Origin of the sequence: Streptomyces tendae (genome assembly GCF_014650435.1) — a bacterium.
In the GTDB taxonomy this organism is placed as follows: Bacteria; Actinomycetota; Actinomycetes; order Streptomycetales; family Streptomycetaceae; genus Streptomyces; species Streptomyces tendae.
The window spans coordinates 454,550-509,547 of record NZ_BMUY01000005.1 but is presented as its reverse complement, the minus strand read 5'-3'; the positions used below and the strand labels follow the sequence as shown (position 1 = coordinate 509,547).

The 54,998-nt window shown below is 73.1% G+C and carries 57 protein-coding genes and 1 pseudogene (1 of these 58 cut by a window edge); 34 read left to right on the top strand and 24 right to left on the bottom strand.

All coding sequences use genetic code 11. The features are described 5' to 3' along the window. Positions 1–511 precede the first annotated feature (511 nt). Positions 512–2,029 carry a glutamate-cysteine ligase family protein gene (locus tag IE258_RS17165; RefSeq protein WP_189744353.1) on the top strand — a complete coding sequence of 506 codons (1,518 nt, stop codon included), beginning with the start codon at positions 512–514 and terminating at the stop codon, positions 2,027–2,029. Between the two features lie 82 nt (positions 2,030–2,111). Continuing rightward, positions 2,112–2,939 carry a CPBP family intramembrane glutamic endopeptidase gene (locus IE258_RS17160; protein ID WP_229892152.1) on the top strand — a complete coding sequence of 276 codons (828 nt, stop codon included), beginning with the start codon at positions 2,112–2,114 and terminating at the stop codon, positions 2,937–2,939. A gap of 46 nt (positions 2,940–2,985) precedes the next feature. On the opposite strand, the gene IE258_RS17155 is transcribed toward IE258_RS17160, so the two are convergent. From IE258_RS17155 to IE258_RS17145, 3 genes are all read right to left on the bottom strand, one after another. Then, positions 2,986–3,795, bottom strand: coding sequence for a PhzF family phenazine biosynthesis protein (locus tag IE258_RS17155; RefSeq protein ID WP_189744351.1), 810 nt, complete (start codon positions 3,793–3,795; stop codon positions 2,986–2,988). A gap of 97 nt (positions 3,796–3,892) precedes the next feature. Next, positions 3,893–4,528, bottom strand: a complete 636-nt coding sequence (locus IE258_RS17150) for a response regulator (RefSeq protein ID WP_189744349.1) — start codon at positions 4,526–4,528, stop codon at positions 3,893–3,895. Further along, positions 4,525–5,739 (bottom strand): sensor histidine kinase, encoded by a 1,215-nt coding sequence (locus tag IE258_RS17145; protein WP_189744347.1) that lies wholly within the window; start codon positions 5,737–5,739, stop codon positions 4,525–4,527. Before IE258_RS17145 ends, IE258_RS17150 begins: the two co-directional genes overlap by 4 nt. 173 nt (positions 5,740–5,912) lie before the next feature. Here IE258_RS17145 and IE258_RS17140 point away from each other — a divergent pair, with 173 nt between their 5' ends. The 3 genes from IE258_RS17140 to IE258_RS17130 are packed head-to-tail and all read left to right on the top strand — an operon-like array spanning position 5,913 to position 8,411. Continuing rightward, positions 5,913–7,004 (top strand): ABC transporter permease, encoded by a 1,092-nt coding sequence (locus IE258_RS17140; RefSeq protein ID WP_189744345.1) that lies wholly within the window; start codon positions 5,913–5,915, stop codon positions 7,002–7,004. After that, on the top strand, positions 7,001–7,756 hold the full coding sequence (locus IE258_RS17135; protein ID WP_189744343.1) for an ABC transporter ATP-binding protein: 756 nt from the start codon (positions 7,001–7,003) through the stop codon (positions 7,754–7,756). The genes IE258_RS17140 and IE258_RS17135 overlap by 4 nt, the downstream gene beginning before the upstream one ends. Then, complete coding sequence (locus IE258_RS17130) at positions 7,749–8,411, top strand: PadR family transcriptional regulator (RefSeq protein WP_189744341.1); 663 nt, start codon at positions 7,749–7,751, stop codon at positions 8,409–8,411. The genes IE258_RS17135 and IE258_RS17130 overlap by 8 nt, the downstream gene beginning before the upstream one ends. Positions 8,412–8,557: 146 nt before the next feature. On the opposite strand, the gene IE258_RS17125 is transcribed toward IE258_RS17130, so the two are convergent. Continuing rightward, positions 8,558–8,725: a hypothetical protein gene (locus IE258_RS17125; RefSeq protein ID WP_189744339.1), complete on the bottom strand. Its 168-nt coding sequence runs from the start codon at positions 8,723–8,725 to the stop codon at positions 8,558–8,560. A 220-nt stretch (positions 8,726–8,945) separates the two neighbouring features. Between IE258_RS17125 and IE258_RS17120 the strand changes: the two genes are divergently transcribed. The 3 genes from IE258_RS17120 to IE258_RS17110 all read left to right on the top strand — a co-directional run bounded on the left by IE258_RS17120 (position 8,946) and on the right by IE258_RS17110 (position 11,724). Then, positions 8,946–9,485: a Clp protease N-terminal domain-containing protein gene (locus tag IE258_RS17120; RefSeq protein WP_159324819.1), complete on the top strand. Its 540-nt coding sequence runs from the start codon at positions 8,946–8,948 to the stop codon at positions 9,483–9,485. A gap of 96 nt (positions 9,486–9,581) precedes the next feature. Then, complete coding sequence (locus IE258_RS17115; protein WP_189744337.1) at positions 9,582–10,586, top strand: EamA family transporter; 1,005 nt, start codon at positions 9,582–9,584, stop codon at positions 10,584–10,586. A gap of 187 nt (positions 10,587–10,773) precedes the next feature. Beyond that, positions 10,774–11,724, top strand: a complete 951-nt coding sequence (locus IE258_RS17110) for a DMT family transporter (protein ID WP_189744335.1) — start codon at positions 10,774–10,776, stop codon at positions 11,722–11,724. 49 nt (positions 11,725–11,773) lie between these two features. On the opposite strand, the gene IE258_RS17105 is transcribed toward IE258_RS17110, so the two are convergent. Beyond that, positions 11,774–12,460, bottom strand: a complete 687-nt coding sequence (locus IE258_RS17105; RefSeq protein ID WP_189744333.1) for a pyridoxamine 5'-phosphate oxidase family protein — start codon at positions 12,458–12,460, stop codon at positions 11,774–11,776. A gap of 35 nt (positions 12,461–12,495) precedes the next feature. Here IE258_RS17105 and IE258_RS17100 point away from each other — a divergent pair, with 35 nt between their 5' ends. Beyond that, a complete protein-coding gene (locus tag IE258_RS17100) occupies positions 12,496–13,833 on the top strand; it encodes an aminotransferase class I/II-fold pyridoxal phosphate-dependent enzyme (protein WP_189744331.1) in 1,338 nt (445 codons plus the stop codon). Positions 13,834–13,844: 11 nt separating this feature from the next. On the opposite strand, the gene IE258_RS17095 is transcribed toward IE258_RS17100, so the two are convergent. Next, entirely contained in the window at positions 13,845–14,849 is a 1,005-nt protein-coding gene (locus IE258_RS17095) for a DMT family transporter (RefSeq protein ID WP_189744329.1), read from the bottom strand. 74 nt (positions 14,850–14,923) lie between these two features. Between IE258_RS17095 and IE258_RS17090 the strand changes: the two genes are divergently transcribed. Next, positions 14,924–15,835: a LysR family transcriptional regulator gene (locus IE258_RS17090; RefSeq protein ID WP_189744327.1), complete on the top strand. Its 912-nt coding sequence runs from the start codon at positions 14,924–14,926 to the stop codon at positions 15,833–15,835. Between the two features lie 51 nt (positions 15,836–15,886). Here IE258_RS17090 and IE258_RS17085 read toward each other — a convergent pair whose 3' ends face one another. Continuing rightward, entirely contained in the window at positions 15,887–16,354 is a 468-nt protein-coding gene (locus tag IE258_RS17085) for a pyridoxamine 5'-phosphate oxidase family protein (protein ID WP_189744325.1), read from the bottom strand. Further along, positions 16,351–16,848, bottom strand: coding sequence for a Rieske (2Fe-2S) protein (locus tag IE258_RS17080; protein WP_127896577.1), 498 nt, complete (start codon positions 16,846–16,848; stop codon positions 16,351–16,353). The genes IE258_RS17085 and IE258_RS17080 overlap by 4 nt, the downstream gene beginning before the upstream one ends. 376 nt (positions 16,849–17,224) lie before the next feature. Between IE258_RS17080 and IE258_RS17075 the strand changes: the two genes are divergently transcribed. Further along, the gene (locus IE258_RS17075; RefSeq protein ID WP_189744323.1) at positions 17,225–18,835 is read left to right on the top strand and encodes a S8 family peptidase; all 1,611 of its coding nucleotides are present in this window, start codon (positions 17,225–17,227) and stop codon (positions 18,833–18,835) included. Positions 18,836–18,932: 97 nt separating this feature from the next. Here IE258_RS17075 and IE258_RS17070 read toward each other — a convergent pair whose 3' ends face one another. Further along, positions 18,933–19,916 (bottom strand): helix-turn-helix domain-containing protein, encoded by a 984-nt coding sequence (locus tag IE258_RS17070; protein ID WP_189744321.1) that lies wholly within the window; start codon positions 19,914–19,916, stop codon positions 18,933–18,935. 183 nt (positions 19,917–20,099) lie between these two features. Here IE258_RS17070 and IE258_RS17065 point away from each other — a divergent pair, with 183 nt between their 5' ends. Beyond that, on the top strand, positions 20,100–21,452 hold the full coding sequence (locus IE258_RS17065; protein ID WP_229892163.1) for an aminopeptidase P family protein: 1,353 nt from the start codon (positions 20,100–20,102) through the stop codon (positions 21,450–21,452). A gap of 28 nt (positions 21,453–21,480) precedes the next feature. On the opposite strand, the gene IE258_RS17060 is transcribed toward IE258_RS17065, so the two are convergent. Together IE258_RS17060 and IE258_RS17055 are read right to left on the bottom strand one after the other, a co-directional pair. Further along, positions 21,481–24,195 carry a helix-turn-helix transcriptional regulator gene (locus tag IE258_RS17060; protein ID WP_229892151.1) on the bottom strand — a complete coding sequence of 905 codons (2,715 nt, stop codon included), beginning with the start codon at positions 24,193–24,195 and terminating at the stop codon, positions 21,481–21,483. A gap of 68 nt (positions 24,196–24,263) precedes the next feature. Further along, positions 24,264–24,872 (bottom strand): ATP-binding protein, encoded by a 609-nt coding sequence (locus IE258_RS17055; RefSeq protein ID WP_189744318.1) that lies wholly within the window; start codon positions 24,870–24,872, stop codon positions 24,264–24,266. A gap of 323 nt (positions 24,873–25,195) precedes the next feature. Between IE258_RS17055 and IE258_RS42040 the strand changes: the two are divergent. Beyond that, positions 25,196–25,270 (top strand): annotated as a pseudogene (locus IE258_RS42040) (hypothetical protein); the annotation flags it as partial. Positions 25,271–25,352: 82 nt separating this feature from the next. After that, the gene (locus tag IE258_RS17050) at positions 25,353–25,586 is read left to right on the top strand and encodes a hypothetical protein (protein WP_189744316.1); all 234 of its coding nucleotides are present in this window, start codon (positions 25,353–25,355) and stop codon (positions 25,584–25,586) included. Here IE258_RS17050 and IE258_RS17045 read toward each other — a convergent pair. After that, on the bottom strand, positions 25,541–26,308 hold the full coding sequence (locus tag IE258_RS17045; RefSeq protein WP_229892149.1) for a TetR/AcrR family transcriptional regulator: 768 nt from the start codon (positions 26,306–26,308) through the stop codon (positions 25,541–25,543). The genes IE258_RS17050 and IE258_RS17045 overlap by 46 nt on opposite strands. Positions 26,309–26,354: 46 nt before the next feature. Here IE258_RS17045 and IE258_RS17040 point away from each other — a divergent pair, with 46 nt between their 5' ends. The 5 genes from IE258_RS17040 to IE258_RS17020 all read left to right on the top strand — a co-directional run bounded on the left by IE258_RS17040 (position 26,355) and on the right by IE258_RS17020 (position 31,050). After that, entirely contained in the window at positions 26,355–26,990 is a 636-nt protein-coding gene (locus tag IE258_RS17040) for an ATP-binding cassette domain-containing protein (RefSeq protein ID WP_308434184.1), read from the top strand. Continuing rightward, the gene (locus tag IE258_RS17035) at positions 26,987–27,799 is read left to right on the top strand and encodes an ABC transporter permease (protein ID WP_229892148.1); all 813 of its coding nucleotides are present in this window, start codon (positions 26,987–26,989) and stop codon (positions 27,797–27,799) included. The genes IE258_RS17040 and IE258_RS17035 overlap by 4 nt, the downstream gene beginning before the upstream one ends. An 8-nt stretch (positions 27,800–27,807) precedes the next feature. Further along, positions 27,808–29,223, top strand: coding sequence for a carotenoid oxygenase family protein (locus IE258_RS17030; RefSeq protein WP_189744314.1), 1,416 nt, complete (start codon positions 27,808–27,810; stop codon positions 29,221–29,223). 691 nt (positions 29,224–29,914) lie between these two features. Beyond that, the gene (locus tag IE258_RS17025) at positions 29,915–30,670 is read left to right on the top strand and encodes a HipA family kinase (protein ID WP_189744441.1); all 756 of its coding nucleotides are present in this window, start codon (positions 29,915–29,917) and stop codon (positions 30,668–30,670) included. Next, entirely contained in the window at positions 30,667–31,050 is a 384-nt protein-coding gene (locus IE258_RS17020; protein WP_189744312.1) for a DUF3037 domain-containing protein, read from the top strand. The genes IE258_RS17025 and IE258_RS17020 overlap by 4 nt, the downstream gene beginning before the upstream one ends. A 60-nt stretch (positions 31,051–31,110) precedes the next feature. Here IE258_RS17020 and IE258_RS17015 read toward each other — a convergent pair whose 3' ends face one another. Continuing rightward, entirely contained in the window at positions 31,111–31,872 is a 762-nt protein-coding gene (locus tag IE258_RS17015; RefSeq protein WP_189744310.1) for a hypothetical protein, read from the bottom strand. Positions 31,873–32,138: 266 nt separating this feature from the next. Between IE258_RS17015 and fabG the strand changes: the two genes are divergently transcribed. The 5 genes from fabG to IE258_RS16990 all read left to right on the top strand — a co-directional run bounded on the left by fabG (position 32,139) and on the right by IE258_RS16990 (position 36,926). Beyond that, complete coding sequence (gene fabG / locus IE258_RS17010) at positions 32,139–32,900, top strand: 3-oxoacyl-ACP reductase FabG (RefSeq protein ID WP_123622303.1); 762 nt, start codon at positions 32,139–32,141, stop codon at positions 32,898–32,900. Between the two features lie 43 nt (positions 32,901–32,943). Continuing rightward, the gene (locus tag IE258_RS17005) at positions 32,944–33,705 is read left to right on the top strand and encodes an SDR family oxidoreductase (RefSeq protein WP_189744308.1); all 762 of its coding nucleotides are present in this window, start codon (positions 32,944–32,946) and stop codon (positions 33,703–33,705) included. A 209-nt stretch (positions 33,706–33,914) separates the two neighbouring features. Then, entirely contained in the window at positions 33,915–35,501 is a 1,587-nt protein-coding gene (locus IE258_RS17000; protein WP_189744306.1) for an ABC transporter substrate-binding protein, read from the top strand. Positions 35,502–35,574: 73 nt separating this feature from the next. Then, positions 35,575–36,258 (top strand): uracil-DNA glycosylase, encoded by a 684-nt coding sequence (gene ung / locus IE258_RS16995; RefSeq protein WP_161377171.1) that lies wholly within the window; start codon positions 35,575–35,577, stop codon positions 36,256–36,258. A gap of 125 nt (positions 36,259–36,383) precedes the next feature. Beyond that, on the top strand, positions 36,384–36,926 hold the full coding sequence (locus tag IE258_RS16990; RefSeq protein WP_189744304.1) for a hypothetical protein: 543 nt from the start codon (positions 36,384–36,386) through the stop codon (positions 36,924–36,926). Between the two features lie 12 nt (positions 36,927–36,938). On the opposite strand, the gene IE258_RS16985 is transcribed toward IE258_RS16990, so the two are convergent. The 3 genes from IE258_RS16985 to IE258_RS16975 all read right to left on the bottom strand — a co-directional run bounded on the left by IE258_RS16985 (position 36,939) and on the right by IE258_RS16975 (position 38,724). After that, on the bottom strand, positions 36,939–37,445 hold the full coding sequence (locus IE258_RS16985; RefSeq protein WP_189744302.1) for a hypothetical protein: 507 nt from the start codon (positions 37,443–37,445) through the stop codon (positions 36,939–36,941). 103 nt (positions 37,446–37,548) lie between these two features. Beyond that, positions 37,549–38,061 carry a DinB family protein gene (locus IE258_RS16980; RefSeq protein ID WP_189744300.1) on the bottom strand — a complete coding sequence of 171 codons (513 nt, stop codon included), beginning with the start codon at positions 38,059–38,061 and terminating at the stop codon, positions 37,549–37,551. Positions 38,062–38,103: 42 nt separating this feature from the next. Then, positions 38,104–38,724: a TetR/AcrR family transcriptional regulator gene (locus IE258_RS16975; RefSeq protein WP_189744299.1), complete on the bottom strand. Its 621-nt coding sequence runs from the start codon at positions 38,722–38,724 to the stop codon at positions 38,104–38,106. 150 nt (positions 38,725–38,874) lie between these two features. On the opposite strand from IE258_RS16975, the gene IE258_RS16970 reads away from it, so the two are divergent. Together IE258_RS16970 and IE258_RS16965 are read left to right on the top strand one after the other, a co-directional pair. Further along, on the top strand, positions 38,875–40,065 hold the full coding sequence (locus tag IE258_RS16970) for an FAD-dependent monooxygenase (RefSeq protein ID WP_189744297.1): 1,191 nt from the start codon (positions 38,875–38,877) through the stop codon (positions 40,063–40,065). 13 nt (positions 40,066–40,078) lie between these two features. Continuing rightward, positions 40,079–40,984: a Gfo/Idh/MocA family protein gene (locus IE258_RS16965; protein ID WP_189744295.1), complete on the top strand. Its 906-nt coding sequence runs from the start codon at positions 40,079–40,081 to the stop codon at positions 40,982–40,984. Here the strand turns inward: IE258_RS16965 and lnt are convergent. Next, the gene (lnt, locus tag IE258_RS16960; protein WP_189744293.1) at positions 40,908–42,482 is read right to left on the bottom strand and encodes an apolipoprotein N-acyltransferase; all 1,575 of its coding nucleotides are present in this window, start codon (positions 42,480–42,482) and stop codon (positions 40,908–40,910) included. The genes IE258_RS16965 and lnt overlap by 77 nt on opposite strands. A 150-nt stretch (positions 42,483–42,632) precedes the next feature. Between lnt and IE258_RS16955 the strand changes: the two genes are divergently transcribed. Beyond that, positions 42,633–43,373, top strand: coding sequence for an SDR family NAD(P)-dependent oxidoreductase (locus IE258_RS16955; protein WP_159324790.1), 741 nt, complete (start codon positions 42,633–42,635; stop codon positions 43,371–43,373). 48 nt (positions 43,374–43,421) lie between these two features. Here IE258_RS16955 and IE258_RS16950 read toward each other — a convergent pair whose 3' ends face one another. From IE258_RS16950 to IE258_RS16940, 3 genes are all read right to left on the bottom strand, one after another. Further along, a complete protein-coding gene (locus tag IE258_RS16950; protein WP_127893888.1) occupies positions 43,422–43,601 on the bottom strand; it encodes a hypothetical protein in 180 nt (59 codons plus the stop codon). A gap of 63 nt (positions 43,602–43,664) precedes the next feature. Beyond that, positions 43,665–44,540 carry an undecaprenyl-diphosphate phosphatase gene (locus IE258_RS16945; protein ID WP_127893882.1) on the bottom strand — a complete coding sequence of 292 codons (876 nt, stop codon included), beginning with the start codon at positions 44,538–44,540 and terminating at the stop codon, positions 43,665–43,667. 163 nt (positions 44,541–44,703) lie between these two features. Continuing rightward, positions 44,704–45,177 carry a winged helix-turn-helix transcriptional regulator gene (locus IE258_RS16940; RefSeq protein WP_189744291.1) on the bottom strand — a complete coding sequence of 158 codons (474 nt, stop codon included), beginning with the start codon at positions 45,175–45,177 and terminating at the stop codon, positions 44,704–44,706. 159 nt (positions 45,178–45,336) lie between these two features. On the opposite strand from IE258_RS16940, the gene IE258_RS16935 reads away from it, so the two are divergent. Next, a complete protein-coding gene (locus tag IE258_RS16935; protein ID WP_189744289.1) occupies positions 45,337–46,506 on the top strand; it encodes a thiolase family protein in 1,170 nt (389 codons plus the stop codon). A gap of 40 nt (positions 46,507–46,546) precedes the next feature. Here IE258_RS16935 and IE258_RS16930 read toward each other — a convergent pair whose 3' ends face one another. Next, positions 46,547–47,320, bottom strand: coding sequence for a TVP38/TMEM64 family protein (locus IE258_RS16930; protein WP_189744287.1), 774 nt, complete (start codon positions 47,318–47,320; stop codon positions 46,547–46,549). A 49-nt stretch (positions 47,321–47,369) separates the two neighbouring features. Here IE258_RS16930 and IE258_RS16925 point away from each other — a divergent pair, with 49 nt between their 5' ends. The 3 genes from IE258_RS16925 (at position 47,370) to IE258_RS16915 (ending at position 50,490) form a co-directional block, all read left to right on the top strand. Further along, positions 47,370–48,092: a DNA alkylation repair protein gene (locus tag IE258_RS16925; protein ID WP_189744285.1), complete on the top strand. Its 723-nt coding sequence runs from the start codon at positions 47,370–47,372 to the stop codon at positions 48,090–48,092. Positions 48,093–48,380: 288 nt separating this feature from the next. Then, positions 48,381–49,562 (top strand): elongation factor Tu, encoded by a 1,182-nt coding sequence (tuf, locus tag IE258_RS16920; RefSeq protein WP_189744283.1) that lies wholly within the window; start codon positions 48,381–48,383, stop codon positions 49,560–49,562. 82 nt (positions 49,563–49,644) lie between these two features. Continuing rightward, positions 49,645–50,490: a spermidine synthase gene (locus tag IE258_RS16915; RefSeq protein WP_189744281.1), complete on the top strand. Its 846-nt coding sequence runs from the start codon at positions 49,645–49,647 to the stop codon at positions 50,488–50,490. Between the two features lie 30 nt (positions 50,491–50,520). Here the strand turns inward: IE258_RS16915 and IE258_RS16910 are convergent, their stop codons facing one another. Together IE258_RS16910 and IE258_RS16905 are read right to left on the bottom strand one after the other, a co-directional pair. Further along, positions 50,521–51,546: a DUF8017 domain-containing protein gene (locus tag IE258_RS16910; protein ID WP_189744279.1), complete on the bottom strand. Its 1,026-nt coding sequence runs from the start codon at positions 51,544–51,546 to the stop codon at positions 50,521–50,523. A 76-nt stretch (positions 51,547–51,622) separates the two neighbouring features. After that, entirely contained in the window at positions 51,623–52,579 is a 957-nt protein-coding gene (locus IE258_RS16905) for a DUF8017 domain-containing protein (protein WP_189744277.1), read from the bottom strand. 84 nt (positions 52,580–52,663) lie between these two features. Here IE258_RS16905 and IE258_RS16900 point away from each other — a divergent pair, with 84 nt between their 5' ends. Beyond that, positions 52,664–53,101 (top strand): DUF4442 domain-containing protein, encoded by a 438-nt coding sequence (locus tag IE258_RS16900; RefSeq protein WP_052838967.1) that lies wholly within the window; start codon positions 52,664–52,666, stop codon positions 53,099–53,101. 82 nt (positions 53,102–53,183) lie between these two features. Continuing rightward, complete coding sequence (locus IE258_RS16895) at positions 53,184–53,819, top strand: DedA family protein (RefSeq protein ID WP_189744275.1); 636 nt, start codon at positions 53,184–53,186, stop codon at positions 53,817–53,819. Positions 53,820–53,906: 87 nt separating this feature from the next. Here IE258_RS16895 and IE258_RS16890 read toward each other — a convergent pair whose 3' ends face one another. Beyond that, positions 53,907–54,443: a gamma carbonic anhydrase family protein gene (locus tag IE258_RS16890; RefSeq protein WP_189744273.1), complete on the bottom strand. Its 537-nt coding sequence runs from the start codon at positions 54,441–54,443 to the stop codon at positions 53,907–53,909. 106 nt (positions 54,444–54,549) lie between these two features. Here IE258_RS16890 and IE258_RS16885 point away from each other — a divergent pair, with 106 nt between their 5' ends. Next, positions 54,550–54,998, top strand: partial view of an acyltransferase gene (locus IE258_RS16885; protein WP_189744271.1) — the 5' portion only. 358 nt of this gene lie beyond the right edge of the window; 449 of the gene's 807 nt are visible here — the first part of the coding sequence; the start codon lies at positions 54,550–54,552; its stop codon lies beyond the right edge, outside the window.

Below are 54,998 nucleotides of genomic sequence, written 5' to 3'. Positions count from 1 at the left end.
GCGGACGACGCTGTCGGCTCACAGGGCTGGGGAAGGCAGGGGCCGGGGCCGGGAACCGAGATGCGGGAGAGCCCTGCCGCGCGTCAGCTCGACGGCGGGATCCTTCGACCGTGGGCGCCGATCCGCTGCCTTGTTCGCGGAGTTTATACGACACGTGTTCAGACTGTGTTTCGGCTAGCCGATTCCGGCAACCTGTACAAGGTTGAATTCGGCCGCCGATATGCGGGAATCCTCCGGATTCCGGACCGGGTGTACGGCGATGACCTCGGGGAATGTTCACCGAGTGGACGGCCAATTGTCGTCGGCGTTTTTCACGAGTTGTCGGCCCCGGAAACTGCTCGACGTGCCATGCCCGGTGAATGTGCCACCGGTCACACCGGCACAGCGTAGCGGCTGCCGGGCCGGTGCGGGGACGTTATCGATCGCTTCGGCTGGGCATCATCCCACCTGACCGGCCACCGGCCAGCGGCGGCCGGATCTTCCACTCATCGCTCCGAGAAGGGACTCTTCCATGGGGGAGAAGGTCGCGGCAGGTCAGTACGACCTGTCCGATCGCCAGCGCTACCGCGAGAAGCTCCAGCGGTGCCTGACGGGCCTGGAGCGACTTCTGGCGGAGAAGCGGTTCGACCGTCCGAAGAACCTGATGGGGCTGGAGATCGAATTGAATCTCGTCGGTGCCGACGGGATGCCGAAAATGTTGAATGCGCAAGTCCTCGAGCGCATCGCGAGCCGGGACTTCCAGACAGAACTCGCCATGTTCAACCTGGAAGTCAACATTGCTCCCCACCGCATGGGCGGCCGGGTATTCGACCGGCTCGCCGAGGAGATCCGTACGTCCCTGGCATATGCGGACCGCAAGGCGGGCGAGGTGGACGCGGGAATCGCGATGATCGGCATTCTGCCGACGCTGGACCGGGACGACCTGGTCTCCTCCAACCTGTCCGCCGTCGACCGGTACGCCCTGCTCAACGAACAGATCGTGGCCGCCCGTGGGGAGGACTTCACTCTCGACATCGAGGGCGTCGAGCGCCTGACCTGCACGTCCAAGTCGATCGCCCCCGAGGCGGCCTGCACCTCGGTGCAACTCCACCTCCAGGTCACCCCGGACCGCTTCGCCGACGTGTGGAACGCGGCCCAGGCCGTCACCGCCGCCCAGATCGCCCTCGGCGCCAACGCGCCCTTCCTCTTCGGCCGCGAGCTGTGGCGCGAGTCCCGGCCCCCGCTGTTCCAGCAGTCCACCGACACCCGCCCGCCCGAACTGCAGGCCCAGGGCGTGCGGCCGCGCACCTGGTTCGGGGAGCGCTGGGTGACCTCGGCGTACGACCTCTTCGAGGAGAACCGGCGCTATTTCCCGGCGCTGCTGCCGATCTGCGACGACGAGGACCCGCTGGACGTCCTCGACGCGGGCGGTGTGCCCTCGCTCTCCGAACTGGTCCTGCACAACGGCACCGTCTACCGCTGGAACCGCCCCGTCTACGACATCGCCGACGGCGTCCCGCACCTGCGCGTCGAGAACCGCGTCCTGCCCGCGGGCCCCACCGTCACCGACGTCATCGCCAACGCGGCCTTCTACTACGGGGTCGTGCGCGCGCTCGCCGAGGAACCCCGGCCGGTGTGGACCCGGCTGCCGTTCGAGGCCGCCGCCGCCAACTTCGAGGCCGCGTGCCGCCACGGCATCGACGCCCGCTTCGAGTGGCCCAGGCGCGGCCGCCTCGGCGGCACTGTCGAGGTCGACGCCGCCGTCCTCGTACGTGACGAACTGCTGCCGCTCGCCGCGGCCGGTCTCGACGCGTGGGGGGTGGAGCCCGCCGACCGGGACCTCTACCTCGGCGTGATCGAGGAGCGCTGCCGACGCCGGGTCAACGGCGCGTCCTGGCAGGCGGCCACGTTCCACCGCGCGCTGGAGGCGGGAATGTCCCGGGAGGCCGCGCTGGCCGCCACTACCCGCCGCTACGTCGAGCTGATGCGCGAGGGAGAGCCGGTGCACCTGTGGCCGGTGGGCCTGCCGGAACCGGTGCCGCTGAGCTGACCGCAGCCCCGGCCCGCCCCCGCCGCGCGCCGCCCCATACTGATCGGGCAAGCTGTGACGTCCCAGCTGGAGGCAGGTGTGCATGGCGGAGGCGGGCCCGGTGGACGATGCGTTCCCTCAGAAGCGACTCGGCGAACAGCCCTTGACCGAGGAGCGGCTCTCACGGCGGATCCTGCGTGACGAGACGCTGCTCGTCCTCGCGCTGTCGCTCGGTGCGAGCGGTGTGTCCGCGCTGATCAGCTTCATCGGCTCGGTCACCCGGCCGGGCGGCCTCAAGGACCAGGCGGCCACCCTCAACGCCTCCGCGGCGCCCGGCCGCCCCTGGCTCGACCTGGCCTGGCAGCTCTTCGGGATCACCACGGCACTGGTCCCGGTGGCCCTCGTCGCGCACTTCCTGCTGCGCGAGGGGCGCGGCCTGCGCACCCTCGGCTTCGACCGCGCCCGCCCGTGGCCCGACCTGGGCCGCGGCGCGGCCGTCGCCGCCGTCATCGGCAGCACCGGCATCGCCTTCTACCTCGCCGCCCGCGGCCTCGGCTTCAACCTCACCGTGGTGCCCGAGGCCCTGCCCGACGTGTGGTGGAAGTACCCCGTCCTGATCCTCTCCGCGGTGCAGAACTCCGTCCTGGAGGAGGTCATCGTCGTCGGCTACCTGCTGCGCCGGCTGGACCAGCTCGGCTGGGGAGCGGGCGCGTCGCTGGCGGCCAGTTCCGTGCTGCGCGGGTCGTACCACCTCTACCAGGGGATCGGCGGGTTCGTCGGCAACATGGTGATGGGCGTCGTGTTCGTCTACCTCTACCGCCGCTGGGGCCGCGTGGGCCCGCTGGTGGCGGCGCACTCGCTGCTCGACATCGGGGCCTTCGTCGGCTACGGGCTGCTCGCCGGGAAGGTGGAGTGGCTGCCGACGGCGTGACCGCCGGGCCCCGCGCCCCTTCGCGAGGAGCAGGGCCCGGTGCGGGTCAGACCAGCAGCTCGCCGTCGATCACCGTCACCGCGTGCCCGCTCAGCAGCGTGCGCCCACCGCGCAGTTCCGTGCGCACCCGGCCGGAGCGGGACGACGCCTGGAGCCCGGTGAGGTCGGGGCGGCCGAGGCGCTCGGACCAGAAGGGCGCCAGCGCCGTGTGGGCACTGCCGGTGACCGGGTCCTCGTCGATGCCGACGTTGGGGAAGAAGCAGCGGGAGACGTAGTCGTAGCCGCGGGACGGGTCCTCGGCGCGGGCGGTGGCGATGACGCCGCGCTCGGAGTGGGCGGCCAGCGCCGTGAGATCCGGGGCCAGGCCGCGGACGGTCTTCTCGTCGGCGACCTCCACCAGCAGGTCCCCGATGTTCGGCCCGGTGTCCAGGACGGTACGCGGTTCGGCGCCCAGGGCCTCGGCGACACCCGACGGGGTCTGGACCGGCGTGAGCGGCGCGGTCGGGAAGTCCAGGGTGATCGTGCCGTCCTCGCGGGGTGTCGCGGTCAGGACGCCGCTGCGGGTGGCGAACCGCACCGGTCCTTCGTGGGCGCCGGTGGTGTGCAGGACGTGGGCCGTGGCGAGCGTCGCGTGGCCGCACATCGCCACCTCGGTGGCCGGCGTGAACCAGCGCAGCGCCCAGTCCGCCTCGGCGCCCGCCGGCAGGCGGTGGGCGAACGCCGTCTCGGAGTGGTTGACCTCCAGGGCCACCCGCTGGAGCCGGTCGTCGTCCGGGAAGGCGTCGAGGAGCAGGACCCCGGCGGTGTTGCCGGCGAAGGGGCGGTCGGTGAAGGCGTCGACGATTCGGATGCGCATGCTCCGACGCTAGGGCCTGCCGAGGGTCGCGGACCAAGGCCAATTCCGTAGTGCTGGACCGCTTCTCGCGGAACCGGCGGGTCCGTCCCGTGCCCGGTCAGCGGCGGATCAGCCCGAGGGACGTCGCGGTGGCGACGGCGGCGGTGCGCGAGTCGACGTCGAGCTTGGCGTAGACGCGGGCCAGATGTGACTTGACGGTGCCCTCGGTGAGGTGGAGCCGGCGCCCGATGGCCTGGTTGGACAGGCCGTCGGCCACCAGCGCCAGGACCTCGGTCTCGCGCCGGGTCAGCGTGGTGCCGGGGGTGCGCAGCCGGTTCATGAGCCGGTCGGCTACGGCCGGGGCCAGCGCGGTGCGTCCGGCGGCGGCGGTGCGCACGGCGTCGGCCAGGTCCTCGGGCGGCGCGTCCTTGAGGAGGTAGCCGGTGGCACCGGCTTCGATGGCGGGCAGGGTGTCGGCGTCGGAGTCGTACGTGGTGACGATCAGCACGCGCGGCGCCCCGGCTCGGGCGGCGATGGCGGCGGTGGCCTCGGCGCCGCTCATGCCCCTGCCGAACTGCAGGTCCATGAGCACGACGTCGATGTCGCCGTCCGCGGCACGTGCGACGGCCTCCTCGGCGGTGGCGGCCTCGGCCACCACCTGCATGCCGGGCTCGGTCTCCAGTACGGCGCGCAGACCGGCCCGGACCACCGGGTGGTCGTCGGCGAGCAGCAGGCGGATGGGGGTGTCGGTCACGGGCGGGCCTCGGGTTCGGTGGGCGGGGTGAGGGGCAGCCGGGCGGCCAGGGCGGTGCCGTGGCCGGGGGCGGACTCGACGGTCAGGGCGCCGCCGAGGGCGTCCAGTCGGGCCCGCATGGCGGCCAGGCCGAAGCCGCCCGCTTCGGGGTCGGCAGGGGGCAGCTCGTCCGGATCGAACCCGGTGCCGTCGTCGACGACGTCGAGGGCGACCTGGTCGCCGAGGTGGCTGAGGGTGATCTCGGCCGTGTTGGCGTCGGCGTGGCGGACCGTGTTGGCGAGGGCCGACTGGGCGATGCGCAGCAGAGCGACCTCGTGGGCGGTCGGCAGCGGCGCGGGTGCGCCGGTGAGGTGGAAGCGGGCGGTGATCCGGTGCCGGGCGGACGTCGTCGCGCACAGGCGTTCCAGGGCGCCGGCCAGGGTGGTGCCCTCCAGGGTGGGCGGGGTCAGTGCGGCGACGAAGCGGCGGGCCTCGGCGAGGTTGTCCACGGCGGCCTGCCGGGCCGCCACCACGTGACCGGCGGCGGCGTCGGGCCGCCCGGGCAGGGCGCGCTCGGCGGCGCGCAGCAGCAGCTGGATGCTGGACAGTCCCTGGGCGAGGGTGTCGTGGATCTCGCGGGCCAGCCGCTCGCGCTCGGCGAGCACCCCGGCGGTGTGCTGGGCCCGGGCGAGGTCGGCGCGGGTGTCGGTCAGCTCCTCGATCAGCCGTCTGCGCTGCTCGCTCTCGCGGTACAGGGCCTGGTATCCCCACACCACCGCGACGGCGACGGCGGCGCCGAGCGTGGGGCCGATCACCATGGCCGGGCCGAAGGAGCCGGTGTGGGCGGCGTATCCGGCGACGGCCGCCACGGCGGTGAGGCTCACGGCGGCCGGGCCGGCCCGGCGCGACAGCAGGTGGAGCTGGAGGAAGTACAGCGGAAAGGCCACCCACACGGCCTCGGGGGACAGCCCCAGCAGCACCAGCCATACGGCACCCACGGCGGCCAGCCACCAGGCGGCGACCCGCCGGACGAGACGGACGCGGGGCAGCACCGGCCCGACCGCGTACACCAGCCCGCACACCGCCGCCACGGCGGCGATCGCCCCGGCGTGGGGCCGGCCGTCCGTCACGGCCCGGGCGGCGACCAGGACGAGCAGACCGACGACCAGCAGGTGCAGGCACCAGGCCAGGGCGCGGGTGGTCGGGGTCAGGGCGGGGGCGGAAGCGTTCACAGTGCGTTCCAGGCTACGAAAGGCGGGCGCCCGGCGGCCTCCGTCGAAAGTTACAACCCGCGTGCCGACTTCCGGCCCGTGAAGTGCGGTCCTGCGCCGGACGCGCGGGCGGGGGGCCGACGGCGACGGTGGGGGCGTACCGCTTCCACCGCCGGAAAGGACAGGCCGGGACCGTGTTCGTCGCCTGGAGAGACCTCGCATTCGCCAAGGGGCGCTTCGCCCTGATGGGGACCGTCATCGTGCTGATCACCCTGCTGGTCGGGCTGCTGTCCGGGCTGACGGCGGGGCTCGGCCGGCAGAACACCTCCGCGATCACGGGACTGCCCGCCGACCGGATCGCCTTCCGGGCGCCCCGCGGCGGCGACCTGTCGTACGCCGACTCCACGGTCACCGAGGGGCAGTGGCGGCAGTGGTCCCGGGCCCCCGGCGTCGAGGGCGCCGAACCGCTCGGCATCACCACCACCAAGGCCACCGCGGGGGACCGGAGCACCGGCGTCTCCGCCTTCGGCGTCCGGCCCGGCTCTCCTCTCGCCCCCGACGGCGGCGGGATCGACGACCGGTCGGCGGTGCTGTCCACCACGGCCGCCGAAGACCTCGCGGTGCGGCCCGGGGACTCCTTCGCCCTCGCCGGACAGCGGCTGAGGGTGGCCGCGGTGCGCGGCGACGCCTCCTTCAGCCACACCCCGGTCGTCTGGACCAGCCTGGACGTGTGGCGGCAGGCCGCGCCTCCCGCCGCCGACGGTGGCGGTGACGGCCCCACGGCCACCGTCATCGCGCTGAACACCACCCACGGGGCCGACGTGGCGGCCGTCGACGAACAGGTCGGCACCAGGACGGTCACCACCGCCGACTCGCTGTCCGCGATCGGTTCCTACACCTCCGAGAACGGCTCCCTCCAGCTGATGCGCGGCTTCCTGTTCGCCATCTCCGCCCTCGTCGTCGGCGCCTTCTTCACCGTGTGGACCGTCCAGCGCAGCGGTGACGTCGCCGTCCTCAAGGCGCTCGGCGCCTCCACCGCCCATCTCCTCAAGGACGCCCTCGGTCAGGCCGTCGTCCTGCTGGTCGGCGGCACCCTCGTCGGCACCGGCCTCGCCGCCGTCCTGGGAGCACTCGTCGCGGGCTCGGCCGTGCCCTTCCTCCTCACGCCCGCGACCGTCCTGGTCCCGGCCGCCGTGACGGTCCTCCTCGGAGCCCTCGGAGCCGCCCTGTCCATCCGCCGGATCACCTCCGTCGACCCGCTGACCGCCCTGGGGAGCGCCCGATGAGCCTGAACCTGACCGACGTGACCCTCACCTACCCCGACGGCGGGGAGCGCCTGACCGCGCTCGACCGGGTCAGCCTGGAGGTCCCCGCGGGCAGCCTGACCGCCGTGGTCGGCCCCTCCGGCTCCGGCAAGTCCAGTCTGCTGGCCGTGGCCGCCACCCTCATCACCCCCGACGCCGGGACCGTCACCGTGGACGGCACGCCCACCACCGGTCTGAGCCGCGGTGAGCTGACCGCCCTGCGGCGCCGCCGGATCGGCATCGTCTTCCAGCAGCCCAACCTGCTGCCGTCCCTCACCGCCGTCGAGCAACTGCAGGTCATGGCAGGGATCGACGGCCGCAGGCCGCGCTCGGCCCGGAGCCGGGCGATGGAGCTCCTGGACGCGGTCGGGCTGGCCCCCCAGTCGGGCCGCCGTCCCCACCAGCTCTCCGGCGGCCAGCGCCAGCGCGTCGCCCTGGCCCGGGCCCTGATGAACGACCCCACCGTCCTGCTGGTCGACGAACCCACCAGCGCCCTCGACCACGAACGCGGCGCCGCCGTCATCGACCTGATCACCCGCCTCACCCACCAGCGGGCGAGCGCAACCGTCCTGGTCACCCACGACCGCACCCACCTCACCGCCGCCGACCGGATCGCCGAGGTCCACGACGGCCGCCTGTTCCCCTCGGCAGGGGCTTGCACCGCGATACGTTCCGATATATCGTTGAGGCATCGCGACAGATCAACGACTGAATGGAGTGATGGCGATGCGTAACCACGGATACGAGCGTGGACACGGTGGACACGGCCCCGGTCACGGAGAGGGCGCCGCGTCCGGGCCCTTCGGCCGCGGCGGCTTCGACGGCCGGCGCGCGGCGTTCGGCCCCTTCGGGCCGGGCGGTCCCGGCGGCGGCCCCGGTGGACCCTTCGGGCCGGGCTTCGGCCACGGGGGCCCCTGGGGCGGCCGAGGACGCGGCGGGCCCAGGGGAAGGGCACGGCGGGGCGACGTGAGGGCGTCGATCCTGGCCCTCCTGAAGGACCGGCCGATGCACGGCTACGAGATGATCCAGGAGATCGCCGAGCGCAGTGGCGGGGCGTGGAAGCCCAGCCCCGGTTCGGTGTACCCCACCCTCCAGCTGCTGGAGGACGAGGGGCTGATCGCCAGTGAGAGCGAGGGCGGCAAGAAGCTCTTCGCGCTCACCGACGCGGGCCGCACCGCGGCCGAGGAGGGCCCGGAGGCCCCCTGGGAGGAGGCCTCGCGGGGCGTCGACTGGGAGGCTCTCAACGACATCCGTCAGGCCGGGTTCGGACTGATGGAGGCATTCGGCCAGGTCTGGAAGACCGGCAGCAAGGAGCAGCGGGAGAAGGCGCTCGCCGTCATCGGCGACGCCCGCAAGAAGCTGTACCTGATCCTCGCCGACGAGGACTGACGGCGGGCCCGCCCGACGAGGGCCGACGCCACCGAGGACGGTGCCCCGCGGAGTGCATCCGCGGGGCACCGTCGTGTCTGGATGCCTCGGGCGGGCCCGGGGGGAGTGGTTCGGAGGCGCGGTCCGGGGGAGGGGCCGGGCGGCGTTCAGTCGACCCGCCGTATCACCGCCGCGTCGAAGACGTCCCACGCGCGCGGGAAGGCGCTCTCGTCGTGGCAGTGCCAGGCGTCCCAGAACAGGTCGGCGGGCAACGCCTCCGCGGGGGCGTCCACCCGGTACACGTACTGCCTGCCGTCCACGGCGGGCAGTGCCACGAGCCAGCACCTGCTCCTCATGCCCCGGTTCGACCCGCGAGCAAGCGATTCGGTTGCCCCAGGGGGCGCGCGGCAAGTCGGCGCGCGCCCGGTCGGCCGGAACGGCCTGATCTCATCCGCAAGGAGGAGATTCCGTCCCGGCGGGTCCACTCTGTGTGGGACGACGAAATGCTTCCCCTCGGGGATGACCGGGCCCCGCGGGACTGATGAGCTGGGAGATGTGCAACCCCGTATCCCCCGGCAGTCGGCCGGCGAGCAAGGCGGCCGGTGGCCGGACGGCACCGACCTCGATGACCGGTTCAGCGCGGAACTGGCCTCGGCGGTCTCCGGTGCCCGCCGCCGGGCGGTGCGGGACGGGGACCGGCAGATCGACACGGCCCATCTGCTGCACTCGCTGCTGGAGTGCGACGCGCAGGCCCGTGAGCTGCTCGGGGACGGACCACGGATCGCCCGCGTCCTCGGCTACCTGGTGCAGCGCAGCATCGGCTACGGCCTGCGCTGGCAGAGCTCCGTCGAGGACTCCGGTGCCGTCCCCGTCGTGACCGGCGCCGCCGGGTTCTCGCCGCCCGCCGCGGCGGCCATGGAGGACGCCTGCGCCCGCGCGGTCCGGCGCGGAGCCACCCGGGCCGGTGGCGTGGACCTGCTCGCCGCCCTGGTCGCGGACCCGCGGACGCGCGCCGGCGAGGTGCTGGCCCGTGCCGCCGTCGAACCGCACGCCGTGCTCGCCCGGGTGGAGAGTCATTTCGAGCCGACCCCCTGAGGCCCCACCCGTCTCTTCCGCCGCAGGTGCCTCGGCCGTCCAGTCGGTGAGACAGGTGTCATCGGGGGTGACGGTCATGTCGACCCCTGTCATCATGTGCCGGTGCATACGTCTGACAGCGCTCGCGGCAACCGCGGCAAGGGAACCGGGCTCGGCCTCGCACTGGCCTCCGCGGTCGCCTTCGGAGGATCCGGAGTCGCGGCCAAACCGCTGATCGAGGCCGGACTGGACCCGCTGCACGTGGTCTGGCTGCGGGTGGCCGGCGCGGCCCTGGTGATGCTGCCGCTCGCCGTGCGCCACCGCGCGCTGCCGCGCCGCCGCCCCGCACTGGTCGCCGGGTACGGCCTGCTCGCCGTGGCCGGTGTGCAGGCCTGCTACTTCGCGGCCATCTCACGCATCCCGGTGGGCGTCGCGCTGCTCGTCGAGTACCTGGCGCCCGCCCTGGTCCTCGGCTGGGTGCGGTTCGTGCAGCGGCGGCCGGTCACGCGGGCCGCCGCGCTCGGCGTGGTCCTGGCGGTCGGCGGCCTCGCCTGCGTGGTCGAGGTCTGGTCGGGGCTGGGCTTCGACGCCCTCGGACTGCTGCTCGCCCTCGGCGCCGCCTGCTGCCAGGTCGGCTACTTCGTCCTGTCCGACCAGGGCAGCGACGCGGGCGAGGAGGCGCCCGACCCGCTCGGCGTCATCGCCTACGGCCTGCTCGTCGGCGCCGCCGTGCTCACCCTCGTCGCCCGGCCCTGGTCCATGGACTGGTCCGTCCTCGGCGGCACCGCCCCCATGGACGGCACACCCGTCGCCGCCGCCCTGCTGCTGGCCTGGATCGTGCTCATCGCCACCGTGCTCGCCTACGTCACCGGCATCGTCGCCGTGCGCCGGCTGTCGCCGCAGGTCGCCGGGGTCGTGGCCTGCCTCGAAGCGGTCATCGCCACCGTCCTGGCCTGGGTACTGCTCGGCGAGCACCTCTCCGCCCCGCAGATCGTCGGCGGCGTCGTGGTGCTGGTCGGTGCCTTCATCGCCCAGTCCTCGACCCCGGCGAAGGGCTCCGCGGACCCGGTGGCCAGTGGCGGGCCCGAAAGGGAGTTGTCGAGCCGGGGGACGGCGACCTAGGGTGCGGATCATGCATTCCGACGCACTCGTCCTCCCGCCTCCGGCCGCCTGAGGCGGGCCCCTGTGACGAGCCCGGCGCGCTGTCGCCGGGCCGGACGGTGCTGCCCGCAGACGAAGGTCCCCGCGTCCCGGTCGTTCCGGGCCGCTCCGAACTTCCGCGCCTCGTGCGCGTCTGCGGAGAGAACTCGTGTCGAATGCCGTATCCGGCCTGCCCGTCGGGCGTGGCCTCCTCTATCTGATCGTCGCCGGTGTCGCCTGGGGCACCGCCGGTGCCGCCGCCTCGCTGGTCTACCGCGCCAGCGACATGGGGCCCGTCGCACTGTCGTTCTGGCGTTGCGCGGTGGGGCTCGTGCTGCTGCTCGCCGCCCGCCCGCTGCGCCGGCGGGCGCGCCCGGCCGTCCGCGAACCGTTCGCCCGCAAGGCGCTGCGGGCCGTCGTCACCGGTCTGGGGCTCGCGGTGTTCCAGACCGCCTACTTCGCCGCCGTGCAGTCCACCGGTCTCGCCGTGGCCACGGTCGTCACCCTCGGCGCGGGGCCCGTGCTGATCGCCCTCGGCGCGCGCCTCGCCCTCGGTGAGCACCTGGGGGCGGGCGGCGCCGCGGCGGTCGTCGGCGCGCTCGCCGGGCTCGTGGTGCTCGTCCTCGGCGGCGGGGGTACGACCGTCCGCCTCCCGGGAGTACTCCTGGCCCTGCTGTCCGCCGCCGGGTACTCGGCGATGACGCTGCTCACCCGCTGGTGGGGCCGGGACGGCGGGGCGGACGCCGCCGGCACCTCCGTGGGGGCGTTCGCCGTCACGAGCCTGTGCCTGCTGCCGCTCGCCCTGGCCGAGGGCCTGGTGCCGCACACCGCCGAACCGGTCCGGCTGCTGTGGCTGCTCGCGTACGTCGCCGCCGTCCCGACCGCGCTCGCCTACGGGCTCTACTTCGCCGGCGCGGCCGTCGTCCGGTCCGCGACCGTCTCCGTGATCATGCTTCTCGAGCCGGTCAGCGCGGCGGCGTTCGCCGTCCTGCTGCTCGGCGAGCACCTCACGGCGGCGACCCTGGCCGGCACGCTGCTGATGCTCGGCTCGGTCGCGGGGCTCGCGGTGGCGGAGACACGGGCGGCGCGGGAGGGGCGGACGCGACCCACGCCGGCGTGACGCCGAGGGACCGCCACAGGGGGACCGGCGCCTTTCGTGCGCGCCGGTGTCACCCGGCCGACAGGTAGTCGGGCAGCGCGGTGCCGGGCACCAGGGCGGGATCGGCGACCGGAGCCCCGTACCCCTTGCGCAGCGGGACGAGACCGGCCCAGTGCGGGAGGGCGAGGTCCTCCGGCTCGTCGTTCACCCCGCCGGTGCGGAGCTTGGCGGAGACCTCGTCCAGGTCGAGGCGGATCACGGCGGTGGCGGCCAGCTCCTTCTTGCTGGCCGGCCGGGAGTCGCGGGAGCGGCCCGGGACGACGTGGTCGACCAGGGCGTCCAGGGCCGTGCGCCGCTCCTCGGGGTCCGTCACCTCGTACGCCGTGCCGTGCACCACCACCGACCGGTAGTTGATCGAGTGGTGGAAGGCCGAGCGGGCCAGCACCAGCGCGTCCACGTGCGTCACCGTCAGGCAGACCGGCAGCCCCGGGTCGGCCGCGCCCGTCATCCGCAGCGGGCGCGAGCCCGTCGAGCCGTGCACGTAGAGCCGCTCGCCCACCCGGCCGTACAGCGTCGGCAGAACCACCGGGGCGCCGTCGCGGACGAAACCGAGATGGCAGACGTAGCCCTCGTCGAGTATCGCGTGCACCAGCTCCTTGTCGTAGGACGCCCGGTCCGGGGAGCGGGTGGGGACGGTGCGGTCGGTGGGCGGGTAGGTGTCGGTCGGCTGCGGCGGCGTCCCCGTGGTGCCCTGCATGGCGTTCTCCATTGCACTAGTGCATAATTGGCTTTGTGCTAGGAGAGTATCGGATCACAGGACGGGGTGCAGCGGAGATTTCCGCGAGCGTCGAGCGTGCGGTGGGCTCGGGAGAGCTGCGGCCGGGGCAACCGCTGCCGCCGATGCGGGAGTTGGCGCAACACCTCGGGGTGAATCCGAACACGGTCGCCGCCGCCTACCGCACTCTGCGCGAACGGGGGGTCATCGAGACGGCCGGGCGACGGGGCAGCCGGGTGCGCGCGAAGCCGGCCACCACCGGGCGGGAGTTCATCCGCGTCGAGGTGCCCGCGGGGGTGCGCGACGTGTCCGACGGCAATCCGGACCCGGCGCTGCTGCCCGCGCTGGGCCCGGTGTTCGCCGCGGCGGCCGGGCAGGGCGATCGCGAGCCGGTGCTGTACGGGCACGCGCCCGTGGACCCGGAGCTGGCCCGCGTCGCGCGGGCCGAACTGGACGCCGACGGCGTGCCGGACGGGCCGGTGGCGGTGACGTCCGGGTCGCTGGACGCGATGGAGCGGGTCCTCGCCGCCCACCTCAAGGCCGGTGACACCGTCGCCGTCGAGGACCCGGGCTGGGGCAGTCTCCTGGACCTGGTGCCCGCGCTCGGCCTGCGCACGGTCCCCGTCGGAGTCGACGACCAGGGACCGCTGCCCGAGGACGTACGCCGGGTCCTCGCGGCCGGTGCCCGTGCCCTGGTGGTCACGGACCGCGCGCAGAACCCGACGGGCGCCGCGGTGGGACCGGCACGTGCGCGTGCCCTGCGGTCCGTCCTGCGCGACCACCCCGGGACGCTGCTCATCGAGGACGACCACGGCCACGGCATCGTCGACCTCCCGCTGCACCCCCTCGCCGGTACGACCCGCAGCTGGGCCTTCGTTCGCTCCGCCGCCAAGGCGTGCGGCCCCGACCTGCGGCTCGCCGTGCTCACCGGGGACCCCGTCACGCTCGACCGGGTGCGGGGGCGGCAGCGGCTCGGCCCCGGCTGGGTCAGCCGCATCACCCAGCGGGCCGTGGCCCGGCTGTGGGCCGACGGCGCGGTGGACGGGCGCGCGGTGGCGGGGGTGTACGGGCGACGCCGGGACGCGCTCCTCGGCGCCCTCGCCGAGCACGGGGTCACCGGACAGGGGCGCAGCGGCATGAACGTGTGGATCCCGGTGCCGGACGAGACCGGTGCCGTGGCCCGGCTCCTGCACGCCGGGTGGGCCGTGGCCCCCGGCGCGCGCTTCCGGCTGGCCGCGCCGCCCGGCATCCGGATCACCGTCTCGACGCTGGGGGAGGAGGACGCCGGGCCGCTGGCGGCGGCGGTCGCGGCGGCGGTGGGGCCGGGCGCGGGGCCGCCCCGGAGCTACGTCTGAGGGGCCGCTCCTCAGACCCGCGATCCTTGGCGTGCTCTGCGTGCCGTCTCGGGGGTGACGCCCGGGGTGACGGGCGCGGGCGCGCTCCGGTCGCGGTCGGTCCTGGGGCGGGACTGGGCCAGTGCCGCACCGGCGAGGACGACGGCCGCGCCGACCGGTGTCGACCAGGACAGCGACTCGCCGAGCAGCGCGACGCCCGCGGCCGTGGCGATGACCGGGGTGAAGTACGTGACCATCTGCGCGGTCGTCGGGCCGATCTCGGCGACCAGGTCGTACTGGATCAGGAAGGCCAGCCCGGTGCCGAGGACGCCCAGGGCCGCGACCGCCAGCAGCGGGAGCACCGGGAAGCTGGTCGGTACCGAGGTGAACAGCGGTGTCACGACCGCCAGTTGCAGGGTGGCCAGGCCCAGCTGGGCACCGGTCAGCGACAGGTGGGAGTGGCGGGAGCCGGCCAGGGTGCGGCGGACGTAGATCCAGCCGACCGGGTAGCTGAACGAGGCCAGCAGGGCCAGCGCCGTGCCCGTGACGTCGAGGCCGTGGAATCCCTGCCAGACGCCCAGCACCGTCAGGACGCCGAGGAAGCCGATGCCGAGACCGGCCACCCGGCGGCGCGTCGGGCGGTCCTCGGACAGGGCGACCAGCGACAGGGCCATGCCCCACAGGGGCGAGGTGGCGTTGCAGATGCCCGCCAGCGACGACGGGATGGTCAGCTCCGAGAAGGCGAACAGGGAGAACGGCAGCGCGTTGAGGAGGAATCCGGCGACCGTGAGGTGCACCCACGTCCACGCGCCGCGCGGGAGCCGCTCCCGCTTCACCGCCATCGCCGCGGCGACCACCGCCGTACCGAACGCCAGCCGTCCGAGCGTGACCTGGAACGGGGCGAAGCTCTCGGTGCCCACCTTCATGAAGAGGAAGCTGAAACCCCAGACGAGCGAGAGGACCCCGAAGCGCAGCCGCCAGTCGAGGACACGGCGGGCCGGGGAGGGGACGGAAGGGGACGCGGCGCTGCTGCTCATGCAGGCAACGATGAGGCAGCAGACCTCGTAGCACAATCGAGATTTCGCACCGAATATCTCGTAGCATTGCTTACATGTTGAACCTGGAGCGCCTGCGGACCCTCGACGCCCTCGCCCGGCACGGTTCGGTCAGCGGTGCCGCGGCCGGCCTGCACATCACCACCTCGGCCGTCTCGCAGCAGATGGCCAAGCTGGAGCGCGAGGCCGGCCAGCGGCTCCTCGCCAAGAACGGGCGGGGCGTGCGCCTCACGGACGCCGGCCGGCTGCTCGCCGAGCACGCGGCCCGCATCCTCTCCCAGGTCGAGCTGGCCCAGGCGGACCTGGAGGCGCAGCGCGGCCAGGTGGCGGGCGAGCTGCGGTTGTCGGCGTTCCCGACGGCCGCCCGCGGGCTCTTCCCCGCCGCGCTGGCCGCCCTGCGTGCCGAGCACCCCGTGCTGCGCATCCGCTCCTCGGAGCTGGAGCCGGAGCGCGGCATCAACGGCGTGGTCCGCGGTGACCTGGACCTGGCCGTCGTGCTCGACTGGTACAACAAGCCGATGCCGCTGCCCGACGGCCTCGTCAAGGCACCGCTCCTGGACGATCCCGCCGACGTCGCCATGCCCGTCGGCCACCGGCTCGCCGACCGGGACGAGGTGGACCTCGCCGAGTTCGCCGAGGACGAGTGGATCACGTGGGGCGAGGGCGAGTTCTGCCACGAGTGGCTGATGTTCACGCTGCGCTCGAAGGGCATCGAGCCGATCGTCGGCCACCGCGCCGCCGAGACCCACACCCAGCTCGGGCTGGTCGCCGCGGGGCTCGGCGTGTGCATCGCGCCCCTGCTCGGGCGCCACCCGATGCCCGCCGCCGTGGTCACCGTGCCGCTGAAGCAACGGGTGCGCCGGCACGTGTACGTCGTCTGGCGCGCGGACGCCGACCGCCGCCCGTCGATCCGCGCGGCGGTGGACGCGCTGCGGGCGACGGCACGGGAGGTGGGCGAGGCGGGGTGAGCGACCGGAGTGGGGGAGGTGCCCGGCGGGGGGCCGCCGGGCCCGCCGGGGCTATCCGGACGTCAGCTTGCGGAAGTCCCAGGAGACGACCTTCTCCGGCGTCAGCCGCAGCCAGGCGTGCCGCCCGTCGTGCGGCATCTCCTGGACGCCGAAGTTCTTGCGGGCGAACAGCGTCTCCGGGAAGTCGAGTTCGGCGCACAGCCCGCCGGTGCGCGGCACCTCCCCCACGAACTCCACCCGGCCGGACAGCTCCGCGCCCCGCAACTCGTCGTACTCCTCACCGGTGTCGACGACGATCGCCACCCGCGGATCGCGCCGCAGGTCCGTCCAGCGCCGGCTGCGCACGACCGAGTACAGCCACATCGACGCACCGTCCCAGACGAACCAGAGCGTGCTCACGTGCGGGGCGCCGTCGGCCGAGACGGTGGCGACCCGGCAGGTGCGCTGGGTGGTGAGGAACGCCTCCAGCTCGCCGGGGGTCATCATGATCCTGCGCCCCCGGCGCTGCGCCACGGTCATCCGGCCAGCCGGATCGAGTCCCCGCTGACCGTGATCTGCACGGCGGGCAGCGGCTTGGGCGCGGGGCCGCCCTGCACACTGCCGTCGGTGATCGAGAAACTGCTGTTGTGGCACGGGCAGTTGATGAGGCCGTCGGCCACGCTCTTCACGGCGCAGCCCTGATGGGTACAGGTGGCGGAGAACGCCTTGAAGTCGCCCGCCGCGGGCTGGGTCACCACCACCTTCTGATCGGGGAAGACCTTCCCGCCGCCCTCGGGTATGTCGGCCGTCGCCGCGAGGGCGGCCCCGGCCCCCGCGTTCTCTCCGCCGCCCGAACCGCCGCCGCCCGCCTCCTGGGAGGGGCTGCCGGAGGGAGCGGTGCCGGTGTCGCCGGACGCGTCGTCGTCCGAACCTCCGCAGGCGGCCAGCACGGCGCCGAGAGACGCCGCTCCGGCCGCCGCCACGACGGTACGACGGGCCGGTCCCGTTGCGGGATGAAACGATGCGCTGGTCATGCTGGGGTCCTTCCGGGGTGGATGCGTGATGATCTGCCGAGAGGTACGGCCCCGCGGGACGCGTTGTTCAGCGTCGGCGGCCGTCACCGCCGACAGGTTGCCGAGCGACTCCGCCCGCGTCTCCGCCCGCCACTGCGGGCGTCGTACCGGGCGCCGCAATTACTTGCGTGTCCGTGCCGGTGCCACCCGGATAGGCGCGCGCCGGGCCGGTGCCTAGGTTCCCTTCCACGAGACACCGTCGCACCGATCCGCGCCCCGGGGGCCTGGACGGCGCAAAAGGTGACTTGAGCCATGAACTCACCGCTTGTCATGCGCACTACATGTCCGTACTGCATCCCCGCATCGCATCCCCACACCGCATCCCACGGAGACGCCCATGAAGCTCACGAAGTTCGACGTCCGCCTACGGGGGCTGCTCGCCGCCGGTGCCGCATCCGCCCTGCTCGTGGGCGCCGCGGCCACCAGCGGAGCAGCGGCCCCCGTACCGCCCGACGACGGCGCCCGCATCGTCGGTGCCGACCGCGCCGGAGCGGTCGAGGGCTCCTACATCGTCACCCTCGAGGACAGCGTCGCCAGAGCCGACATACCCGCCTCGGCCAAGGCGCTGGCCAAGCGTCACGGGGGCAGCCTGCGCTACACCTACACCACCGCCCTGCGCGGCTTCGCGGTGCGGATGACGGAGCGGCGGGCCGAGGAACTCGCCGCCGACCCGTCGGTCGCCCGCGTCGAGGCCGACGCCGTGGCCTACGCGGTCGGCACCCAGCCCAACCCGCCCTCCTGGGGCCTGGACCGCATCGACCAGCGCGACCTGCCGGTCGACCGCTCCTACACCTACCCCGGTGGCGCCTCCGACGTCACCGCCTACGTCGTCGACACCGGAGTACGCCTTAGCCACGACGACTTCGGCGGCCGCGCGGTCAGCGGCTACGACTTCATCGACGACGACTCCAACGCCTCCGACTGCCAGGGGCACGGCACCCACGTGGCCGGCACCGTCGGCGGTGCCTCCCACGGCGTCGCGAAGGACGTCCGGCTGGTCAGCGTGCGGGTGCTCAACTGCCAGGGCACCTCGGGCAACACCTGGGCGCCGGTCCTCGCGGGCATCGACTGGGTCACCAGGAACGCCGACGGCCCCTCGGTGGCCAACATGAGCATCGGCGGCGGCAGGACCCAGTCCGTCAACGACGCGGTCGACGCCTCCATCGCCTCGGGCGTCACCTGGGTGGTCGCGGCCGGCAACAACAACGCCGACGCCTGCTCCTACTCGCCCTCGTCCACCCCGGCGGCCATCACCGTCGGCGCCACCGACAGCCGCGACGCCCGGGCCAGCGGCTGGTCCAACGGACAGGGCTCCAACTACGGCCCCTGCCTGGACATCTTCGCCCCCGGCGACAACATCGTCTCCGCCTCCAACGCGGGCGACTCCGCCTCCCGCGCCGACAGCGGCACCTCGATGGCCTCCCCGCACGTCGCCGGTGCCGCCGCCCTGCTGCTGTCGGCCCACCCGGACTGGTCCCCCGCCCAGGTCCGCGAACGACTGGTCGCCGACGCCACGTCCGGCAAGGTCACCGACCCCCGCAACGGGTCGCCCAACCGCCTGCTGTTCACCGGCACCGGTGGCGACACCCCGCCGCCCTCCGACGGCGAGCGGTTCGAGAACACCGACGACTACCCGATCCGGGACGGGGTCACCGTCGAGTCGCCCCTCACCGTCACTGGCGTCAGCGGCAACGCCCCCGCCGACCTCTCCGTCACCGTCGACATCCGCCACACCTACCGCGGTGACGTGCGGGTCGAGTTGGTCGCTCCCGACGGCGGTGTCTTCCTGCTGAAGGACTACGGCGCCTACGACAGCGCGGACGACGTCCGGGGCACGGTCGCCGTCGACGCCTCCGGCACCCCCGCGAACGGCACCTGGAAGCTCCGGGTGACCGACAACTGGGTCAACGACACCGGCTACGTCAACGCCTGGTCGCTGCAGTTCTGAGCCGACGGCCCGTACGGCGTCGTGAAGACGCCGCTGCGCTGCCGACCACGTCGACGACCCCCGTCCGGGACCGGGCGGGGGTCACGGCGTGGCGGGCTCACAGCCAGCCCGCGCGCTGGGCCTGCAGGGCCAACTGGAAGCGGTTCGCCGCGCCGAGGCGGGCCATGAGGACCTGCAGCCGCCGGAACAGCGTGCGTCGGCTGATGCCCAGCTCGCGGGCGGCCACCTCGTCGGTCGCGCCACCGGCCAGGAGCCGCAGCAGGCGCCGGTCGGCCGACGGGAGCCCGGCGGGGCGGGCCGCGACTCCGTGCAGCGGGACGGCGTCGCGCCAGGTCTGCTCGAACAGCGCCGCCAGCGCGGAGAGCAGACCGCAGGGCTGCACCACCAGCATGGTGTTGTGCACATCGACGTCCTTGATCGACAAGGACACCAGCGCGTACGCCTCGTCGATGATCAGCAGCTTGACCGGTACCGACGGCAGCACCCTGGCCTGCTCGCCCGCCTCGACGCAGGGTTCGATGACGTGCTCGAGCTGTCCGGGCAGCTCCAGCGCCTCGCGCGCGTAGACGACGCGCTGCGTCACCCCGCGGGCCAGCGTCGCGAGGGCGTCGTCGGTCGCGCCCGGCAGGTGGACGTAGGGCGGGGACTCGAACTGCCGGATCTGCTCGCGGGCACTGGCCCACGCCTGGCGCATCCGCGGTCCGATGGCCTCCCCGGTGACGACCTCGACGAGGTCGTCGTTGTAGGCGGCGAGCCGTCGGCGCCTGAACGACTCGAACGCGCCCCCGACCGCGACGCGCGACTCCTCCAGCTCGGCCGCCCGGTGCCGGGCGAGCACCTCCAGACCCGCCGCGGGGGGCACCGGAGCCACCACGTCCGTGTCCCCGGCCGCGGCACTGGCCAGGCCGGTGTCCGCAAGGGTCGCGTACGCGGCGCCGAGCCGGGCCCCGCTCAGGCCGGTCGCCGCGCCGATCGCCTCCAGCGGTGCGGGGGACAGCTCCAGCAGGGCCAGATAGACCCGGCAGGCCGTGGGATCGAGCCCCAGCACGCGCAGGGACTCGCCGAGCTTCTCGTTCACCATGAGTCGATTATCGGCCCCGCCGGTCCGTGGTGGCCGATCAGTGCCACTGGCACTCCTGAGCCCCGCAGCCTGCCGGGACTCGGTACCGTCCGGCGGAAGAATCGGCGAAGGAAGGTGCACGACGTGGCGAACCGTCGGAAGAACAGCCTGTACCCGAAGCTCTCGGCGGAGCTGTCCGCCCTGATGCGCACGGGCTGGGCGGACACGGAGCGGCACGACCTCCAGCCCGCCGAACAGGCCCCGTACGCGGCCCGCCGCCGAGCCGCGCTCTCCGCGCGGTTCCCCGGCGAGCGGCTGGTGGTCCCCTCGGGCAACCTCAAGGTCCGCTCGAACGACGACACCTACCCGTTCAGGCCGTACTCGGGCTACGTGCACCTGACCGGCGACCAGGCCCGGGACGGGGCCCTGGTCCTGGAGCCCCGCGCGGAGGGCGGACACGACGCCTACTGCTACCAACTGCCCAGGGACAGCCGCGACGACGACGAGTTCTGGACCGGCGCCCACGCCGAACTGTGGACCGGCCGGCGCCGCTCGCTGGCCGAGTCGGAGCGCGTGCTCGGCCTGCCGTGCCGCGACGTGCGCACCGCGGCCGCCGACCTGGCCGCCACCCGGGGTGTGCCGACCCGGATCGTGCGCGGGGTCGACCCCGCCCTGGAGGCGGCCGTCACCACCGACGCCGAGCGCGACGCCGCGCTGGAGGACGCGCTGAGCGACCTGCGCCTGGTCAAGGACGCCTGGGAACTCGGGGAGCTGCGCAAGGCGGTGGACTCCACGGTGCGCGGCTTCACCGACGTCGTGGGCGAGTTGTCCCGGGCGGTCGCCTCGTCGGAGCGGTGGCTGGAGGGCACCTTCTTCCGCCGGGCGCGCCTGGAGGGCAACGCGGTCGGATACGGCACGATCTGCGCCGCGGGCGAGCACGCCACGATCATGCACTGGACGGACAACGACGGCCCGGTCCGCCCGGGGGACCTGCTGCTCCTGGACGCCGGTGTGGAGACGCGCTCCCTCTACACCGCCGACGTCACCCGCACCCTGCCGATCAGCGGCACCTTCACGCCCCTGCAGCGGAAGGTCTACGACGCGGTGTACGAGGCCCAGGAGGCCGGGATCGCGACGGTCAAGCCGGGCGCCGCGTACCGCGACTTCCACGAGGCCGCCCAACGCCACCTGGCGGCACGGCTGGTGGAGTGGGGCTTCATCGAGGGCCCCGCCGAGCGGGCGTACGAGCTCGGTCTGCAGCGTCGCTTCACCATGGCCGGCACCGGTCACATGCTGGGCCTGGACGTCCACGACTGCGCGCGGGCCCGCACGGAGGAGTACGTGGACGGCCTGCTGGAGCCGGGCATGTGCCTGACCGTCGAGCCGGGCCTGTACTTCCAGGCGGACGACCTGACGGTGCCCGAGGAGTGGCGCGGCATCGGCGTGCGGATCGAGGACGACCTGGTCGTCACCGAGGACGGCCACGAGAACCTGTCGGCGGGTCTGCCGCGCAGCGCGGACGAGGTCGAGGCATGGATGGCCCGCTTCGCGGGCTGAGCCCACGGCACGGACGAAGCCGCGGACCTCAGGGGGCCGTGCGCAGGAGGTCGCGGCGGGACAGGGCACCCGTCTTCCGCAGGGCACGGGCGACATGCTGCTCCACCGTCCGGGGCGAGAGGTGCAGCACCACCGCGATCTCACGGTTCATCAGGCCGCGCGCCGCGAGTTCCGCCACCTCGCGCTCCCTGGGGGAGAGCCGGTCGTCGAACGCGGGGCGGCCCGGCCGGCGGACCTCCGGGGGCTGGTGGGAGCGCAACAGGGTGCGGGCCCGGGCGGCGTCGTAGACCGCGCCGAGTTCCGTGTACTGCTCGACGCAGCGCCGCAACGACGCGACGGCGTGGGCCCGCCCGCCGTCCTCGCCGGCGGTGCCGTCCGCGCCGCCGCGGGCCGCCTCGTCGGGCGCACCGGAGTGTTCCGCGCCGTCGAGGAGTGAGCAGCGAGCCGCGCCCTCGGTCGTCAGGGCCCAGGCGTAGGGGCGGGACAGCTCCCGGTAGGCGGCCGCGGCCTGCCGGTACGACCCGGCCGCTTCCGGGCGGCGGCCCTCGCGCTCCTCCAGCGCGGCCCGGCTCCAGGCGACGGCGGCCCGGGCGGACGGCGCGTCCTGACCCGCCAGCCCCCGCACGAACTCCGCGGTCATCCGACGGGCGGCCGCGGCGTCCCCCGCCCGGGCCACCGCCTCGACCGCCCAGGGGGCCAGCTCCGCCGCCCACGCCCAGATGCCCTTCTCCGCCACGGCCGCCCAGGCCGCCCTGGCCTGCTCCGCCGCGGCCGGCGGGTCGTCGCGGACCAGGGCGAGACGGATCAGCGTGCCCGCCGTGGCCGCGGCCAACGGCATGCGGGTGCACTCCGGCGCGGGCGCGCCGAGCGCCGTCAGCCAGTGCACCGCCTGCGTCCAGTCCCCCTGGACGAAGGCCAGCATGCCCCGCACCAGGTGGGCGTCCGCCGCCACCACGGGCATGTCGGCCGTGTCCGCGACGAACCGCTCGCACCGCTCACCCAGCCCGTCCCACCGCCCGGCCCACCAGTCAAGGAGCAGCCGGGTGCCCTGCGCGGTCTGCTCGGTGTACGAGGCACCGATACGGGCAGCGAGGTCCAGCCCCGCCGACATCAGCTCCTCGCCCCACCGGTACGAGCCCCGCCAGAGGGCGGCGTCCGCGGCGTTGCACAGTCCGCGCGCCGCGTGCTCCCGGCAGCCGGCCGGGGGGCCGTCGACGGGCAGGGCCGCCACCAGTTCCCGGGCCTGCGGGTCACCGCAGGCGACGGCCAGGGAGGCGTGGTTGGCGGCGACGGCGGCCCGCGCCACCTCGCTGTCGCCGGCGCGGGCGAGTCCGGCCGCCCGGCGCAGCCACTCCCGGTGCCCCGCCAGCGTCCCGGTCGGCCACTCCGGCATGGCCAGCGCCACCATCGCCCGTGAGGTCAGCGCCGGACGCACCTCGCCCAGCTCCTCGACCGCCGCCTCCAGCTCGCGCATCCCGGCGGCCAGGTCCCCGACCTGGTTGGCCAGCATCAGGCCGAGGTCCAGGCGCAGTTGGCCCTTGACGTCCACCGGCAGGCCGGGGTCGCGGACGGCCTGCGTGAGCACCTCCACCGTCTGGTCGGAGCGCAGCCCGATGACGGCACTGCGGGCCAGCAGCGGCGCCAGCCGGGCCCGGTACCGCGCGGGGACCTCGGGCACCGCGAGCGTCCGCTCCAGGAGGCCGATCGCCTCCTGGTGATGTACCGCCTCCACCGCTGCCAGGGCGGCCTTCTCCACCGCCTTGAGCCAGCTCTTGCGCCGGCCCGCGGCCCCGCGGTGCCGGGCCACCTCCGCCCAGGGCACCGGCCGGCGGCGGGCGAGCACCCGCGCCGCCCGCCCGTGCAACTCCTCGCGCACCGGCCCGGGCACCCGCTCGCGCACGGCCGTCGCGGCGAGCGGCACGGAGAACCCGTAGCGCCCCTGCGACACCTCCGACAGCGCCGCCCCGGCCAGGGCCTCGAGCAACGCGGCACGGCCGCGCGCGCCGTCCATGCCCGCCACGGACAGCAGTTCGTCCCGGCCGGCCGGCTCGCCCAGCACCGCGGCCGCCCACACGACGGGCCGGTCCGCCGCGGTCAGCGCGTCGGTACGGCTCAGCACCAGTTCGGCCAGCCTGACCGGCACGCCGGCCGCGTCGATGTCGGCGGCCGTGCACCGGGAGCCCGTACCCGCGGTCAGCGCGCCGAGCAGGTCGGCCACCACCTGCGGCACCCCGCCGGAACACGCGTGCAGCCGGGTGACGGCCTCGTGCGTCGCCTGCTCGCCCAGGACCTCCGAGGCGGCCCGGCGTACACGGTCCACACCCCAGGCGCGCAGCCGGTGCCGGAAGACCGCGAGACCGGGGGGATAGGACACGGCCGGCGCGCCCAACGGCAGACCGGCCGTGCCCAACTCCTCGGGGCGGTAGGCCACCACGGCCGCCAGCCCCTCCCACGGCCGCTCCAGGACCTCGCGCAGCCACTCCCTCTCCTGCGGCGTGGCCCGGTGCGCGTCGTCGACCAGCAGCAGGGCGGGGCCCCCTCCCGTCTCCGGCGGCTCCTGCGCCGCGCCGCACCGCCACAGGGTCCGACGGGCCTCGGCCGCCTCCGGCAGACCGCTCAGGCCGTGCAGTGCACGAGTCTTGCCCAGGCCCGCGGAGCCCTCCACGAGAACCAGGACCGAGCCGTTCCCGCCGAGCGCCCGACGCAGGGGGGTCAGCCAGGAGGACCGTCGCACAGCGGTCATGTCGTCGACCATCGCTTTCCGTCGGCCCGCGCGGCCGAGGACGCGCCGCCCCGCTCCGGGCGAGCGTCCTAGGCGTACGGGACGTCCTGCTTCCCCATCCTGACCATGCGGACACCCGCCGCGGCAAGGGCCGCGCCCGCGGGCTCCACCATCCAGCGCGTGCTCCCCAGGCGTTCCACGGCCGACGACGGACCCGGGAAGGCCCCGCCGGGAAGCGTGACGACGGCCCAGTACCGCGGTCCGTCGGGTGTGTGCTCGGTGCCGTGCGCCGTGCAGTGGGCGTCGATCAGGGCGCGGCCCCAGCCGTCCTCCTCCCGGGCGTCGTGGGGGTCGGTCGCGTCGGGGAGCGCGCGACCGGCACGGGCGGGCGGCGTGGCGCCGCCGGGCACTTCGCACACGTCGACGATGAGCTGGTCGCCGTCCACGTCGACGCCCACCGCGAGCCGCCCGGCCGGTCCGGGCGCTTCTCCGGCCGCCCGCCGTACCGCGCGGGCGAGCAGCTCGCCGCAGACCACGGTGAGTGACCAGGAGGAGTCCTCGTCCAGACCGAGGCCCCGGGAGAGCAGCGCCGTACCGACCCGGTGGCGGCCCTCGCGTACGGCGGAGGGCACCGCGGGAAGCAGGAAGGACGCCGTGTGCGACGCCGCGGGACACGGATCGAAGACCGAGTTGGGCAAGGCAGGCTCCCTGGTGCGACGAACGGCCGAAGGGGGGCACGCGCCGAGGCGCGGCCGGCCGATGCCGGCAACCTAGGGACCGCGGCCACCGCGCGTACATACGGGCACGGGCACTACGGATACGCAAGAAGGACGGCAGCACCGTCTGCGCCCGCCGCCGGGTCACCACCGACCCGCTGCCCCGGCGGATGATCCGCAAAAGGCACTGACCGGTCCGCACGAGGGTCGGTAACCCTCCACGGGGCAGGGGGAATTAGGGGTACCGGCGTGTGGCGGTCCTACCTGCAGTGCTGACATTCCCCCTGAGCGTCCGTGGAGAACCCATGCGTGTCCTGTTCACGGGGCAGTCCATGGTGGACGATCTGGTGGAGTTCGCGGGCCGGTGGCGGCCGGATCCGGTGATCTGGGACGCCCTCACCTTCGCCGGGCCGGTGGTGGCCCTGTCGTGCGGGGGCGGCGCATGCGCGGCTGCTCTTCGGGATGGATTACATCTCCCGCATGTACGGCTTCTGCACCGAGCTGCTGCGGCGTCAGCCGCTGGCCGAGCCGTCCTTCCTGGCCGCCGCACGGGAAGTCCGCGAGGACCAGCTTGCCGTGCCGAGCTCGAGCCAGGTGGTGCCGGAGCTGGAGAGGCGGGCGGCCGGCCATCGGTCCGTGCCCGGCGGGGCTCACTCCTCTTCGGCGGCCTCCCGCCGTTCGGCCTTCCGGCGCTGAATGCGGGCATCGAGGCCGTCCAGGAGCTGTTGGAGTCCGAAGTGGAAGTCGGGTACATCGGCGCCGCGCGCGTCGCTCGCCGGCCGCATCGCGCCCGTGCGCACGACATCGGTCAGGACGGGGAAACGCTCGGTGTCGATCAGGGTCTCCAGGGTCCGGACGTACTGTGCGCCGGCCTCCTCGGCGGGCACGCCGGTGCTCTCGGCTGCCTGCGCGACGTCGGTGGAGAGCCGGGCCAGGCCCGTGACGGCTCCGTTGAGGAAGAGGCTGGTGGCGAGCATCTCGTCGTGGGTCAGGCCGGTGTCGGCGAGTGCGCTCAGTGAAGCCTCCAGCCAGGACAGCTGGTTGGGGCCGAGCGGCGGACCGCTGACCTGGACCCGGAGCATCCACGGGTGTTGCTGGTAGCGGGCCCACAGGGCCTGCACCCAGAGCTCGATCCGGGCTCGCCAGCCCTGAGCCGCCGACAGGTCGGGCGGCGGGCTGGCAGCGGTGTCCATCATGACGTCGATGAGTTGGCTCTTGCCCGGCACGTGCCGGTACAGGGCCATCGTGGAGCAGCCGAGGCGGCCCGCCACCCGCTGGATCGACACCACGTCCAGGCCTTCGGCGTCGGCGATGTCGATGGCGGCGCGGACGATCTTCTCCACGCTGAGCGCGGGCTTCGGCCCGCGCCTGCGCGCGGCGCCGTCCCCCCACAGCAGGTCGAGGCTGTCGGTGGTCATGTGAGTCTCCCGTGAGGTTGACGCTCCGCACGTAACTGCGTATAGGATAAGCAGAACTGTTTACGCAGTAAACAGTTTCCAACTCCTGGAGCAGTTCGACCTGGTCGAGGCCGGTGACCGTCCCGTCAAGACGTACTCGGGAGGCATGCGGCGCCGCCTTGACCTCGCGATCTCCCTGATCACCGTGCCCCCCGTGCTCTTCCTCGACGAACCCACGGTCGGCCTCGACCCGCGCAGCCGCAGAACCATGTGGGACGCGGTCGAGGAATTCCGGGCGCGGGGCACGACGGTCTTCCTGACGACGCAGTACCTGGAGGAGGCCGACGAGCTGGCGGACCGGATCGCCGTCATCGACCAGGGCCGCATCGTCGCCGAAGGCACCTCGGCCGAGCTCAAGCAGGACGTCGGCAACGAACGCCTGGAGATGGGCTTCCGCGCCGCCGCGGACTTCGCGAAGGCCCGTGACCTGGCCGAGGGGGAGAGAGTCGTCTGCGACGAGGAGGCCATGACTCTCAGCGTCTCCACCGACGACATGCGCTACGTGATCTCGATGATGAGCCGCATCGAAGGCGCCGGTCTGGACATCGGATCGGTGTCCATGTCCAAGCCCTCGCTGGACGACGTGTTCCTCTCGCTCACCCAGCGCGACAGCACCGAGGAAGAAGGAGTCGGCGCCAAGTGACCACGGCCACACCCGAGGCGGGCGGCATCCCGCGAGTGCAGGGCTCGAAGGTCTACTGGGCCATCAGCGACTCCATGGTCATCAGCGGCCGGTACCTGAAACACATCGTGCGCCAGCCCGAAGAGATCTTCATGGCCATCATGATCCCGGCCATGATGCTGCTCCTCTTCCGCTACATGCTGGGCGGCGCGGTGGACGCCGGTAACACCACCTACGCCAACTTCCTGATGCCGGGCATCCTGGTCATCGGCGTGAGCCTGACCGCCGTGTCCACCACGGTCAGCGTGTTCATGGACATGCAGGAAGGCTTCGTCGACCGGTTCCGCTCGATGTCCATGCTGGGTGGATCGGTGGTCTTCGGCCATGTGGTGGCCGCCATGGCCCGCGCCGTCATCGGCTTCGTCGCACTGATCGGCATCGGCTTCGCGATCGGATTCCGCCCCTCGGGGGACGTCCTGCAGTGGCTGGCGGCCTTCGGTGTCCTCGTCGTCTTCGCCTTCGCCGTCGGCTGGATCGCAGGTCTGTTCGGCCAGATCGCCAAGAGCACGGAGGGCGCGAGCGGGCTGGCCATGCTCGTGGTCTTCGCGCCGTACGCCAGCAACGTCTTCGCCCCCACCGAGACGATCTCCGGGGCGCTCGGCACGTTCGTCGAGTACCAGCCGGTCACGCACGTCATCGACACCGTGCGCGCGCTGCTGCTCGACCAGCCGGTCGGAAACAGCGCCTGGCTCGCGCTGCTGTGGTGGGGCGGGATCGCGGCCGTCGCCATCCCGCTCTCGAGCCGGCTCTTCCGCCGCCGCTTCGCCTGAGAGCCTGCATGGACGCCGGACATCACGAAGGGCGGCCGGACGCGGTGGCGACCGACCTCGAGGGACATCTGACCCCGGTGACCGAGGAAGTGACCGCGTTCGACCTGCCCGTGAGCGGCCGCGTACCGGCCGAACTCAACGGCCGCTACCTGCGCATCGGCCCCAACGCACTCGGAATCGAGGACCCCGCCGCACACCACTGGATGCACGGCGAAGGCATGATCCACGGTGTGCGGCTGCGGGACGGCCGCGCCGAGTGGTACCGCAACCGCTGGGTACGCTCCGACGCCGTCCGGGCCAAGCTGGGCGAGCCGCTCCGGCGCGTCCGACCGGCCCACGGCACCGACTTCGCCTGCAACACGCACATCATCGGCCATGCCGGACACGTCCTGGCCCTGACCGAGGGCGGAGCAAGTCCGCAGGACATCGGCCACGAACTGCAGACCCTGGGGCCCAGCCCGCTCGGCGGTACGGCACCGGGCTTCACCCTCGCGGCCCACACCAAGCTCGACCCGCGCACCGGTCAACTGCACAGCCTGGGCTACCTCGCCGGGCATGCCTCCGTCCGGCACACGGTGCTCGACCCCGACGGCGCCCTGGTCGGCGTGCGGGACCTGCCGATGCCCGGCTGCCCGATGGTGCACGACTTCGCGCTGACCGAGGCTCATCTGGTGCTGTACGACGTGCCGGTGACCTACCAGCCCCAAGCGCTGGGCCGGGGCGCGACGATGCCCTTCGCCTGGGACCCGCGGCACCCGGCCCGGGTGGGCGTGGTACCACGCGGCTCCGGCGACGTGCGCTGGTTCGAGGTGACGCCGTGCTTTGTGTCGCACACCCTCAATGCCTACGAGGAGGACGGCCTGTTGGTCGTCGACGTGGTCACACTGCCCGACGGCTTCGACATCGCCGCCATGCGCGCCGACGGATACGGCGCCCTCGACCGCTGGACGATCGACCTGCGCGCGGGCACGCTGCACGAGCGACGCCTCGACGACCGGCCACAGGAATTCCCGCGGGTCGGCGAGTCGATGGTCTCCCGCCGCCATCGGTACGGCTACTCCGCCGCGACCGCCGCCCTGTACCGCAGGTACGTGCCCTTCGAAGGGCCACCGCCGGACGCGGCGTTCGACAACGCACTGATCAAACACGACCTCCTGCGCGGCACCTCGGAACTGCACCGCTTCGGGCGCGACGCGGCGGTGGGCGAGGCGGTGTTCGTGCCCGCCGGCGCCCCGCCGGCACTCCCCGCCGCCGATGGTGAGGACGACGGCTATCTGCTGGCCTACGTCCATTCTCCGGAACGGGGCGCCGCCGACCTGGTCATTCTCTCCGCCCAGGACTTCACCGGCGCACCGCTGGCCCGGGTCCACCTCCCGCGCAGAATCCCGCTGGGCCTGCACGGAAGCTGGCTGCCCGACTCCTGAGCTTGTTCTTCTTCCGGCCTCGAACGACGTGTCGTACTAGGCAAGCGTTCGCAGAAGCCGCCCGCGCATGGTGGGAGCCCCTGCTGGGCCGCAGCCCAGTGGTCGAGGGGGGTGCGGACCGCCGTTCACTGAGCTGCCGGCGGGGACGCCAGCCACTTGGCGATGCACTCCGCGATCAGGCTCGTCACCTCCGCGGCGTGCGGGAAGCACCATCCGCATGATCTCCTCGTCGCCCAGCACCCGCGACTCGGTACCGCTGAGATTCCGGAGCTGCGCGAGGAGTTGCTCGTCGTCGCTCAGATGATGGAACTCCTCGCTGCACGGAGAGCATCTCCACCGCCGACGGCAGCATCCGGGTCAGGGGCGAGAAGTAGCCGGCTGAGCCTCCGGCGTGCGGAAAGCAGACCAACCGCGACGAAGCCTCGGGGGACGGCGCAAACTGCCGTGTCCAAGGGGAGGTGCTGGGGCACTCCTCGCCGGCGATCACCCTCGGTTACTATGCACACTTCATGCCAGAGGCCCGGAGCAAGGGACGCACGGCCACCGACGGACTGTTGGGAAAGACGGGGAGCAGCATGCCGAACCAGACTCCCAGATTCTCCCCACGGCTGGTCCCGACAGGACCCGCTCCAGAAAAGGTCCGGGTGGTGGCCGTGGAACGTATGGCTGAGGGGGCAGATTGGCTGCGGAAATTCTGAGACACGTCACCGCCACCCGCTACATCACGCCGCTGCGTGAGGGCGGTTCGCTGCCGGGACTCGTCGAGGCCGACGACCTCGGGACCTACGTCCTGAAGTTCACCGGCGCGGGCCAGGGCCGCAAGACGCTCGTCGCCGAGGTGGTCTGCGGCGAACTCGCCCGCCGGCTGGGTTTCCGGGTGCCGCGGCTGGTGACCGTCGACCTCGACCCGGTGCTCGGACTCGGCGAACCCGACCAGCAGGTGCAGGAACTGCTCAAGTCCAGCGGCGGCACCAACCTCGGCATGGTCTTCCTCTCCGGCGCACTCGGCTTCGACCCGCTCGCCTTCGAGGTGAGCGCGGCGGAGGCCGGACGGATCGTCTGGTTCGACGCGCTGGTCAACAACGTCGACCGCTCCTGGCGCAACCCCAACCTGCTGCGCCTGCGCGGCGAGACCTGGCTCATCGACCACGGCGCCACCATGATCTGGCACCACAACTGGCCCGGCGCCGAGACCTCCGCGGCACGCCCCTACGATGCATCCGACCACGCCCTCGCGCGCTTCGCGCCGGACGTCCGCGGGGCCGCCGACGCGCTCGCGCCGCTGGTCACCGAGGAACTCCTGGCCGAGGTCACCGCCGAGATCCCGGACGTCTGGCTGCGGGACGAACCCGGCTTCGCCACACCCGACGACCTCCGCAGGGCCTACGCCGGGCCCCTGCTCGCGCGGGCCGCCACGATCCACGAACGCGTCAAGGGGGTGCGGTGAGCGACCGCCACGTCTTCGAGTACGCGCTGCTGCGCGTGGTGCCGCGCGTCGAGCGCGGGGAGTGCGTCAACGCCGGTGTCCTCGTCTACTGCCGGGCCGGGTCCTACGTCGGTGCCCGCACCCACCTCGACGAGGCCCGGCTGCTGGCCCTGGACCCGCGGGTGGACCTCCCCGGGGTGCGCGCGGCGCTGCGCGCCGTGGAGGGCGTGTGCGCCGGAGGGGACGCGGCGGGCCAGGCGGCCGAGGACGATCCCGGCCGCCGGTTCCGCTGGCTGATCGCGCCCCGGTCGACCATCGTCCAGCCGGGCCCCGTCCACACCGGCCTCACGGCCGATCCGGCGGCCGAGACGCAACGGCTCCTCGACCTGCTGGTGCGGTAGGGGCGAGGCCCCGCCCGGACGACGGGCACGGGGCGGGGCACGTGCTGCCCGGGGCGTGCCTCAGACGCGTCGGCGGCGCCTGATCACGTAACCCGCGGCGAGCGCGGCGCCGGTGACGAAGCTCAGGCCGATGCCGATGTCCCAGTCGCTGGGTCCGGTGCCCGAGGCGCCGCCCAGGCCGCCCTGGGTGCCGAGCGTCGGCGTCACGGCGGGCGAGGCCACGGGCGCCGGTGTGGTCACGGCCGGTGCCGGTGCCGTGGTGGCCGGTCGCGGCGCGGAGGTGGCGGAGATCGTCGGGCCCTGGTCCCGGCCCGGCCGTGCCGCGCCGCCCGCGCCGCCGTCCGCCTCCCGGACCTCACGGATCCCGCCCTGGTCGAAGGGGCCCTGGCCGGTGGCGTGGGACTGTCCGGGCCGGTCCTGGTCGATCCGGCCCTGGTCGGCCCCGTCGGGCCGGTGCTGGCCGAGTCCGCCGCCGTCGGCGCCGTTCTCGTCCGGTCGGACCTGGCCCGCTCCGCTTCCGTCGGGCAGGCCCCCGTCGAGTCGCCCGTCGTTGACTCCGCCCCCGTCGAGCCGGCCGTCGTCCGGCCGACCCTCCTCCAGCGGGGCATCGGCGGACGGGTCTTCGTACATTCCGTCGGGGCACGAGGGGTCCGGATCGCCCGGATCCTCCTCCAGCCCGACCGGTACCGCTTCCTGGTAGGTGAAGCTCCGGCAGTCCGACCCCAGGTTCGAGTCGAGGTCCTGGGCGGGTGCGGGGTTGGCCAGCGGCACGATCGCGGCGATCGCGACGGCTATGCCTGCTGCACCGGTACGACGGCGCATGGACGCCTCCTTTCCGGCCACGAGTGGCTCGCGCTTCGACGCTAGGGGCCCGGCGGCCGGGCGGCCCGCAGCGCTGGGCCGATCGGGCGACCGGGGCGGGGCGGCGCGCCGGGAGGGCCGGGTAATGGATCACACCGCACCGGTGTCCCGTTGACACCGGGTGCCAGGGCTTCTAGCGTCACGTCTGCGGAAGGTACTAAGCGGTCGCTCACCCGAGGGCGCACGCTCCGCACGGGCCGCATCCCCAGGACGAGGAGAAGCAGCGAATGTCCACCACTGAGCAGCGGGTCGCCGTAGTCACCGGAGCCGCGCGCGGCATCGGTGCCGCCACCGCCGTACGACTGGCGGCCGAGGGCCGCGCCGTCGCCGTCATCGACCTCGACGAGGCCGCCTGCAAGGACACCGTGGAGAAGATCACCGCGGCCGGCGGCAGGGCGATCGCGGTCGGCTGCGACGTCTCCGACGAGGCGCAGGTCGAGGCGGCCGTCGCGCGGATCGCCGAGGAGCTGGGCGCGCCGACGATCCTCGTCAACAACGCGGGCGTGCTGCGCGACAACCTGCTGTTCAAGATGAGCGTTTCCGACTGGGACACCGTCATGAACGTGCACCTGCGCGGCGCCTTCCTGATGTCCAAGGCCTGCCAGAAGCACATGGTGGACGCCAAGTTCGGGCGCATCGTCAACCTGTCCTCCTCCTCCGCCCTCGGCAACCGCGGCCAGGTCAACTACTCCGCGGCCAAGGCCGGTCTCCAGGGCTTCACCAAGACCCTCGCCAAGGAACTGGGCAAGTTCGGCGTCACCGCCAACTCCGTCGCCCCCGGCTTCATCGCCACCGAGATGACCAAGGCCACCGCCGACCGCGTCGGCATGGGCTTCGACGACTTCAAGGCCGCCGCCGCCACCCAGATCCCGGTCGCCCGCGTCGGCGAGCCCGACGACATCGCCAACGCCATCGCCTTCTTCACCGGCGAGGCCGCCGGCTTCGTCTCCGGCCAGGTGCTGTACGTGGCCGGCGGACCGCTCGACTAGGGACCACGGAGGCAAGGGAACACTGGGACCAAGGACCACTGACATGACTGAACTGCCCGAACTCTCCGGCAAGGTCGCGCTCGTCACCGGCGCCAGCCGCGGCATCGGCTACGGCGTCGCCGAGGCGCTCGTCGCACGCGGCGACCGGGTCTGCATCACCGGCCGCAACGAGGACGCGCTGAAGGAGGCCGTCGACAGGCTCGGCTCCGACCGGGTCATCGGCGTCGCCGGCAAGGCGCACGACGAGGCCCACCAGGCCGTCGCCGTCGAGCGCGTGATGGACGCCTTCGGCCGCGTCGACTTCCTCGTCAACAACGCCGGCACCAACCCGGTGTTCGGACCGATCGCCGACCTGGACCTGAACGTCGCGCGCAAGGTGTTCGAGACCAACGTGATCTCGGCGCTCGGCTTCGCCCAGCGCACCTGGCACGCCTGGCAGAAGGACAACGGCGGCGCGATCGTCAACATCGCCTCCGTCGCGGGCCTGTCGCCCTCGCCCTTCATCGCCGCGTACGGCGTCAGCAAGGCCGCGCTGATCAACCTCACCGCGCAGCTGGCGCACGAGTTCGCACCCAGGGTGCGGGTCAACGCGATCGCCCCGGCGGTGGTGAAGACCAAGTTCGCCGCCGCCCTGTACGAGGGTCGCGAGGAGGAGGCCGCCTCGGGCTACCCGCTCGGCCGGCTCGGCGTCCCCGCCGACATCGGGGGCGCCGCCGAGTTCCTCACCTCCGAGCAGTCCGCCTGGGTCACCGGTCAGACGCTCGTCGTCGACGGCGGCATCTTCCTCAACGCCGGCGTGGCCTGATCTCGCCCACGAGGACTCCGTGAGATCGATCCCGGACACGGGCGCCGTCGACGAGAACGGCGCCCGTGTCCGCGTATCGGAGACCGGCGCACGATGACAACGTAGTCATCCTCAAATGATCAAAACCCCTGTTCAGAAGGGGGTTCAGGGTGCGTGGCGCTGCGGTATGGTCTGCCGACCCTTGGTACGGCGGATCGAGGAGCGTGCGCGTGTTCAACCGGAAGCGAGGCCTGCGGCGGGTCGCGGCCATCGTGTCCATATCCTCACTGGTCACCGGATGCAGCATGCTGTCGTCCGACAGTTCGCAGGACGAGAAGCCGATCGTCGTGGGGACGACCAGCGCCCCCAGCACACTCGATCCGGCGGCGTCCTGGGACGGCTCCTGGGAGCTGTTCCGGAACATCTACCAGACGCTGCTCAGTTACCCCAGCGGCGCCACCGCGCCCCAGCCCGACGCCGCCGAGCAGTGCTCGTTCACCGACAGCACGAACCAGGTGTACCGCTGCGAGCTGCGCGAGGGACTGACCTTCTCCAACGGCGACCGCCTCGACGCCCGGGCGGTCAAGCACTCGATCGACCGGATCAAGGACATCAACGTCAACGGTGGTCCGGCCGGCCTGCTCGGCAGCCTCGAACGCGTCCAGGCGCCGAGCGAGCGCGAGGTGGTCTTCCACCTCAACAAGCCGGACGCCACCTTCCCGTTCGTGCTCGCCACCCCCGCCATGTCGATCGTCGACCCCGACGACTACCCCGCGGACGCCCTGCGCGAAGGCAGCGGTGTCGTGGGCTCCGGCCCGTACACCCTCCAGTCGTACGAGGACGGCGAACGGGCCGAACTCGTGCGCAACGACCACTACGAGGGCTTCGCCGAACGGCACAACAAGGCGGTGACCATCCGCTACTTCAAGGACTCCGCCGGCATGGTGAAGGCGCTGCGCGACGGAGACATCCAGGTGACCTACCGCGGCCTCGCCGCCGACGACGTCGTCACGCTCCAGGGCAAGGAGGGCAAGGAGGAGAACCTCCAACTGGTCGAGGGCAGCGGTACGGAGATCAGCTACCTCGTCTTCAACCCGGAGGACCCCTGGGCGGGACGCAAGGAAGTGCGCCAGGCCGTCGCCCAGGTGATCGACCGGACGATGATCGCCCACAAGATCTACCAGGACACCGTCGACCCGCTGTACTCGATGGTCCCCAAGGGCCTCACCGGCCACACCACGGGCTTCTTCGACGACTACGGCGACCCCAGCGTCCCCAAGGCCCGCGAGCTGCTGGAGGAGGCCGGCATCACCGACCCGGTCCCGCTCACCCTCTGGTACACCACCGACCGCTACGGCTCCGAGACGGCGGTGGAGTTCGAGGAGATCAAGCGGCAGCTCGACGCCTCCGGCCTGTTCAAGGTCACCCTCAAGAGCCGCCCCTGGAAGACGTACGTCGCCGGCTACCAGAAGGGCGAGTACCCGGTCTTCGGACGCGGCTGGTCCCCGGACTTCCCGGACGCGGAGAACTTCATCGCCCCCTTCGTCGGAAAGCAGAACGCGCTCGGCACGCCCTACCTCACCCCGGAGATCACCGGCGAACTGCTGCCGCGCTCACGCCGGGAGAGCGACCGCGCCAACGTGGAGAGGGAGTTCGAGCAGGCGCAGCAGATCATGGTGGACGACGCGCGGCTGCTGCCGCTGTGGCAGGGCAAGCAGTACGTGGCCGCCAGCACGGACATCTCGGGCGCCGAGCAGGCCCTGGACCCGTCCACGATCATGATGATGTGGCAGCTCGAACGGAAGACGAGCTGGTAGGCGCCCCCGTTGTCAGTGGTCGGCGGTAGGTTCTTGGGCAGTGGAAGCGACCGCACAGCGTAAGGAAGTCGACGTGACCGACATCGCCATGCTGCCCGAGTCCTGGCGCGAGGTGCTGGGCGGCGAGCTGCAACAGCCCTACTTCAAGGAGCTGATGGAGTTCGTCGAGGAGGAGCGGGCGAACGGCCCCGTCTACCCGCCGCGCGAGGAGGTCTTCGCCGCACTGGAGGCCACGCCGTTCGACCGGGTGAAGGTGCTGGTCCTCGGTCAGGACCCGTACCACGGCGAGGGCCAGGGGCACGGGCTGTGCTTCTCGGTCCGGCCGGGCGTGAAGGTCCCGCCGTCCCTGCGCAACATCTACAAGGAGATGCACGCGGAGCTGGACACCCCGATCCCGGACAACGGCTATCTGATGCCGTGGGCGAAGCAGGGCGTCCTGCTGCTCAACGCGGTCCTCACGGTCCGCGCCGGTGAGGCGAACTCGCACAAGTCCCGCGGCTGGGAGTTGTTCACCGACGCGGTGATCCGTGCGGTGGCCGCCCGGACCGACCCGGCGGTGTTCGTGCTGTGGGGCAACTACGCGCAGAAGAAGCTGCCGCTGATCGACGAGGCGCGGCACGCCGTGGTCAAGGGGGCGCACCCCTCCCCGCTGTCCGCGAAGAAGTTCTTCGGCTCCCGGCCCTTCACGCAGATCAACGAGGCGGTCGCGGGGCAGGGCCACGAGCCGATCGACTGGACCATCCCGAACCTGGGCTGAGCGGTTCCGGTCCCGGGCCGGTCCGTCGCCGACCGGCCCGAGCGCACCCCGGTGCCGCCTGACGGGCAAAGCGGACGCGTGCGGTTAGCGTCGTCGGGACAGCCGACGAGGGCACGGAGGACGCGGTGGCGAAGGGACAGGGGCAGGCGGCGCCCGATGCGGTGCTGACGCGGATCGGCCAGGTCGCCATGCTGCATCACGCGGGCGACCGCGAGGAGGCCCGGCACCGCTTCCTCGGCCTGTGGGCGGAGATCGGCGAGCACGGCGACGCCCTGCACCGCTGCACGCTGGCTCATTACCTGGCCGACACCCAGGACGACCCCGAGGAGGAGCTGGCCTGGGACCTGCGGGCCCTGTCCGCCGCCGAGGAGCTGACGGAGGACCTGCTCGCCGACCGGCACGAGGGCACGCCCGCCGCCCGCGCCCTCTACCCCTCGCTCCACCTGAACGTGGCGGCGGACTACGACCGGCTCGGTCACCGCGAGGCCGCCCGGCTGCACCTGTGGCGCGCCCGCGCCGCGGCCCACTCCCTCGCCCCCGGGCCCTACGAAGAGGGCGTACGCGCCTCGATCGACCGCCTGGAGCTGCGCCTCGACGGCACCGAACGGGGCACGGGCGGACCCGACCGCCCCGAGGGACGGGGCCGCCCACCGCGGCAGCGGCCCTAGGGAGGTGTCGTGTCAGCGGCCGTAGGCGTCCTCGCAGATGCGGGCCTCGGGGCTGCCGGGCCGCCAACCGCCGTACTGCTTGCCGAGGGAGCACACGTCCGCCTTGCCACCGGTGCGGTCGCCGGACGGGCCGGGCAGATCCGGCACCCGGGGCCCGGGCGTCGCGGGCGCACGGGTGTGCTCCGGTGCCGCCGGACGGGCGGGCCGCTGCTCGGGGGCGTGGGCGGCCGGGGGACGGTGCGGCGCGGCCGGGGTCGCCGGGGGCTTCGTACGGCGCGGTGTCCCGTCGGCACGCTCCGGGGACGGGGAGGGGCCGATCATCTCCAGCGCCTCCCGGGCCGGGGCCTGAACGACCCGGGGCTCGGCCGGACCCTCCGGACGCGGCGCGGACGAGCGGGCGCCCGCCGCCGACGGGTCGGCCGCGGCCGGGCCCCGGACCGTCGTACAACCGGTCAGGGCCGAGACAGCCACGGTCACCAGAAGCGTTGCGGTGGTCGTCGTTCGATGCACCCGCGCCACTCTGCTGCTTCGGGCCCTGCGACCGGCGCCCGACGAGCGGAGGTTGCCCCGCACGGGTGATCTCCGGCCCCGTACGGAGGCCCTGGGGCGACCGGAGGTGACGTCAGTCCCCGGTGGCTCCGTCCAGGCGCTCGCGGATCAGGTCCGCGTGCCCGTTGTGCCGCGCGTACTCCTCGATCATGTGAGTGTGGATCCAGCGCAGGGTGTAGCGCTCACCGGTGCGCAGGTGCCTGCCCCGGGTCGGTTCGCCCAGGGGTACGCCGGCCGCGTTGCGCCGGGCCGCCTCGATCTCGGCCTGCCAGGTGGCGCGGGCCTCGGCGAACGCGTCCGCCTCGGTGAGCCGGAACTCGCCCTCCGGGTCCTCGTCCGAGTAGTAGATCGGGCCCGCGTCCTCGGCCGCCAGCACCCTGCGGTACCAGCTGCGCTCCACCTCCGCCATGTGCCGCACCAGTCCCATCAGGGACAGCGTCGACGGCGCGACGACGGCCGTCCTCAACTGCTCGTCGGTGAGCCCCTCGCACTTCCAGTCGAGGGTCTGCCGGTGGTACTCGAGCCAGCCTTCCAGCATGGTGCGTTCGTCGGCGTCGGTCGCGGGTTCGCGGCGTTCGGTCGTCATCCCGGCATCCTCGCCCAGACCGGCCGTCCCCACCAGGAGTTTTCAGCTCGACGGCAGGTCGCCCAGCATGCCGTTCAGCAGCTCCCGCAGCCCCGAGCGCACCTCCTTCAGGCTCGGCACCTCGGCGTGGAACGACCCGGCCACACAGCTGAACATCAGACCGTCCGCCCAGGCGACCAGCGAGAGCACGTGACGGTCCAGGTCGGTCGAGCCCATCGCGGTGACGAGGGCGCCCAGTTGCTCGCGGAAGCGGCCGCCCGCCGCGTCGAAGTGCGCCCGCAACTCCGGTCGGCGGGTGGCCTCCAGCGCCAGCTCGTACCGGGCCAGCGTCAGCGCGCGGTTGCCGGTCAGGGCGCGGTGCGTCGCCAGCGCCAGCGCGTCCACCAGGGCGGCGAGCCCGGCGCGCGGGTCCGGCATCTCGTGCAGCGCCAGCACCCTGGACTCCCGGTCGGCCAGGCGCCGCACCGCCAGCTCCAGCAGCGCCTGCCGGGTCCGCGCGACGTTGGACGTGGAGCCCTGCGGGAGTGCCGCCCTCTCGTCGACCGCCCGGTGCGTGAGGCCGCGCATCCCGCGCTCGGCGAGCAGGGCCAGGGCGGCGTCGGCGACCAGATCGGCGCGGGAGGCTCCCGCCGGGAGGCCGGGGGACGCGGTGTGTGCGGACATGGAGATCAACCTACCTGCCCCACTACGGCTGTAGTACAGTCGACGTCAGGAGCTACTACAGCTGTAGTGAGCCACTGCAACTGTAGTGAACCCATGTGGAAGAGAACCGCATCGAAGAGAACCGCGTCGAAGAGAATGCCGAGGACAGTCATGACACGCACGAGGAGCGCCGTCGTGATCGGCGGCGGCATCGGCGGCCTGACCGCGGCGGCCGCCCTGCACCAAAGCGGCCTGCGGGTCACCGTCCTGGAGCGCGCCCCCTCGCTCCGCCCGATCGGCGCGGCCATCTCGCTGTCGCCCAACGCCCTGCGCGCCCTGGACGTGATCGGCCTCGGCGAGGAGATCCGCGACCTCGCCGCCTGGCAGGGCGACGGCGGACTGCGCACCCCCGGCGGACGCTGGCTCTCCCGGTCCAGCGCCGAGGCGGCGGCGGCACGCTTCGGCGGTCCGCTGGTGCTGCTGCACCGGTCCACCCTCATCGACAGCCTCGCCGCGCTGCTGCCGCCGGACGCGGTCCGCACCGCCGCCGACGCGACGGTGGCCGACCCCGGGGACCGCGACCGCCCGGCCACCGTCCGCACCCCGGCCGGTCAACTGGAGGCCGACCTGGTCGTCGCGGCCGACGGCATCCACTCGGTGGTGCGCCGCGCGCTCTTCCCGGACCACCCGGGTCCCGTCTACTCCGGCTTCACCACCTGGCGGACCGTGATACCCGTGCCGGGCGTCGAGTTCGCCTCCCACGAGACCTGGGGCCGCGGTCGCATCTGGGGCACGCACCCGCTCAAGGACGGCCGGGTCTACTCCTACGCCGCCGCCGTCACCCCCGCCGGCGGACACGCGGCCGACGAGAAGGCCGAACTGCTGCACCGCTACGGCGACTGGCACGACCCGATCCCCGCCGTGCTCGCCGCCGCCCGCCCCGAGGACGTCCTGCGGCACGACGTCCACCACATCGCGGAGCCGCTGCCGGCCTACCACCGCGGCCGGGTCGCCCTCCTCGGGGACGCCGCGCACGCGATGCCGCCCAACCTCGGCCAGGGCGGCAACCAGGCCATCGAGGACGCGGTCGTGCTCGCCCACCACAGCCGGGACCTCGCCGCCTACTCCGCCGCCCGGCTGCCCCGCACCACCGCGATCGCCCGGCAGGCCGTCAAGGTGGCCCGCCTCAACCTGATGAGCAACCGCGCCGGGATCGCGGTCCGCGACGCCGCGATCCTCGCCCTGTCCAAGGCCGGACCCGCCCTGTTCCTGCGCGGCTTCGACGGCATCGCCGACTGGCGGCCCCCGCAGCCCCCGTATGCTTCCCGGCGGACCCAGGTCGGCGAGCGTAACGAGCGTTAGAGGAGCACATCCCGTGAAGGTCGGCTGCATCGGACTCGGCGACATCGCGCAGAAGGCATACCTGCCGGTGCTCGCCGCCCTCCCCGGGATCGAACTGCACCTGCAGACCCGCACCCCCGCCACCCTCAACCGGGTCGGGGACAAGCTGCGCATCCCGCCGGCGCAGCGCCACGCCGACCTCGACGCGCTGCTCGCCCAGGGCCCGGACGCCGCCTTCGTACACGCGCCGACCGCCGCCCACCCCGAGATCGTGTCCCGGTTGCTGGACGCCGGCGTCCCCACCTACGTCGACAAGCCCCTCGCCTACGAACTCGCCGACTCCGAACGCCTGGTGACCCTCGCCGAGCAGCGCGGCACCAGCCTCGCCGTCGGCTTCAACCGGCGCCACGCCCCCGGGTACGCGCAGTGCGCCGAGCACCCGCGCGAGCTGATCCTCATGCAGAAGAACCGCACCGGACTGCCCGAGGACCCGCGCACGATGATCCTCGACGACTTCATCCACGTCGTCGATACGCTGAGGTTCCTGGTGCCCGGGCCGGTCGACGACGTGACCGTGCGCGCCCGCGCGGAGGACGGCCTGCTCCACCACGTCGTGCTGCAGCTCGCCGGTGACGGCTTCACCGCGCTCGGCGTGATGAACCGGCTCAGCGGCTCGGCGGAGGAGATCCTGGAGGTCTCGGGGCAGGACACCAAGCGCCAGGTGGTCAACCTCGCCGAGGTGATCGACCACAAGGGCCAGCCGACCGTGCGGCGGCGCGGCGACTGGGTTCCCGTGGCCCGCCAGCGCGGCATCGAGCAGGCGGTGCTCGCCTTCCTCGACGCGGTGCGCGCCGGCCGGGTGCTCAGCGCCCGGGACGCGCTGGAGACCCATGAGCTGTGCGAGCGGGTGGTGCGGGCCGTGCTCGACCGCTCCGCCTGAGCCGCACCGTCCGTACGCCCTCGGCAGCGCCCCAGATCGCGAGGGTCCCCAGCGCCGCGTACACCGTCCAGTCGCCGTAGCGGACGTACGGCGTGGTGCCGTGGGTGAGCGGGATCTCGTACACCCGCGAGGCGCTCGCGTCGGTGCCGAGCCAGGAGCCGATCCGGGCGCCGCTCGCGTCGTAGACGGCGGAGACCCCGGTCAGCGTCGCGTGCACCATCGGCCGGCCGGTCTCGGCGGCGCGCAGCGCGGCGAGCGAGGCGTGCTGCTCGGGCGCCCAGGTGTGCTGGAAGGTCGAGGTCGAGGACTGGGCGACCAGCACCTCGGCGCCGTCGGCGACGAGGCTGCGGCTCATGTCGGGGAACGCGCTCTCGAAGCAGACCATCGGCCCGATCCGCAGGCCGTCGCCCACGTTCATCACCACCTGCTCGGTGCCCTGCCTGCGGTCCTCGCCGGCCGCCTTGCCGACGGAGGTGGCCCAGCCGAGCACGGAACGGAACGGCACGTACTCGCCGAAGGGGACGAGCCGCATCTTGTCGTACCGGTCGCCGGTCGGACCCTCGGGGCCGACGAGCACCGAACTCTTGTAGATGCCGGGTTTGTCGGAGCGCCGTGCGTCCACGTTGACCAGGATGTCCGCTCCGGTCTCCCGGGACAGCGCGGCGAGTCGCCGGGCCAGGTCCGGGCGGTCGTCCAGGTCGAAGCCGACGCTGCTCTCGCCCCAGACGATCAGGTCGAGGTCCCGGTCCGCGAGCCGCCGGGTCAGCTGTTCCTCGCGGTCGAACCGCCGGTCGGCGCTGTCCGCCCCGGCGACGACGCCCGGCTGCACCACGGCGATCGCGGCCCGCTCCTCGGTGCCGGGGCGCGGCGACCAGACCCAGGCGGCCGAGGTGGCCGCGGCGGTGGCGACGAGCCCGGCCAGGGCGGGCACCCTCGCCCGGCGTACGGCGACGAGAACGGCGAGGGCGACGTTGACGGCCACCACCAGGAAGCTGAGCAGCCACACGCCGCCCACCGAGGCGAGCCGCAGCGCTGGGGTCACTTGCCACTGACTGGCGCCGAGCATCCCCCAGGGGCCGCCGAGCCCCTGCCAGGAGCGGACCAGCTCCGCCAGCAGCCAGCCCGACGGCAGCACCACCAGGGCCGCCGCGACCCGGCCGGTGGACGGCGCCCCGCCCAGCGTCCGGCGCACCAGCCAGCCCCACGGGACCCACAGCGCGCCGAGCAGCGCGGCGATGACGAAGGTGAAGACGTGCAGATTGGGCAGCAGCCAGTGGTGCATGGCGAGCACGAACCCGAACCCGCCGCACCACCCGTCGTACGCGGCCCGCCTGCCGCCCGGCGCGGTCCGGGCCAGCAGGATCCAGGGGACCAGCGCGAACCAGGCCCACCACCACAGGGCCGGGCCGGGGAAGGCCAGCACGGGCAGGGCCCCGACGAGCACGGCGACGGCCGAGCGCCGCCACGGGGAGGCGAGCCAGTGGTCGAGCGTCTTCATGGACTCCTCCCTACCGACGATCCCTACCCGTTGGTTCCCCCAGTGTGCCCACGCGACGAGGGCGAATTCAGTTGATCACACCGAAGCCTGTCCGGCGCGTGAGACCTCCGTCTAAGGTGATCGATGATCGATCAAATGTGGAGGTACCTCATGGCACGACCCATCACGGTGGTCACCGGCGGCAGCCGGGGGATCGGTGCGGCGACCTGTCTGCGCCTCGCGGCGGACGGGCACGATGTCGTCGTGGGCTACGCGCGCGACTCCGCGGCCGCCGAGACGGTCGTGGCGGGGGTGCGCGACGCGGGAGGCCGCGGGGTCGCGGTGCGGGCGGACACGTCCGTCGAGGCCGACGTCGAGCGGCTCTTCGACGTGGCGGAGGAGCGGCTGGGCCCGGTGACGGGGCTGGTGAACAACGCGGCCGTGACCGGCCCGCTGGGGCGGCTCGCCGACAGCGACACCGCGGACCTGCGCCGGGTCCTCGACGTCAACCTGCTCGGGGTGCTGCTGTGCGCCCGGCGGGCCGCGCGGCTGATGACGCCGCGGGGCAGCGGCGCGATCGTGAACGTGTCGTCGGGCGCCGCGACCCTCGGCAGCCCGGGGGAGTACGTGCACTACGCGGCGAGCAAGGCCGGTGTCGACGCGCTGACGCTGGGCCTGGCCAAGGAACTCGGCCCGGACGGGATCCGGGTCAACGCCGTCGCACCCGGGGTGATCGACACCGAGATGCACGCGGCGGCGGGCGACGCCGGCCGGGCCGCGCGGATGGGGGCGGCGGTGCCGATGGGGCGTGCGGGCCGGGCGGAGGAGATCGCCGCGGCGATCTCCTGGCTGCTGTCGCCCGAGGCGTCGTACACGACGGGGACGGTGCTCCGGGTGGCGGGCGGACGCTGAACGAAACCGGGGACGGGGTCGTCTGCGCGGCAGGGCGGCCCCCGCGGCTCAGGCCGCCTCGATGACCTCGCCGCGGATCGCGCTCGCCCACTCGACCACCAGCAGCTCGTACTCCACGCGCTCCTGCGCGGACAGGGTCCCGCCCGCGCGCCGCCACAGCGCGCGGATCTGATCGTTCAGTTCCGCGGCGGACCGCACGGAACCAGGCGTCACGTAATCGGGGGACATGCCGACAAGCCTAGGGGCAAGCACTGACACTGCGCTACCGGACGGCTACACAAGCGGTTCGCCTCAGCCGGCGGACTCCGCGGCGTGCGGGCTGAGTACCCCCGCCGCCACCAGGGCGATGATGACGACGCCGAGCGCGATGCGGTACCAGACGAACGGCATGAAGCTCTTGGTGGAGATGAACTTCATGAACCAGGCGATGACCACGTACCCGGTGGCGAAGGCGATGACCGTGGCGAAGAGCGTCGGTCCCCAGGAGACGTGGTCGCTCTCCATCGCGTCCTTCAGCTCGAACACGCCGGAGGCGAGCACCGCGGGGATCGCGAGCAGGAACGAGTACCGGGCGGCCGCCTCGCGCCGGTAGCCCATGAAGAGTCCGCCGCTGATGGTCGCGCCGGAGCGGGAGACGCCGGGGATGAGGGCCGCCGCCTGGCAGAGGCCGTAGATCAGGCCGTCCCGCACGCCCAGGTTCTCCAGCTCCTTGCGCTGCTGCGGGGCGCGGTGCCGGCCGCCCTTCTCGTCCCGGGCGGCCATCCGGTCGGCGATGCCGATGATCACACCGACGACGATCAGCATCGTCGCGGTGATCCGCAGGTCGCGGAACGGACCCTCGATCTGGTCCTTCAGCGTCAGGCCCAGCACACCGATCGGGATCGAGCCGACGATCACCAGCCAGCCCATGCGCGCGTCGGGGTTGTGGCGCATCGACTTGTCGGCGAGCGAACGCGTCCACGCCGAGATGATCCGCCCGATGTCCTTGCGGAAGTAGATGAGCACCGCGGCCTCGGTGCCGATCTGCGTGATCGCCGTGAAGGCCGCGCCCGGGTCGTGCCAGCCGGAGAACGCCGCGGTCAGCCGCAGGTGCGCGCTGGAGGACACGGGCAGGAACTCGGTCAGCCCCTGGACGAGTCCGAGGACGAGGGATTCAAACCAAGACATGGAGTTACGTCAGTCCAAGCGGCGATCGAGGAACGGCGATAAACGGTCGGCGGACACGCCGAACCGTCGCGTGCGGTGATCGGGACCTGGCGTGCCGAGGGGCAGCGTAGCGCCCCGAAATGAACCCGGAGCGACGGGGGTGAGCAGCGGGGGAGCGGCCCCCCTACGCCACCGCGGGGCCCGCCACCGTCCAGCCCGGGGTCTGAGGATGGGCGGTCAGGTCCTCGTGGCGGACGGTGTCGCCGCAGGCGGGACAGGTGACCTGGGGGACCAGTTCGTGGCCGCAGGCGTGCTCGATCACCATGGGGCGGTCGCCCTCCGCGCGCAGATGCCGGTCTCCCCACGCCATGAGGGTCATCAGGACCGGCTCCAGCTCGAGGCCCGCCCGGGTCGGCCGGTACTCGAAGCGCCGCGGGCGCTCGCTGTACGGCTCCTTGGCCACGATCCCCGCGTCGACGAGCCGTCGCAGCCGGGTGGCGAGGATGTCGCGCGGGGCGCCGGTGTTGCGCACCAGCTGGTCGAAGCGGCCGTTGCCGAGGCAGATCTCGCGCAGGACGAGCAGGGAGTACTTCTCGCCGACGAGCGCCAGGGTGTCGGCGATGGAGCAGGGGCGCGGGTTCTTGGGAGCGGCGGCCATGCCGGCCAGTCTAGGCGAGCAGAGGAAGAGGGTTTGAATTTCCAACCCGCCAGGATATGGTGAGTCCAGATTTCCTACTCACTGGTAGTCGCTGCTCCTCACCCACCGGCAGTCCGCCGACCACCGAGCACCGACCACCGAGCACCGGAGGCCCGCACCATGCGTGACGCAGTCGTCGTGGAAGCCGTACGCACTCCCATGGGCAAGGGCAAACCGAACGGAGCCCTCGCCCACGTCCACCCCGTGGAACTCCTCGCCCACACGCTGCGCACCCTGGTCGAGCGGTCGGGTGTCGACCCGGCGCTGATCGACGACGTCATCGGCGGCACCGTGGACCAGGTCGGCGAGCAGGCCATGAACACCACCCGCTACGCCTTGCTCTCGGCGGGCTTCCCCGAGTCCGTCCCCGCCACCACCGTGGACCGGCAGTGCGGCTCCTCCCAGCAGGCCGTCCACTTCGCCGCGCAGGGCGTCATCGCCGGGGCGTACGACCTCGTCGTCGCCTGCGGGGTCGAGTCCATGAGCCGGGTGCCGATGTGGTCGAACGTGCCGCCCGGCGCCGACCCGTTCGGTCCCGGAGTCGCCGCCCGCTATCCGGAGGGGCTCGTCCCGCAGGGCATCAGCGCCGAGCTGATCGCCGCGAAGTGGTCGCTCACCCGGGAGCGCATGGACGCCTTCGCCGTCTCCTCGCACCACAAGGCCGCGGCCGCCTGGGACACCGGCCGCTTCGACGCCGAGATCGCGCCCCTGGACGGTGTGTCGCGCGACGAGTGCGTGCGTCCGGACACCGGCGTCGAGGTCCTCGCCGGTCTCCGGCCCGCCTACCACGACCCGGCCTTCGCCGAACGGTTCCCGCAGATCGAGTGGAATGTCACCGCGGGCAACGCCAGCCCGGTCAACGACGGCGCCTCGGCCGTGCTGATCACGTCGAGCGAGACCGCGGCCCGCCTCGGCCTGCGTCCCCTCGCCCGACTGCACAGCTTCGCCGTCACCGGCTCCGACCCGCTCCTGATGCTCACCGGTGTCGTGCCGGCCACCGAGAAGGTGCTGCGCAGGGCGTCGCTCTCCCTCGGCGACATCGACCTCTTCGAGGTCAACGAGGCATTCGCGAGCGTCGTACTGGCCTGGCAGCAGGAGACCGGCGCCGACCTGGACAGGGTCAACGTGCACGGCGGGGCCATCGCGCTCGGTCATCCCCTCGGCGCCAGTGGCACCCGCCTGACCACCACCCTCGTGCACGCCCTGCACGAACGCGGCGGCCGCTACGGCCTGCAGACCATGTGCGAGGCCGGCGGCCTCGCCAACGCCATGATCCTGGAAGCGGTCTAACGCCTCGTCGGCATCGGCTCGGCGCGCGCTCAGGACCCGCTCAGCGCCCGCGCAGCCGGTGCCGCTTGCGCCAGGCCACCACCGCGCCCGCGAGCCCCGGCAGGGCGATGCATGCCAGCGCGATCAGGAAGGCGGGGGAGGTCGGCGTCGAGGCACGGGCGCCCGCGACGACGTAGGCAGCGGTGTTGGGGATCGAGCCGAGCCCCGTCGCCAGCAGGAAGGGCAGCAGGCCCATGCGGGACACGGCCGCGCAGTAGTTGGACGCCGCGAAGGGCACCCCCGGGAAGAGCCGCATCGCCAGCATCGTCCGGAAACCGTGCCGGCTCAGCTGCCCGTCCGCGGCCTTCAGCCACTTGCCCCGCAGCAGCGGGCGCAGCGCCTCCTGGCCGAGGACCCGGCCGAGACAGAAGGCGACCCCGGCGCCGAGCACCGTCCCCGCGATCGCGGAGGCCAGCCCCAGCTGTGAGCCGAACAGGGCGCCGGCCGCCAGGTTGAGCAGCGGGCGCGGCACGAAGGCGACCGTGCACAGCCCGTACGCCACCGCGTACGCAAGGGCCGCCGCGGCGCCCCCGAGCTGTGGTGGCCAGCCGTTCGTCAGCAACTGCTGCGGCTGGAACAGCACCACCGTCGTCGCGGCCGAGGCCAGCAGGGCTACGAGCAGGGAGAGCCGGGACCACGGCGACAGCAGCACTCTCGTCACACGCGCGGCGAAGCCGGTCGGGGCGACCGGTCCTGCGGCGGTGACGGCGAGTTCGGCGGCGGTCCGGGGAGAGACCGAGGCGGTGCCCCCAGAGCGGGTGGTGGCATCGAGCATCCGGTGACACTAACCGACAAATGTGTGTGATCGCCGTATGGTGCGTCTCATGAGCGTCACAGCCCGGCCGATTCCGGACTCGCCGCCGAGCGCCCTCGCCGACACGGTACTGGAGCGGCTCACCGCCGAGTACCCCACCGCGGCCGACCCCGAGCGGGCCGTCGGACTCCGGTCGTACATGAGGGACGTGGCGCCGTTCCTGGGCATGACCTCGCCCGTTCGCCGCTCCCTGTCCCGCACCGTGCTGGCAGGCGTGCCCCGGCCGGACGAGTCGGACTGCACCGCGGTCGCGCTGCGCTGCTGGCGGCTGCCCGAGCGCGAGTACCACTACTTCGCCGTCGACTACCTGCGCCGGTATGTGACGCACTGCTCGTCGGGATTCCTGCCCGTCGTCCGGCACCTGCTCACCACCGTCCCCTGGTGGGACACCGTCGACCTGCTCGCCGCGCACGTCGTCGGTGGACTGGTCACCGCCGACCGCGGCCTCACGCGGGACATGGACGCCTGGATCGAGGACGAGGACCTGTGGCTGGTCCGCGCGGCGCTCCTGCACCAGCTGCGCTACAAGGAAGACACCGACACCGACCGCCTCTTCGGCTACTGCGTGCGCCGGTCGGGCCACGGCGACTTCTTCGTCCGCAAGGCCGTCGGCTGGTGCCTGCGCGAGTACGCCAAGACCGATCCGGACGCCGTGCGCGCCTTCGTGGCCGAGCACCGGGCCCGCCTGGCGCCGCTGTCCGTCCGGGAGGCGCTGCGGACCATCGGTCCCTAGCCGGACCCCGGTACACGGGACGACGGCAGGTGTCGAACTCCCGTTCCCCCAAAAACCATTCGACGTGCGACGAAGCGTCGGCAATGATCGGCGTCATGTTCCGGTACGCCTTCCACCTCGCAGCATCCGCGGTCGCGGATGCCCCGAAGGCTGCCGTCGCCCACTTCACCGCCGCAGTCGACGGCGCCCGAAGCTGACCCTCCCCGGATCGTCCGGCGGACCCCGCAGGGGGAGGGTCGGCCGGCCCCAGGGGTCCCCACCACCGCCACGAGGCTTCGAGGTACCGCCATGTCCAAGACGGCGTACGTCCGCACCAAACCGCATCTGAACATCGGCACGATGGGCCATGTCGACCACGGCAAGACCACCCTGACCGCCGCCATCACCAAGGTCCTCGCCGAGCGCGGGGCCGGCACGTTCGTGCCGTTCGACCGCATCGACCGCGCCCCGGAGGAGGCGGCGCGCGGCATCACCATCAACATCGCGCACGTCGAGTACGAGACCGACACCCGGCACTACGCGCACGTCGACATGCCCGGCCACGCCGACTACGTCAAGAACATGGTCACCGGCGCCACCCAGCTCGACGGGGCGATCCTCGTCGTCTCCGCCCTTGACGGGATCATGCCGCAGACCGCCGAACACGTGCTGCTCGCCCGGCAGGTGGGCGTGGACCACATCGTGGTCGCGCTCAACAAGGCCGACGCCGTCGAGGACGGCGAGGACACGGTGCTGACCGACCTCGTCGAGCTGGAGGTGCGCGAACTGCTCACCGCGCAGGGCTACGGCGGCGACGCCGTGCCCGTCGTACGGGTCTCCGGGCTGAAGGCCCTGGAGGGCGACCCGAGGTGGACGGCGTCCGTCGAGGCGCTGCTCGACGCCGTGGACACGTACGTGCCCATGCCCGAGCGGTACCTGGACGCCCCGTTCCTGCTGCCGGTGGAGAACGTGCTCACCATCACCGGCCGCGGCACCGTCGTCACCGGCGCCGTCGAGCGCGGCACCGTGCGCGTCGGCGACCGGGTCGAGGTGCTCGGGGCGTCCGTCGAGACGGTCGTCACCGGCCTGGAGACGTTCGGCAAGCCGATGGAGGAGGCCCAGGCCGGGGACAACGTGGCGCTGCTTCTGCGCGGAGTCGCCCGCGACACGGTGCGCCGGGGGCACATCGTCGCCGCGCCCGGCAGTGTCGTGCCGGCGCGGCGCTTCACCGCAAGGGTGTACGTGCTGTCGACGCGCGAGGGCGGCCGCTCCACACCGCTGACCACCGGCTACCGGCCGCAGTTCTACATCCGGACCGCGGACGTGGTCGGCGACGTGGACCTCGGCGAGGCGGCCGTCGCCCGGCCCGGGGACACCGTCACCATGACGGTCGAGCTGGGACGGGACGTGCCGCTGGAGACGGGGCTCGGCTTCGCGATCCGCGAGGGCGGCCGCACCGTGGGCGCGGGGACGGTGACCGCGGTGGGGTGACCGCCGTGGAGTGAGCGCGGTGGGGTGAGCACGGTGAGTGCGATGGGGTGGGCGCCCCGCCGGGCACCGGCACAATGGACGGGTGAACGAAGCCATACCCGTCAGCCGGGTCACCGACCACGGCACCGCTAAGCTCATGCCCGACGTCGATCGGGAACGGGCCTGGCTGCTCACCGTCGACGGGGCGCCGCAGTCGTACGTCGACCTGGACGAGCCGGCGCACCTGGAGTTCGAGTACACGCGCCGGCTCGGCCACGTCCTGGACACGGTCGCCGAGCCGGGACGCCCGCTGGACGTCCTGCACCTGGGCGGCGGCGCGTTCACCCTGCCCCGGTACGTGGCCGCGACCCGGCCAGGCTCGCGCCAGGACGTGGTGGAGGCCGACCGGGGGCTGCTCGACCTGGTCGCCGAGCACCTGCCGCTGCCGGCGGGCGCGGGCATCACCGCACACGGCGCCGATGCCCGCGCCTGGCTGGAAGCCGCCCCCGCGGACTCGGCGGACGTCCTGGTCGCCGACGTCTTCGGGGGCTCGCGCGTGCCCGCGCACCTGACCTCCGTCGGCTACGTGCGCGAGGCGGCCCGGGTCCTGCGTGCCGACGGCGTGTACGTGGCCAACCTGGCCGACGCGGCGCCGTTCGGGTTCCTGCGCGGCCAACTCGCCGGACTCGCCGAGTGCTTCGAGGAGCTGGCGCTGATCGCCGAACCGGGTGTGCTGCGCGGGCGCCGCTTCGGCAACGCGGTGCTCGTCGCCGCGCACCGCCCGTTGGACACCGGGGCGCTGGCCCGGCGCGCCGCCGCCGACGCCTTCCCGGCCCGGGTCGAGCACGGGCCCGCCCTGCGGGACTTCACCGGCGACGCCCGGCCGGTGCGCGACGAGGAGGCCGTACCGTCGCCCGAGCCGCCCGCCGGAGCCTTCGGCATCGGCTGAGCGGCGTACGGGCCCCGCGGCGCGGGTGCGCTACGACTCGGTCGGCGGCTCCTCGGTGAGGCGCACGGTGGCGAGGATCTTCTGGATCGTCGCCTCCGGGAGCTCCTCCTTGACGCCCTTGGGGCCGTAGAGGTTCCAGGTGACGAAGTCGCCCGCGCCGTTCTTGAACGCGAAGGTGATCGCCTTGCCCTCGGTGTCGCACTTGCCCTTCTTGGGAGCGCCCTCCGAGTGTGCCGTGATGACACTCCCCTTGATGCCCGAAGCGGTGGTGTACGGCTTCGGCTTGCCGTACTTCACGCTCTTCTTGTCCGGTTCGGTGTAACCGCCGTAGATCCACCACGGCACCCGCGTCTCGGCCGCCTGGTCGGTGGTCTTGGCGCCGCTCTCACCACGGGTGCCGGTGGTGGCGAGCGCGGTGCTCTCCTTGCGGCCGTCCTTGTTCTCGTCGGTCGTGCACCACTCGGACTTCAGGTAGGCCGGGGCGGTGACCGTGGTGCGGTCGGTCTTCCCGTCCTCCTCCCACTCGAAGCCGACGCTGGTGTCGGTGCTGTCGATCTCCCAGTCCGCGGGCACGTCGAACATGGTGCCGAAGCGCGGGTTGGCGACGACCTTCCAGCCGTCGACGGTGGCCTTGGCCCCCTCGCCCCCGCGCGGGTTCTCGTCGGAGCCCGACGCGCTCGGGTCGGCGGTGGGGGACTCGGACTTCTCCACGGTCGGGCTGGCGGACGTCTTCTTGTCCTTGCCGTCGTCGGCCTGGTCGTCCTTGTCGCCGCCCAGCACCAGGAACCCGGTGACACCGGCGGCCACCACCACGGCGAGGGACGCGATGATCGCGACCAGCTTCGTCCGGTTGCCGCCACCACCGCCGCCGCTCCCCGTCGCGGGCTGCGGAACGGTGGCCGGCTGCGGCGTGCTCCACTGCTGCTGCCCGTACGCGCCGGGCTGCTGCTGGTAGCCGGGCTGCTGATACGGATTCGGCTGCTGGTACCCCGGCTGCTGGTACGGATTGTCCTGCGGGTTCTGCTCGCCCCCGGGCGGCTGCTGTCCTGGCCACATGAGCAGTCACCCTAATGCCGTCCAGGAAACGATTCGGTCACCGGCCCTTGTCAGGGACGTACCGAAACCGCGGATCCTAGGCGTCCGACGCGGTGTACTCCCTGACGGTGGCCAGAATCTTGCGGACGGTGGCCTCGGGCACCTCGTCGGCGACGCCGGCCGCGCCGAAGAACGACCACGAGACGAAGTCGCCGTCGGCGGACTTGAAGGCGAAGGTGGTCGCCTTGCCGTTCACGTCGCACTTGTCCTTCTTCGCCACCCCGGAGGACCGGGAGGTCGCCATGCTGCCCTCGATGCCGGACGCGGTGGTGAACGACGTCACGGGGCCGGTGGAGACCTTGTCCCGGTCCGGCTGGGTGTAGGCCCCGTAGACCCAGGTCGCGGAGTCGGTCCGGGCGATCTCCTCGGTGCTCCGGGCGCCGTTGTTGCCGCGGGTGCCCGCACTGGCCAGGGGCGTGTACTCGACCGAGCCGTCCCGGTCGCCGTCCGACCCGCACCACTTCTCCTTCAGGACGGCGGGGGCCTTCATGGCGACCAGGGGCTTCTCGTCGGGGTCGTCGTCCTCGGCGACGTAGGTGACCCAGTCGCGCGACTGCGGCACCCAGGACGCCGGTACGTCGAAGGCGATGCCGTGATCGGGGTTGGCCACGACGGTCCAGCCCTCGACGGTGGGCTTCGGTGCGCCGTCACCGCCGCGCGGGTCGTCGGCGGTGGAGGCGGACGGGGCGGAGGCGGCGGAGGAAGCGGTCGGGCCGGGCCGGGCCCCGTCGTCGTCGCCCCCGCCCAGCAGGACGACCCCGGTCACGGCGGCGGCGACCACCACGACCGCGGCGGCCACGACCGCCACTACCTTCGTACGGCCGCCGCCCGGTCCCCGGCCGCCCGGTCCGCCGGACGTGACCGTGGGCGCGTTCCAGGGTGCGGGCTGCTGCTGTCCCGCGTACGGCTGCGGCTGCTGGTAGCCGGGCTGCCGGTACGGGTTGGGCTGCCGCGGGTCCGGCCCGCCGGTGGATGACTGCTCTCCTGGCCACATGGGCGCCCAGCATACGGCGATCTTCCCGAGTCCCTGGCCCTGGAAGCTACTCGTGGGTAACCTTCCGTCATGAGCGCAGATCAGATGTCGATCGGCGAGTTGCTCGCCGCCACGGTGCCGATGGTCAGGACCCTGAACCTCGAGTACCTGGAGACCACCCCGGAGAAGGCCGTCCTGGCCCTCCCGGACCAGAGCGAGTACCGCAACCACGTCGGCGGACCGCACGCCGGAGCCATGTTCACGCTGGGCGAGTCGGCCAGCGGCGCGATCGTGCTGGCCGCCTTCGGCGACCAGCTCTCCCGGGCGGTGCCGCTGCCGGTCACCGCGGAGATCGCCTTCAAGAAGATCGCCCTCGGCCCGGTCACCGCCACCGCGACGCTCGGCCGACCCGCCGCCGAGGTCGTCGCCGAACTGGACGCGGGCAGCCGGCCCGAATTCCCGGTGAGCGTCGCCATCCAGCGCGAGGACGGAGCCGTCACCGGTGAGATGACCGTCATATGGACCCTGCGCCCCAACGGCTGACCCCCGCCGACCCGGTACCCTTCCCGGTGCGCCTCGATAGAGGCGCACCGGGAAGCAGGTACGCGAAGCGGAGGGTGGGGCGTTGCACGTCCAGGAATGGCTCGACACGGTGCCCGCGGCGGCCGTCTACGCCGTCGTCGCGCTGGTCATCGGTCTGGAGAGCCTGGGCATCCCGCTGCCCGGCGAGATCATCCTGGTGTCGGCGGCCCTGCTGTCGTCGCAGCACGGCGGGATCGACCCGGTGGTCCTCGGCGCCTGCGCCAGCGCGGGCGCGGTGATCGGCGACTCCATCGGCTACGCCATCGGCCGCAAGGGCGGCCGGCCCCTGCTGGCCTGGCTGGGCAGGAAGTTCCCCAAGCACTTCAGCGAGGGGCACGTCGCCACCGCCGAGCGGTCCTTCCAGAAGTGGGGCATGTGGGCCGTCTTCTTCGGCCGCTTCGTCGCCCTGCTGCGGATCTTCGCGGGCCCGCTGGCCGGTGTGCTGCGGATGCCGTACTGGAAGTTCCTGATCGCCAACGTCCTCGGCGGCATCGTCTGGGCGGGCGGCACCACCGCCGTCATCTACTACGTCGGCGTCGTCGCCGAGGACTGGCTCAAGCGCTTCTCCTGGCTGGGCCTGGTGGTGGCGGTCCTGATCGGCATCGCCTCGATGCTGATCGTCAAGCGCAGGGCGAGCAAGGCCCAGCAGACCCCCGAGCCGGTCGTCGCCGGGGAGTGAAGGCGCCCGCAAGGGGCGCGGGGCTGTTTCGATGTGCGGCTCCGCCGCGTGGGCGCGACCAGCCACGACCAAGCCGCAGACGGCGGATCACAGCACTCCCCCCACCGCATCCCGATGCTCCCCAGCCAGCGCCGCGTACATCGTGCCGTTCAGCGTGACCCCCTGACGCTCCTCCTCCGTCAGCTCCCGCTTCACCTTCGCCGGCACCCCCGCCACCAGCGACCCCGGCGGCACCCGCATCCCCTGCGGGACCAGGGCCTGGGCCGCGACCAGTGAACCGGCGCCGATCACCGCGCCGTTGAGGACCGTGGCGCCCATGCCGATCAGGCAGTCGTCCTCGACGGTGGCGCCGTGCACCACGGCGTTGTGCCCGATGGAGACCCGCTCGCCGACGGTGACGGGGAAACCGGGGTCGGCGTGGAGGGTGCAGTTGTCCTGGACGTTGCTGTCCGCGCCGACGGAGATCCGCTCGACGTCGCCGCGCAGCACCGCGCCGTACCAGACGCTCGCCCCGGCGTGCAGCGTCACGTCCCCGACGACCGAGGCGGTCGGCGCCACGAAGGACTCCGCGTCCACCTTCGGGTCCTTGCCGCCGATGCCCGTGATCAGCGCCTTCTGCGTCATGTTCGCCTCCTGCTCGGGTGTTTACGGCACCGTACGCCACCCGGTGGGGTGAAGATCACAGCACGGTGCGGACCTGTCCGCGGGGCGCCGGGACTACCGTGAGCGGGTGCCCCACCGCAAGAACACGTTCTCGTCCTGGCGGAGCCGCCTCGTGCAGCGGGCCGTCCACGCGGGCTGGGCCTGGGTGCAGCGCACCGGTTCCGTCACCGCCGAACACCCCGGGCGGTTCCGCTTCGGCGCGCTGGGCGGGGGCACCCGGCTCGCCTTCCCGCTCGGCACGGTCTTCGGCGAGCCCTGGATCCACGTCGGCGCCCACTGCATCATCGGCGAGCAGGTCACGCTGACCGCCGGACTCATGCCCGACCTCGACCTCGGCCCCGAGCCGATCCTGCGCATCGGCGACGGGGTCGTCCTCGGCCGCGGCAGCCACGTCATCGCGGACACCACCGTCACCATCGGCAGCGACTGCTACTTCGGCCCGTACGTCTACGTCACCTCCACCAACCACTCCTACGACGACCCGCACCAGCCCATCGGCAAGCAGTGGCCGCGGAT

Excerpts from the sequence above, each read along its gene's own strand:
- IE258_RS17075 (WP_189744323.1), top strand. The coding sequence starts at position 17,225 with ATGAAGCTCACGAAGTTCGACGTCCGCCTACGGGGGCTGCTCGCCGCC.
- lnt (WP_189744293.1), bottom strand. The coding sequence starts at position 42,482 with ATGAAGACGCTCGACCACTGGCTCGCCTCCCCGTGGCGGCGCTCGGCC.
- IE258_RS16890 (WP_189744273.1), bottom strand. The coding sequence starts at position 54,443 with ATGACGCAGAAGGCGCTGATCACGGGCATCGGCGGCAAGGACCCGAAG.
- IE258_RS17080 (WP_127896577.1), bottom strand. The coding sequence starts at position 16,848 with ATGACCAGCGCATCGTTTCATCCCGCAACGGGACCGGCCCGTCGTACC.
- IE258_RS17015 (WP_189744310.1), bottom strand. The coding sequence starts at position 31,872 with ATGCGCCGTCGTACCGGTGCAGCAGGCATAGCCGTCGCGATCGCCGCG.
- IE258_RS17090 (WP_189744327.1), top strand. The coding sequence starts at position 14,924 with ATGTTGAACCTGGAGCGCCTGCGGACCCTCGACGCCCTCGCCCGGCAC.
- IE258_RS16955 (WP_159324790.1), top strand. The coding sequence starts at position 42,633 with ATGGCACGACCCATCACGGTGGTCACCGGCGGCAGCCGGGGGATCGGT.
- IE258_RS16905 (WP_189744277.1), bottom strand. The coding sequence starts at position 52,579 with ATGTGGCCAGGAGAGCAGTCATCCACCGGCGGGCCGGACCCGCGGCAG.
- IE258_RS17165 (WP_189744353.1), top strand. The coding sequence starts at position 512 with ATGGGGGAGAAGGTCGCGGCAGGTCAGTACGACCTGTCCGATCGCCAG.
- IE258_RS17155 (WP_189744351.1), bottom strand. The coding sequence starts at position 3,795 with ATGCGCATCCGAATCGTCGACGCCTTCACCGACCGCCCCTTCGCCGGC.
- tuf (WP_189744283.1), top strand. The coding sequence starts at position 48,381 with ATGTCCAAGACGGCGTACGTCCGCACCAAACCGCATCTGAACATCGGC.
- IE258_RS16910 (WP_189744279.1), bottom strand. The coding sequence starts at position 51,546 with ATGTGGCCAGGACAGCAGCCGCCCGGGGGCGAGCAGAACCCGCAGGAC.
- IE258_RS16935 (WP_189744289.1), top strand. The coding sequence starts at position 45,337 with ATGCGTGACGCAGTCGTCGTGGAAGCCGTACGCACTCCCATGGGCAAG.
- IE258_RS17135 (WP_189744343.1), top strand. The coding sequence starts at position 7,001 with ATGAGCCTGAACCTGACCGACGTGACCCTCACCTACCCCGACGGCGGG.
- IE258_RS16970 (WP_189744297.1), top strand. The coding sequence starts at position 38,875 with ATGACACGCACGAGGAGCGCCGTCGTGATCGGCGGCGGCATCGGCGGC.
- IE258_RS17130 (WP_189744341.1), top strand. The coding sequence starts at position 7,749 with ATGCGTAACCACGGATACGAGCGTGGACACGGTGGACACGGCCCCGGT.
- IE258_RS16980 (WP_189744300.1), bottom strand. The coding sequence starts at position 38,061 with ATGACGACCGAACGCCGCGAACCCGCGACCGACGCCGACGAACGCACC.
- IE258_RS16945 (WP_127893882.1), bottom strand. The coding sequence starts at position 44,540 with ATGTCTTGGTTTGAATCCCTCGTCCTCGGACTCGTCCAGGGGCTGACC.
- IE258_RS17095 (WP_189744329.1), bottom strand. The coding sequence starts at position 14,849 with ATGAGCAGCAGCGCCGCGTCCCCTTCCGTCCCCTCCCCGGCCCGCCGT.
- IE258_RS16950 (WP_127893888.1), bottom strand. The coding sequence starts at position 43,601 with ATGTCCCCCGATTACGTGACGCCTGGTTCCGTGCGGTCCGCCGCGGAA.
- IE258_RS16900 (WP_052838967.1), top strand. The coding sequence starts at position 52,664 with ATGTCGATCGGCGAGTTGCTCGCCGCCACGGTGCCGATGGTCAGGACC.
- IE258_RS17050 (WP_189744316.1), top strand. The coding sequence starts at position 25,353 with ATGGATTACATCTCCCGCATGTACGGCTTCTGCACCGAGCTGCTGCGG.
- IE258_RS17070 (WP_189744321.1), bottom strand. The coding sequence starts at position 19,916 with ATGGTGAACGAGAAGCTCGGCGAGTCCCTGCGCGTGCTGGGGCTCGAT.
- IE258_RS17160 (WP_229892152.1), top strand. The coding sequence starts at position 2,112 with ATGGCGGAGGCGGGCCCGGTGGACGATGCGTTCCCTCAGAAGCGACTC.
- fabG (WP_123622303.1), top strand. The coding sequence starts at position 32,139 with ATGTCCACCACTGAGCAGCGGGTCGCCGTAGTCACCGGAGCCGCGCGC.
- IE258_RS17105 (WP_189744333.1), bottom strand. The coding sequence starts at position 12,460 with ATGCAGGGCACCACGGGGACGCCGCCGCAGCCGACCGACACCTACCCG.
- IE258_RS16975 (WP_189744299.1), bottom strand. The coding sequence starts at position 38,724 with ATGTCCGCACACACCGCGTCCCCCGGCCTCCCGGCGGGAGCCTCCCGC.
- IE258_RS16930 (WP_189744287.1), bottom strand. The coding sequence starts at position 47,320 with ATGCTCGATGCCACCACCCGCTCTGGGGGCACCGCCTCGGTCTCTCCC.
- IE258_RS16940 (WP_189744291.1), bottom strand. The coding sequence starts at position 45,177 with ATGGCCGCCGCTCCCAAGAACCCGCGCCCCTGCTCCATCGCCGACACC.
- IE258_RS17085 (WP_189744325.1), bottom strand. The coding sequence starts at position 16,354 with ATGACCGTGGCGCAGCGCCGGGGGCGCAGGATCATGATGACCCCCGGC.
- IE258_RS17060 (WP_229892151.1), bottom strand. The coding sequence starts at position 24,195 with ATGACCGCTGTGCGACGGTCCTCCTGGCTGACCCCCCTGCGTCGGGCG.
- IE258_RS17005 (WP_189744308.1), top strand. The coding sequence starts at position 32,944 with ATGACTGAACTGCCCGAACTCTCCGGCAAGGTCGCGCTCGTCACCGGC.
- IE258_RS17065 (WP_229892163.1), top strand. The coding sequence starts at position 20,100 with ATGCGCACGGGCTGGGCGGACACGGAGCGGCACGACCTCCAGCCCGCC.
- IE258_RS16925 (WP_189744285.1), top strand. The coding sequence starts at position 47,370 with ATGAGCGTCACAGCCCGGCCGATTCCGGACTCGCCGCCGAGCGCCCTC.
- IE258_RS17030 (WP_189744314.1), top strand. The coding sequence starts at position 27,808 with ATGGACGCCGGACATCACGAAGGGCGGCCGGACGCGGTGGCGACCGAC.
- IE258_RS17045 (WP_229892149.1), bottom strand. The coding sequence starts at position 26,308 with ATGACCACCGACAGCCTCGACCTGCTGTGGGGGGACGGCGCCGCGCGC.